This is a genomic window from Actinomyces sp. ICM47, assembly GCF_000278725.1.
GTDB lineage: Bacteria > Actinomycetota > Actinomycetes > Actinomycetales > Actinomycetaceae > Pauljensenia.
The window spans coordinates 1-41,895 of the sequence record NZ_ALCA01000023.1 but is presented as its reverse complement, the minus strand read 5'-3'; the positions used below and the strand labels follow the sequence as shown (position 1 = coordinate 41,895).

Sequence of the window (41,895 nt, the reverse complement as noted above, 5' to 3'; positions counted from 1 at the left end):
CCAGGCTTTTCTCAGGCAAAGCTCCCCATTCTTTGAGCTTTGCCTCACACAATTAAACGCGTGTTGCAGCCCCCAATTCTGGGTCGGCTCGCCGCGGTGGGGATCGCACGCCGCGTCGGGTTCCGGGACTGGGGGCTGCAGCACGTCCGGGGCACGTGCATGCCGAACTTCCAACTCACCTTCCTGTCATACAGGTGACAGAGGTGCTTCCTCGCTATCCTGTGAGAAGGCACCCGGATTCCAACTGTTCAAGGGAGAACATCATGGGAGCGCACAACAGGGAGGGCACGCACATCATCCGTTCGCGCGCTGGTCTGCTCGCAGCCGTTGTTGTCGCCGTCGCCACAGTATGCGGCTGTCAACAGACCACACCTGCGGCGGAGGGGCCGTGGGCGGCTGACATTGAGCAGGCGCGCAATGAGTGGGCGTCCAACGAATTCGTTCAATCTGTCCTCGCCGACTCTTCCATCAGCGAGGCAGAACTCCAGGACATGCGTCAGCGCGTGCTGAGCTGCCTGACAGACAAGGGCGTCACCGGCGCGTCTTTTGGCCCGGGCGGCACGCTGAGCGTCCCCGATCAGCCGGTTGGCTCCTCCATATCTGAGGAACAGCAACAAGAATTCATCTCCGCCTGTTCCATCGATGCCGGTGAGCCGATCATCGAGGCGCTCGAGTTCGACATGCGAGTCAACCCGGATCACCGGGATTTCAACGAGCTGTTCACGCAGTGTTTGATCCGTAATAAGGCGGTTGAGCCGTCGTTCACGGTCCAAGAATTCGCGCGCGCTCGCGAGAGCGGAACGCCTCTCGACAGCGCACTGCCTTTCATCGACCCATCCCAGGGGCCCAACATTTTGCACCGATGCCTCGAAGACCCCAGCACATGACCACAACCACCCTCAGGAGTTGAGATGGCGTCTTCTCGCCGTTGGCTCGCCCTCACCGCGTTCGTCGCCCTCATCGCCGGTGCGGGTGGGGTCAGCGCGGGTATTCTCATCGCATCGCCGCCCACCCCGGCCTCGCTGAGTTCGCCATCCGTCCCGTCGACGGTCCCCGTCACCACCCGCGAGTTCACCGATACGCGCTCCCTCACCCTCACGATCCCCCCGGCCTCGCCTCACGAACTCACCTCCCCCATCGCCGGGCGCATCACGGCCCTCCAGGCGGCGACGGGAACTCCCGTCACGTCGGGTTCTCTCCCCTGCGAGATTGATGGCCTTCCCCTTCTTGCCTTAGCCCTGTCCACTCCTCTCTATCAGGACGTGGTGGACGGAGCCGCGGGACCAGATATCGCGGCCCTGAACGCTGAGCTTGCTCGGCTCGGGTATGCGGCTCCCGCGGAATCTGACCGGGTCACGGCCGCCACGCGAGCGGCCCTGGCCTCGGCGATGGGCGTGAACGACGGAGCCGGAGGTGTCCCCTCCCGCATCGAGGCCTCTCACGTCCTGTGGATTCCCGCGCCGACCGTCACTCCCTCGTCGGTCGCCGTTCGCCTGGGTGACAGCGTCGATACGCAGACGGTTCTCCTCGCCCTTGAGGACTCCCGCGACTCTTTGCGCCTCTCCGTCCCACCGGACGCCTATCCTGCGGACCACGTCATCACCCTGGGGGACACGGACTACCCGGTTCCCTCTGACGGCGTCATCACCGACCCCACCCTGACGGCGACGATCCTGTCCTCGCGCGAATACACGGACTTCGTCCGTTCCACCCCGAGCGGCGATGGACCCGTTCAGCTGCCCGTCTCCTGGAAGCTCGCCGCCCCCATCACCGTCACGGTCATCCCGCCGGCCTCAGTGATCGGAGACGCGACGAACGCGTGCGTCTTTGCAAGCGGCACGCCAATTCCCGTCTCCGTCGTTTCTTCCCAGCTTGGCCGAACCTACGTCTTGCCATCTACCCCGCTCTCCGCCGTCGATACCGCCGTTGAGGGACGCTCATGTCCGTCGAGCTAGACAACGTCGGGCACAAGTTCGCTGCCACCCCGTGGCTCTTTCGCCATCTCAGCGCCCGCTGCGAGGACGGTGCCCTCACCGCCATCATCGGCCCGTCTGGTTCTGGCAAGTCAACGCTGCTGTCGCTGATCGCGGGATGGGAGACTCCGACCGAGGGAACGATCACCGTCCCCCGTCCGCCTGGTTCACAGAGTCCCCGCATTGCGTGGGTCTTCCAGAACCCATTCGGCGTTCGCGCGCGCAGCGCCATTGACCACGTTGCGTTGCCCCTGTTGGCCCGTGGCATGAGCCGGGCGCAGGCCGATGTGGAGGCACACCGGCTCCTCGACGCTTTCAATCTCGCGCATCTGGCGACCCGCCCTTTTCGGGATCTGTCGGGCGGCGAAGCGCAGCGTGTGCTCCTCGCGCGTGGGCTTGCTTGCGCCCCCACACTGCTCCTCGTGGATGAACCGACCGCGCAGCTTGATCAGTCCACGGCTCGCGACATCGCCTCCACGCTCGGCTCTCTGCGCGAGGACGGGGTGAGCGTCGTGATCGCGACGCACGATCCGTCGATTCGCGCGCAGTGCGACACCGTCATTGACCTCGCCAACTTCCAGGACGAGGAGGAGCAACAATGAGCGCGCTCTCGTGGCGAGCACTCCTGTCCGAGGCGTGGAGGGACTGCCTGAGCGGGACGGCACGCGTCGGGATTCTGACCGTCCTGGCCACCGCCCTGGTCGGAGGCGTCATCTGCGCGGACGCGTTCTCTCTTCGTTCCGTCAGCGTTGAGGCGGCCTCTTTCCGTGTCCATCTAGGATCGGTGCGAGTCCTTCAGGCACAGGGCGGCATCGACGGAGCCGCCTGCGAGGCCCTGTCGCGAATCCCCGGGGTGCGCGCGGGAGCCGTTCGCTCGGTCGAATCCGGGTTGTCTCCGCTCGCCCTTCCGGCCTCGTCGCTCCCCCTGTACGAGGTCACGCCCGGAATCGCCTCTCTCCTGGGGACGACAACGGCTGATCCGACGGGCATTCTGCTCCCCGAACGGGTAGCCGAGGACCTCAGCACACCTCACGGAACCCTTCTCCCCCTCGCACACGGGCAGGCCGAGGTCGCGGGCACCTACCCGTGGGACGAGAACGACGGGCGCCGTCCCGGCTACGCCTACGCAGTGCTCGCCCCCGTGCCCGCGATGGGGACCTTCGACGAGTGCTGGTTCGAATCCTGGCCGCACAGCGACGACGTGGATGCCTTGGCGCGCTCAACCCTCGTTGGAAGCAACGACCAGAACGCCCAGGTCCTAGCCATGAACCCTACGCGCGGGACGACTTTCGACGCGGCCGGGCGACTAACGCACAGGCCAACCTGGTGGGCGTGGATCGCCGCGAGCGCCATCGGCCTGACCTTGGGGGCTGCCGCCACGTGGTGGCGTCGCCTGGAGATTGCCTCGGCTCTGCACGCTGGGCTCCGCACGTCGGATACGACGTTCCTTCAACTGGTCGAGGCCGTGGCGTGGGTGGGTGGCGCGTGTATCGTCACCTCCGGTATATGCCTCACGATCCTGAGCGGAGCAGCACCCGGTGATCGCGCCGACCTCATGCGCTTGGTGGGGGCCGAGGGCCTGTGTGCCGCGTCGTGGACGCTCATCGGTATCGCAATCACCGCCATGTCGATCCGCGAGCGCCACCTGTTCCTCTTCTTCAAAGGCCGGTAGGTATATACGCGTGATCGCAACTACAATTGGTGTATGAGTGTCCTCGTGATTCAAAACGACCCGATTGTCCCGGTGGGTCAGCTGTCCGCCTTCCTCGGCGGTCACGAGGTGGTGCGCGCCTGGGAGGACCCGCAGCGCCTCAGCGACTTGGCCGCCGCTCCCCTGCCGGGTGCCCTCATCCTGCTGGGTGGCCGGGCGAACGCCTACGACGATGAGGCGTGGCCGTGGCTGGAAGCCGAGCGCCAGCTCGTGCGCCGCTGCGTGCGCGCGAACGTGAGGGTCCTCGGCATCTGCCTGGGTGCTCAGCTGATTGCCGCGACTTTCGGCGGGCGCGTGAGCGTCGCTGACCCGGCGGGTCCGGAATACGGCGTGATCTCCCTGGTGTGGGGCACGAACGATCAGGCGGGCGGAGGCGGAGCTGTCCCCCTGCGTATGGCCCTAGCCTCGACCCACACGGTCTTCGCCGACCACGGCGACGCCATCGTCGCGCTGCCCCGCGGCGCGCGCGAGTGGGCACGCTCGGACAAGTACACGCAGATTTTTTCGTACGGGACCGCCCTCGGCGTGCAATTCCACCCCGAGGTCACGCGCGAGACCGCGACCGTGTGGGCAGAGAATAACGTGCATGTCGACACGGAAGATATCGTGGCCGGGTACGACGCCCATGAGGGCGAGCTGGCCGACACGTGTAAGACCCTGGCCGACTGGGTGAGCGGCGTTTTCTGAGGCATACAGAGAATCGCAGTGCGGGTACCCCCACGCGGTACCCGCACTGCGATTGACAAGCGGACCTCGTCGCAGCGAGCGGAGCCGAGGCCCGACCTCTAGTTTAGGCGAAAAGTCAGGACGACCAAGACTTTTTCACAAACCAAGACCACCACGTGGGACGACTTGACAACGGAATCAGCCACGGCCTCGTCCTCGCGTGGCGGCTCACCCCGATCAGGGGGCAGCAACCTGAACGAACGAACCCGTACCGTACGCCCACACGCGACGCTCAGCCGCGGAGACAAACACGGCCTCGCCACGGCCAAGCTCGACGCTGTCTCCGCCCTGCTCCTCGCTCACGTGCAGCGTGACCGACCCGGAGGTTGCGATGATGATGCGCGGCCCCTCACCGGGCACGGCCACCTCATCGACGCGGGAGGTGTGCGTGCCGGGGGCCAGCGTCGTAACGGACAGATCAAACTCCTGGGCGGGTGCCAGGAAGCGGTCCGTCGTCGCCGAGGGGTGCTCGGGTGCCACACGCACGGGCGGCAGCGCCGAAAACTCAGTGATCTCCACGAGCTGCGCGGAATCCACGTACTTGCGGGTCAGGCCCGCGCGCACGACGTTATCCGAGGACGCCATAACCTCGATACCCAGGCCCGACTGGTAGGCGTGGATCTGGCGCGGCGGAATGTAGACGGCCTCGCCGGGGCGCAACGACACCGGGTTCATGAGGAACGCGACGATAATGCCCGGGTCGCCCGGGTGCTTCTCCCCCAGGACACTCACGAGCGTATCAGTGCGCGGCGAGGGGGACGTGCCCGACGCGAGGCGGCAGCGGCACGCCTCCACGAACTCTTCGACGAGCTCAGGGGTCGCCGGGGAATCCTCGTCGAAAAGCCAGGTCGCCAGGGAACGCAAGCCGCCGCGCACGGTCGAGAGCTTGAGGCGGTGACGCAGGCGCTCGGCCAGCTCACCCTCCAGCCCCACGAGGAGTTCACGCGCCTTACGCGGCACGCGGAAGCCGACGAGCGCGCTGAACTCGGTGAGCGCGTAGATCATCTCCGGCTTGTGGTTCATGTCCCGGTAAACGCGGCGCGGATCCGTGCGCTCAATCCCCAGGACCTCCTCGCGCAGGTATCCCTCGCGAGCGATCTCCTTCGTCGGATGCACCTGCAGGGAGAGGGTTTGGGCGGGCGCGATGATCTTCGCCAAGTACGGCAGCGTCGAGCCGAAGGCGTAGAGCAGGCCGCCGCCCAGCGCGCGCTTGGGGTCCGCCGCGATGTGCTCCGCGAGCGTGTCGCCGCTCGTCAGCAGCGTCGGCCCATCCGGGTGGGTGCCGAACCACACCTCGGACACGGGATCGTCCCCGGCGGCAGCGCCCAGGAACTCGGGGATCGCGTTCGTGGAACCCCACGCGTCAGCTTTTGTCCAGCCGATCAGTTTTTCCATAGGGTGCATCCTATCGCGAGCGAGCACGCAAAGACGCGGGGGACGAGGCCGTAGCCCCATCCCCCGCGCCGCTTGCGTCCGTCAGGCCCTGGGTTGAGCGTCGGTTTCGCGCGCCTCGAGCGCGGCGAGCGCGCCTCCTCGGGCGTGCAGCTCGGCGTACGTGCCCGTCTCGATGACGCGGCCGGCGTCCATGACGATGATCTGGTCGGCGTCGCGCACGGCGCTGATGCGGTGAGCGATTTCAACAATCGTGGAGTCGGCGGCGACGCGGCCGATGCCCTCGCGCACGCGCGCCTCGGTGGCCGGGTCGACCTGGCTGGTGGCCTCGTCGAGGACGACAATGGGTGCGTCTCGCAGGAGCGCACGCGCCAGGGCCAGGCGCTGACGCTGGCCGCCCGAGAGGCGCTCGCCCATGTTACCGACGACCGTGTCCAGGCCGTCCTTTTCCGTGGCCAGCCAGTCGGTGAGGTCCACGGCCTCTAGAGCAGACTCGAGGTCCTCGTCGGTGGCGTCGGGGGCTGCCAGGAGCAGGTTGGCGCGCAGCGTGTCGTTGAACAGGTAGGGGCGCTGGGGCGCGTAGGCGACCGTGGAGCGCAGGTCCGTCAGGGAGGCGTCAGCGACGTTCGTGCCACCGATAGTGACCGTGCCCGAGGCAGGGTCCCACGTGCGGGTAAGCAGCGAGGCAAGCGTCGACTTGCCCGATCCGGAGGCCCCCACGATAGCGGTGCGTTTTCCGGCGGGAATGCGGATGCTGACGCCATCCAGGACGGTAGGGGCGGGGCCGGGCGCGTCCTCATCCGTCGGGTAAGCGAAGGTCACGTCGCTGATCACGATGTCGCCGGGGGCAAGCGGCACCGGGTTCGCGGGGTCTGCGACGGCCGGGGCGCGGTCGGTGATCGCGAAGACACGGGCGGCCGAGGCAAAGGCCTGATCCAGGTCGGCGGCGAACTCTTCGACAGCGAGAACCGGGCCAAAAGACCCCATAGCGATGCCGATGGCCAGGCCCACCTGGGGCAGGGTCAGGGCACCGCCGAGGTACTCGGAACCCGCGACCATGGCGACGGTGACGATGCCGACGGCCACGGCGGCCTGGTTGAGGCCGCGGCGCAGGGCGATCCAGCGGCCCTGGATACCCAGCCCGGAGTCTATGTGCGCCTCGATGTCATCCATCTCGGCCTCGCGCCGCTCCTGCGCGCCAAATGCCAGGACCTCGCGCACGCCCTGCACCGAGTCGGTGACATGGGCGGCGAGCGCGCCTCGTGCGTCGCGCAGCTCGCGGGCCGCACGAGCGGTCGAGCTCGATCCCAGGAACGGGATGATCGCTCCAACAACGACCAGGAAGGGACCCAGGACGGCGGCAACCGCCCAGGACACGGTCATGCCCATCCACACGAGCGTCAGGATCGGCACAATGACGGCTGTGGTGACGGGGGCGAGCGTGTGGGCGAAGAAAACCTCGACGCGGTCGATGTCCTTCGTCACGCGGTTCATGATGTCGCCCGAATCCAGGCGGTCCGTGCCCGCGGGGGCCTGAGGTTCAAGCTGATCGTAGAAGTAGTTGCGTAGCATCGCCAGGCAGTGGAAGGCCACGAAGTGTCCGGCGAACTGCTCGAGGTAGCGGGCACCGCCCTTGAGGAGGCTGAGAACCACGGCGCACACAATAATAACGGGGATCGACCACGCGCTGGTGCCGGCGGCCAGGCTCGCGACCGCCCAGCCCCCCAGGGCGAACAGGCAGACGCCGATCATGAGGAATACGACGCGCGCCACAATGGAGGCGGCCAACGGCGGCAGGACGCGGCGAGTGATCGACAGGAGCCGAAGAGAGAGTTTCCTGCGGGTCATCGGATCGTTCCTTCCTGGAGCGTCGCGACGCGGTCAGCGCCCTTGATGGTGGCGTCTCGGTGAGAGATCGTCAGGGTGGTGCGCCCGGCGCACACGGTGTCGAGGGATGCCAGGATTTCGCGCTCGGATGCCAGGTCCACGTGCGCGGTGGGTTCGTCCAGGATCATGATCGACGCATTCTTCAGGAAGGCGCGGGCAATAGCGATGCGCTGGGCCTCGCCACCCGACACGGCCAGGCCTCGGGCACCCACGCGGGCGTCCAGGCCACCGGGCAGGGCCTCGTAGAAGTCGCCGAGGTGCGCGGCGCGCAGGGCCTCGATGAGCTGAGCGTCGGTCGCCGTGGGAGCCGCGAGAAGGAGATTCTCTCGCAGCGTGCCGGAGAACAGGTAGGTGCTCTGTTCGACGACGGCGCTCTGAGCGCGCACCCACGACAGGGGTGCATCTGCCAGGTCCACTCCGTTGAGGCTCACATGACCACTCCTGGGGCGCAGGTAGCCCTGGAGCAGGGCGGAGACGGTGGACTTGCCCGCACCCGAGGGACCAGCCAGGGCGACGTGCTCTCCGGGAGAGATCGTCAGGCTGGCCCCCTGCAGGACCGGGGTGCCCTGCGTGTACGCGAAGGACACATCTTCCAGGCGGATCTCGCCGGGCTTGGCTGGCTTCGCGGGGACCTTGACCCCCTCAAGGTCCATAACGGCAGGAATCTGAGCGTTAAACTTCTTGATTTCTTTGTTGGCGGCGATGCCGCCCATGCCGATGTAGAAGAACTGACCGATGCGGTCCAGCGGATCAAGCATGATCGAGGAGAGCAACACAAGGGAGATGGCGCCGCCGACGCTCAGCGCCCCCTGCTCGTAGCGGATGAGGGCCAGCGTGATCGCGCCGGTGATCATACCCAGGGAGAAGACGGAATCGATGACGAGGAGGATCAGCTGATTGCCAGCCAGGTAGCTCATGACCTTCGAGCGCACCTCTTCGGCGGCATCAGCCAGGCGCTTCCCCATGTCCTTGCCCGCGTTCATGAGGGCCAGGTCACCCAAGCCCTGGATCGCGTCGAGTTCCTTGGCGGCCAGCTGACGCGAGGCGTGACGATAGCGCGAGGACACCGGCTTGAATGCCTTGCGGAAGCCCAGCACGCAGATCGGCACGAGCGGGATCGCGATAGCGAGGAATCCGCCGGACGCAGGGTCGAGGGTCAGGGCGACGACAATGACGACGAGGATCGGCGTCGTCAGCGACGCGATCATGGGGGCCAGGAAAATACCCTTGTAGGCGGCGACGCGCTCGACGCCGTCGGTCGCAGAGTTGACGACGCGACCCGCCCGCTCGCTGGTGCGCTGCGTCGGACCCAGGGCAAAGACCTGTCGGATCATCGAGTGGCGCAGCCTAGGTTCCAGCTGCTTCATAGCGCTCGCCCCGAGGGCGCTGACGGCCCACGCAAAGAAGCCCGATCCCAGGGAAGCTGCGAGGGCGATCCACCACGTCGACCAGGCATTGTTTCCCGCAATATCATCGATGCCCCAGCCGATCACCAGGTAGGCGAGCGCCAGGCACAGAGCCGCTGCCCACGAGCAGGCAACAACGATCACGCGTTTCATCGTTCTCCTATCAACACGACGCACACGAGCGTCCATAACCAAGGATAGCCTTAGTTAGGTTCTGACACCACTGTCAGGAAGAATCCATGCCGCGCTGTGACCGCAAAAAGAAACCACGACCTCGTCCATTGACGAGGCCGTGGCTCCCTCAGGCGATGACGCTCAGGCCAGGCGGTACGTCCAGCCATAAGGATCCTCGGCGCGACCCCACTGAATGTCAGTGAGGCGCTTGTGGATCTCGCGGGTCTTGTCCCCCACCGCGATCTCCACATCGAAGTCGTCGCCAGCCAGGCGCGTGATCGGGGTGACCACAGCGGCCGTGCCACAGGCGAAGACCTCGGCGACGGCGCCCGAGCGGATGCCGTCCACGACCTCGGACAGGGCGATCTTTTCCTCGCGCACGTCCACGCCCTCGTCGCGCAGCATGCGCAGGATCGCACTGCGCGTGCCACCCTCGAGGATGACGCCGGTGAGTTCGGGGGTACGGATGGTACCATCTGCCATGACGACGAACATGTTCATGCCGCCCAGCTCCTCAAGGTACTTGCCCTCGTAGGTGTCCAGGAAGCAGACCTGGGAGAAGCCCTTGGCCTCGGCCTGGATCTGGGGCAGCAGGGAGGCCGCATAGTTGCCGCCCGCCTTGGCGCTGCCGGTGCCGCCGGGGCCGGCGCGGTGATACTCGCGCTCCACCCAGATGGCCACGCCCGACAGGCCGCCCTTGAAGTAGGGACCCGAGGGAGAACCGATGACGTAGTAGTCGACAACACCCGCGGGGTGCACGCCCACGAACTCCTCGGAGGCGAACACGAAGGGGCGCAGGTAGAGGGAGGAGCCTTCGGCGTCGGGAACCCACTTCACGTCGGCGCGCACGTAGTCCACGAGGGAGGCCACGAAGTCCTCGCGGCTCAGCTCGGGCAGAGCCAGGCGGCGGGCGGAGTGGTTCAGGCGCGCGGCGTTGTAGCCGGGGCGGAAGGTCCACACGGAGCCATCCTCGCGCTTGTAGGCCTTGATGCCTTCGAAGACGGACTGGCAGTAGTGGAAGACGGAGGTGCCGGGGGTCAGCTCGAGCGGGCCGTAGGGGATGACGCCGCGGTCACTCCAGCCGCCCTCGCGGGTCCAGCGCATGTGGGCCATGTGATCCGTGAACTTCTTGCCAAAAGCCAGGGTCGACATGATCTCGTCGTACTCTTCCGGCGTCGCCGGGTGCGCGTTGGGGGTCAGGGGAAAACGGCCAGCCAGCTCATCGGCGGCGGGCAGGACCAGGTCGCCAGCAGCCTCAAGTTCCGTGGGGGTGTGCTGCGTCGATGCCATGAGGCCTCCTGTCGTGGTTTTTTCACAAAGATGAAGCCAGAATATGCCCGCCGTCCGCATTGCGGTCGGTTGATTTCGGAATGTGACCCACTCCCCCACTTCCTGTGGAGGTTCTCACCCGGGGGAAGACTCACTCGTCATGCGTCCACATGCGCAGGACGCGGACAGTGCGCTCCTCTTCGAAGACCTCATAGACGAGCCTGTGCTGAATGTTAATTCTGCGCGAATACATCCCGGCGAGGTCACCCACGAGGCGCTCGTAGCGGGGAGGCACCGCGAAAGGATCCTCTGTCAGAACCTCAATGAGAGCCTGCGCTTTCGCTTTGAGTCCGCTGGCAGAGAGCTTCTTCGCGTCCTTCGCGGCCTGCTTGGAGAAAACGACCCGCCACACGACTACCACTCCACGTCATCGAGGGCATCGTCAAGGTCCTCACGAGTGGCTTCCTTCAGGCTGTCCGTCATTCCCGGAATCCCCTGCAGGTAGAGGGTCTCCTGGATGGCAGACCAATCGGCCTCGCCAATGAGCACGGCATTCCCACGACGGCCGGTGATCGTGATCGGGGTTGACTCCTCATTCACGGTGTCGATAAGCCGGTACAGGTCCGAGCGGGCGGCAGTGGCACTCACAGCAGTCATGATCTTTCCTTTCCACTCCCATCATATCGTACGCTTTCACGTACGCATAGGCCTGTGCACACCAATGCGGAGAAAGGATACGATCAACGCATGACGACTCTCCCCAAGTCCCTCGCCTCCGCCCTGCCCTCCCGCGAGCGCCGCTGCCCCAGCCTGGAGCTTCAGGACGGGCGCTGGCTGGCGGCCGCGAAGTCGGGCCTATGCGTCTTCGGAACCCAGGCCTCGTCCGGCGACGAGACACCCACTCCCGAGGTCTTCCCGTGGTACGACGTGGCGCGGGCGCGCTGGGAGGCGGAGGGCGAACTCTTCGCGCTGGAGTGGGTGGACCCGGCGCGCACTCCCCTGGCCGGGCGCACCGCGGGTGACCCGTCGGATTTCATGCGTCAGACGAGCGAGTACGTCAACCACTCGATCGTCATGCACGCCCAGACGGAAACGGACGCGGGGACGACGATCACGGCGTGGGTGCGCCGGGGCCCCGACGGACTCTTCTCGGTGCTGACGGCGGACGGTCCGCTGGGCGGTACCGGTCAGCGCGCGGCGAGCGCCCTGGAGGCCAGCGTGCGCGAGGCGGTCGGCCTCGACTGATCGACGAGGCCGGGGCGCGCCTGCGCTCGCCTCACCCTCGCGCTGTACCCCCACGCATGAAGACGGGACCCAACCTCACGGCTGGGTCCCGGCATCATGTGGCGACGATCAGTGAACAATGAAGACGCGTTCGAAGGGGTCGATGGACAGACCCTGCTCGAGGATCGTCCGGCTCCACTCGCGCGCGCTAAACAGCGAATGATCGCGGTAGTTGCCGCAGGAGTACACGTCCGTGCCCGGAACGTCCTCCCAGGTCGCCTCCTCGGCGATGGCGTGCAGCGACGAGGCGATAGCGGCAGTCACCTCCTTGACGCAGGGGGTGCCCCACATGATGAGGTGGAAGCCCGTGCGGCAGCCGAACGGCGAGCAGTCGATGACGCCGTCGATGCGGTCACGCAGCAGAGAGGCGAGCAGGTGCTCGATCGTGTGCAGACCAGAGCTCGGGATTTCGCCGCTGTTGGGCTGGACGAAGCGCACGTCGAAATTCGAGATCTGATCGCCCTTCGGGCCGGCCTCCACGTTGATGAGGCGCACGTAGGGCGCCTTCACGGCTGTATGGTCCAGAGTGAAGCTCTCCACTTCTGCCATGTTGTATTAATCCCTTTCGGTGTAGTTTTGCCTGCGTTGTTCCAGACGCATGAGCGACCGGAAGACCTCAGAGTACTGCGGATCCTCCTCATTCATGCGCGACAGGGCCGCACGTGTTTCACCTAACTGTCTGGTGAGGTCCATGCGAACCAAGGCCGCGACGACGCCGCGGCAGTAGGAGCGCACGTCGGCTTCGCCCGCGACGGGCAGGGGGTTGACCGCCAGTTCGGTGACGGCAGGGCCGATGAACTCGCCCGCCGCGTCGAGGATGACCTGGACGAAGTGACGTGACGCCGCCAGGGTCGCGTTGTCGCCGGGGCCGAAGTGGGCCTCGGCCTGGCGCATCATCTGCGTGAAGGCGTCCAGGCCACCGACCGCACGAATCGCGTCGTGGACGGCGCGGTGCGTGGGCACGGTAAAGGTTTGGCCGTCCAGCTCCTCGAATCCGGAGCCGACGACGTAGAGCGGGTGCTGTAAGACCGCCTCGAGGGCCTGGCGCTCGACGCGGGTCACCGGATCCTCGGGGCCGCGGCGCACGGGAGCGGGGGCAGGGCGACCCGCGCCGGCCATCTCGATCTCTCCAGGGCGCGGACCGGGGGTCATCACCTCAACGCGGCCCGCCGCCCGCACCGCCTGCTCGACCGTACGCATGTCCATGCCGAGCCATCCGGCAAGCTGGCGCGTGTACTCTGCGCGCAGGGCCAGGTCCTTGATGTGCGCGACGATGCCAGCCGAGGCGCGCAGGCCCTGCACGCGCCCCTCGGCGCTACGCAGGTCCATCTGGGACAGGACCGAGCGGATCGCGAACTCAAAAAGGGGGATGCGCGAGTTCACCAGGTCGACGATCGCCTGGTCGCCCTGGGACAGGCGCAGGTCGCACGGGTCTTGGCCGCCCGGCGCCACCGCCACGAAGGTCTGCGCCGCGAAGTTCTGGTCCTCCCCGTACGCGCGCAATGCGGCCTTCTGCCCCGCGCTGTCACCGTCGAAAGTAAAAATGACCTCGGAGCCGTGGGCGCGCCCGCTGGAGAGCACGACGCCTGCGGCAGGGTCCGCATGGTCGCCCAGCAGGCGGCGGATGATGCGCACATGCTCCGATCCGAAGGCGGTACCGCACGTGGCCACCGCGTTCGTGACGCCCGCGACGTGCGCGGCCATAACGTCCGTATAGCCCTCGACGATGACCACCTTGTGTTGCGTCACGATCGACTTCTTCGCCAAATCTAGCCCGTACAGAAGCTGCGACTTCTTATAGATCGGCGTCTCGGGGGTGTTCAGATACTTGGGTGACTCCTTGTCATTGTCGTCCAAGCGACGGGCACCGAAACCGACTGTCGCGCCCGTAATGTCGCGGATCGGCCACACCAGGCGCCCACGGAAACGGTCGTAGATGCCGCGGCTGCCGGTCGTGCCCAGGCCCGCGACCTGGATCTCCTGGTCCGTGAAGCCCTTCGAGCGCAGGTGTCGGGTGAGCGAATCCCACGAGGCCGGGGCGTAGCCGACCCCGAAATGCTCGCACATCGCCTGGTTGAAGCCGCGCTTAGCCAAGAACTCGCGGCCCTTGTGGGCTTCGTTGCTGCCCAACTGCTTGCAGTAGAACTCCTCGGCGACGCGGTGGGCGTCCAGGAGGCGCTGGCGCTTGCCTGGCTCCTCCGTGCGCACGCGGGTGCCGCCCTCCTCGTAGTGGAGCGTGATCCCCGCCTTTTGCGCGAGCATCTCCACGGCCTCGGTGAAGGGCAGGTGGTCGATCTTTTGCACGAAGGAAATGACGTCGCCGCTCTCCCCACACCCGAAGCAGTGGAACATGCCCAGGTGGGGGCGCACGTTAAAGGACGGGGTGCGCTCGTCGTGGAAGGGGCACAAGCCCTTGAGGGAGCCGATGCCCGCGGGTCGCAGCGCTACGTGCTCGCCGATGATCTCATCGATCTTCACTGCGTTACGTACCGCTTCGATATCGTCCTTGCGAATCAGACCCGCCATGGCTTCAGTCTACCGAGGCCCACCCGCGCGCGTGGTCCGATTGTGCTTAGAGCTGCGAGGACAGCATCCCGCACCGGCGCGCGTGCCAGGCCGAGGCCGAGACGTCGGTGAGCGAAGCAACCTGGTCGATGACCGCGCGCAGGCGCACGCGATCATCGGAGGCGGCCCGCCACTGCGCGGCAAACACCGGCTCAAGGGAGTCGGCCCCGGCCTCGTACAGGGCGTCGACCAGGTCCGCCAGGAGCGTGCGCTGCTGGTAGTACACCGGCTCACTCTCGCGCGGACTCATGACGTAGTGGACGGCCATGCCCTTGAGGATCTGGATCTCGGCGCGCACCTGCCGCGGCACGACCAGGTCCGCACGGTAGCGGCCCAGCGGCTCATCACCGAAGGTCTCGCGCGTGGCTGCGACGGTCGCCGAACAGAAGCGGCCGATCAACTCGCTCGTCGCATCCTTGAGGTGGGCAAGGGACGCGTAGGAGCCGTCGAAGGAGCGCAGCCACACGGGCATGGACACGATGCGCTCGAGCGCATCCTCCAGGTCCGAACGCGCGACCGCCGGACCGTACCAGTCCAGCGTCGAGGCGATGACGGCTGCGCAGTGCACGTCGTCGAACAGGTCGGCGGGGTCGAGCTTGCGGGTCGCGACCGCATCCTCCATATCGTGCACCGAGTAGGCGATGTCGTCGGACAGGTCCATGATCTGGGCCTCCAGGCAGCGCCTGCCCGCCGGCGCGCCCTGGCGCATCCATGCGAACACGGGCGCGTCGTCCGGGTAGACCGAAAACTTGCGCGTCGACTTGGCCAGGTCTGGGCCACCCGACTTGACCCACGGGTACTTGCAGATCGCGTCCAGCGTCGCGCGCGTCAGGTTCAGGCCCGCGGGCACACCTCCCGCGCCGATCACCTTGGGTTCCAATCGGGTGACGACACGCAGGGTCTGGGCGTTCCCTTCGAAACCGCCAATCGAGGCCGCAGCAGCATCCAGGGCACGCTCGCCGTTATGCCCGAAGGGCGGATGCCCGAGATCGTGGGACAGACACGCGGCATCCACGACGTCCGGGTCAGCCCCCAGCTCTTTGCCGAGCTCACGGCCCACCTGGGCAACCTCCAGAGAGTGGGTGAGGCGTGTGCGCACGAAATCGTCCGAAATCGGACCCAGCACCTGCGTCTTTTCGCCCAGGCGACGCAGCGCCGAGGAGTGCAGGATGCGCGCGCGATCGCGCTCGAACTCGGTGCGCGCCGACGACTTGTGGTCCTCGGGCACCCAGCGCTCAGAATCGGCTGGGCTGTACGGGGAGGCCGCGTCAGTGCCATCGACACCCGGGATTGCCAAAGAAAACTCGTTCACGGGCCTATGGTACGCGGCCAGTGCCCCCGCACTTGGACACCTACCCCGCGAGCGCGCCACGGCCTCGTCCGTGATCAGTGCTCGGAAAGCCCCGCGTGACCCGAGGCGTATGAGCGATAGAACCGCACGGACGGTGGCCTCGTCACGATGAGGCCCCCCTCTTCCTCATCAATCTCTGATACCAAGAATGTCCGATCAAAGAAAGAAGGGGATGAGAAGATTGCGAGAAGGCTCCAATGGGTTTTGATCTGGAATAAAAGGCATTGACAAGAAACGCCCGTTCAGCGTTTTTTGCTCACCTGCCGCGACCTCGTTGCAGCAAATGTCGAAAATTTACCAAATTGTTACTGTGAGATACCCCAGCGGAGCTTTCCTCATTTGTTCAAACATGCTAAACCTCAGGAGTCGCATTCAGCGTCGAATCTCATTCACGGAAGGAGTCCCCCGTGTCCAACACGGCACAGGAAATCCTCGATGCAGTCGGTGGTCCCGGCAACATCACTCACTTTACCCACTGCGCCACGCGCCTCCGCTTTGAGCTGCGTGACGCCTCCGTCGTCGACAAGGACACGGTCGAGAACATCGACGGCGTTCTCGGAGCCGTGCCCCAGTCGGGTGACCGCTACCAGATCGTCATTGGCGGTGCCGTTCAGTCGGTCTTCAACGAGATCAACAACCTGCCCTCGATGAAGTCAGGCACCGCAGCCTCCAACGACGACGTTAAGGCCGCCGCCCGCGCGAAGGCGCGTGGTAAGAACGCTCTCGTCGACGCGTTCTTCGAGTACCTGTCCGACTCGTTCCGCCCCCTGCTGCCCGTCCTGCTCGGAGCCTCCCTGATCCTGGCGTTCCTGGCGGTCCTCGACGCCCTGCACATCGTCGACACCCGCGCGGAAACCATTCCCGCGTGGCTGGGCTACGTGAACTCCATGTGGCGCGCGGTCTTCTACTTCCTACCCGCCATGGTCGCCTACAACGCATCCAAGAAGCTGGACATCGACCCGTGGGTCGGCACGGCCGTTATCCTGTCGCTGCTCACCCCCAACTTCACGGGCCTGAGCAACGCCGCCTCGTTCGCCGAGACGACCTGCACGACGAATGCCCTGGGCACCGAGCAGTGCGTCACCCAGATTGGCAGCCTGCCCCTGCAGCTGTCCGACTACGGCGGCCAGGTCTTCGTGCCGCTGCTGATGGTGCCGATCCTGGCTCTGGTCTACAAGGGCCTGAAGAAGATCGTTCCTTCGAACGTCCAGATGGTGTTCGTCCCCTTCATCTCCTTCGTCATCATCATGCCGCTGACGGCTTTCCTGATCGGCCCCCTGTCGATCTGGATCGGTAACGGCCTGGGCAGCGGCCTGGCCTGGCTCAACGGCCACGCCCCCATCGTCTTCGCGATCATCATCCCGATCATCTACCCCTTCCTGGTGCCGCTCGGCCTGCACTGGCCGCTCAACGCCCTGCAGCTGGCCAACATCGCCTCGACCGGCTCCGACTTCATTCAGGGCCCCATGGGCGCGTGGAACTTCGCCTGCTTCGGTGCCACCGCCGGCGTGCTCTTCCTGTCGATCCGCGACCGTGACGCCGACATGCGTCAGACGGCGTCCGGTGCTCTGGCCGCGGGCCTCTTCGGCGGTATCTCCGAGCCGTCCCTCTACGGTATTCACCTGCGTTTCAAGCGCATCTACCCGCTCATGCTCACCGGCTGTGTCGTCGGCGGCCTGGTCATCGGTATCGGCGGCGGCGCAACCACGAACACCTTCGTGTTCACCTCGCTGCTGACGATCCCCGTCTTCACCCCCATGGCCGTCTACGGTCTGGGCATCCTGGCAGCGTTCGCTACTGCTTTCCTGATGGTCGTCTTCTTCGACTACCGCACGAAGGAGCAGAAGGCTGTGGCTCGCGAGAAGAAGGAAGCCATGAAGGCTGGCGTCTCCGCCGCTCCCGCCGCCGCTGCCGCTGCCGCACCGGCCAATGAGGATGCTGCCGCTGAGGCGACCGCACCGGCCACTGAGGCTGCCCCTGCCCCGTCTTTCAGCGACGAGGCCAAGGCTGACCTGACGCTGACCTCCCCCATGGCAGGTGAGCTGGTTGCGCTCTCGGACGTCAATGATGAGGCCTTTGCCTCCGGCGCGCTCGGCCCCGGAATCGCGATCTCCCCCGCCGCTCACGCGGTCGTCGTCGCCCCCTGCGACGGCAAGGTGACGGTCGCCTACCCGACCGGCCACGCCTACGGCCTCAAGTCCGCCTCCGGCGTCCAGATCCTTATCCACATCGGTATGGACACGGTCAAGCTGGACGGCAAGGGCTTCACGCCCCGCGTCTCGAAGGGTGACATCGTCAAGCGTGGCGATGTCCTGGCTGAGGTCGATTGGGACGTCATCCGCGAGGCCGGCTACGACACCATCACCCCGATGGTCGTGACGAACAAGAAGAAGTTCGGCGAGGTCACCCCGGCTGCTCCCGGCCCGGTTGGAATCTCTGACACGGTTGTGACGGTGGCTCCCAAGGAGGCGTGAGCGTTCCTAGCGTGTCGCTGACATAGCTGTGGGGGCGGGCCTGGTGGCCCGCCCCCACACATGTCTCTAGGCCTCGAAGCCCTCGACAATGTCGAGGACCGCTCGGGCCTGCTCAATGGTGAACTGTCCGGGGGCACTCCCCTCGGCACCGGGCAAGGTCGCAAACGTCGCGGCCGATCCGAGAGCAGAGCCGACCAGGCGCGTCGGCGCGCCGTTGGATCCCATGGCGATGCCGATGACGGGACGGTCGTAGGCCTCGCGCGCCCAGGCCTGCGCACCGAGTACGCGGGCGGCGTCGGTGGCGCTGTGGGCCATGCAGGCGAACTTGAGGACGTCGGCACCCGCGTAGTTCATGTCGGCGAGCACCTCGGCGAGTTGGTCGTCGCTGGGGGTCCCTTCGAAGTCGTGGAATGAGCCGATGACGAGCGCGCCGGCCACATGAGCGTCTTCGATGAGCGCCGAAGACCCGTCTCGCCTGATCTCCACGTCGACGCCTCCGACGTGGGGAGCCAGGGCCGTCACGAGGGCGCAGTACTCCTCGTCGTCCAGGGACGCTTCGCCGCCTTCGACGGAGGTGCGGATGGTCGCCAGGATGGGCAGGGGCGAGGCGTCCGCGACGTAGCGGGCCATGCGCACGAGGTCGTCGGCGACCTCGGAGGCGGCCACGAAGTGTGAGCCCACCAGGGAGAACAGGTAGGTGTCGGCTCGCCACTCGACGATGTCAGCGCGGCAGGACGCGAGCGCACCAACCTGATCAGTGAGGGCGCGCGCGTCACCGCTGACGGGCACGATCACCTGGGTGCGTCCCCCGAGGGTCGCCTTTTTGGCGGCTCGTCCGATGGTGACGAATCCGGGCGCAGGGTCGGGGTCGGGCGCAGATGAGTGAGGCATGATTCCTTCGCTTAGTATCCGATTTCTGCCAGGTGCAGGCGCTCTCGTTCGCGCTGCGTGAGGTAGGGGTGGTCCAACCAGCCGTCGGGCAGGTGGGGTGTTTTTTCGCCTCCGGCTCGCCCTCGCGGCCCGCGGGCTGCGGGCGGAAACGCCTGGTTGAGGTCAAGATCCTCGAGGCGATCGTGCAGCTCTTGGAGGGTGGAGACCATGGAGAGGGCGTGACGCTGAGGGCCGCCGACGGCGAAACCGCGCAGGTACCATCCGATGTGTTTGCGCATCTCTCGCAGCGCGCGCCTCTCGTCGCCCTGGTCGACGACGCACCAGGCGGCGTGGCGCTCGATGACGGAGACGACCTCGGCGAGGCTAGGGCCAGCCGGAATGGCCCCGCCGTGGTAGGCGGCGACGATGTCGCGGAAGATCCAGGGGCGTCCCTGGGCTCCGCGCCCGACGCTGATGCCGTCGCAGCCGGTGCACTCCAGCATCGCCAGGGCGTCGGCGGCCTCGAAGACATCGCCGTTGCCGAAGACGGGGATGTCGAGCAGCTCCTTCAGGCGCGCGATCTCGTCCCAGTGGGCGCGTCCCGCGTAGTGCTGGTTCTGGGTGCGCGCGTGCAGGGTGAGCGCGGCGGCACCCAGTTTTTGCGCGGCCAGGGCGGCGTCGGTCGCGGTCTCGTGTTCGGCATCGATGCCGATGCGGATCTTGACGGTCACGGGGATCTCGCGTCCCGCGCGCTCCCCGGCCTGGTCGCAGGCGCGCACGACGGCGGCGACGAGGTCGATGAACAGGTCGCGCTTCCAGGGCAGGGCCGCTCCCCCGCCTTTCTTCGTGACCTTGGGGACGGGGCACCCGAAGTTCAGGTCGATGTGGTCGGTGAGGTCGCGCTCGACGAGCATCGTCGCGGCGCGGGCCATGACGGCGGGGTCAACGCCGTAGAGCTGCAGGGAGCGCACGCGTTCGGCGGGGTCGGGGCGCACCATCTCCAGGGTGCGTTCGTTTTCCTCGACGAGCGCGCGGCTGGTCACCATCTCGGTGACGTACAGGCCTGCGGGCGCGTCCACGCGCGGGATGGCAACGTGGCGCGGTTCGCCCGCACCATCGCGCGGGGGCTGAGGGGACGAGGCCGTGGCCCTCTCCCCCGGTTCGGCGGCCCAGGAGGGGATGCCGGTGGGTCGCAGGTGGTCGGGCAGGCCCGACTCGCCCATGATGCGGCACAGGCGTCGGAAGGGCGCGTCTGTCACCCCGGCCATGGGGGCCAGGACGACGGGCGTCCACAGGCGCAGCGGCCCCACGCGAAGCGGGGCCGCTGCGGACGTTGAGGCTATGGACAAATCAGCAGCCCAGGCGTTCGATCAGGTACGACTTGACCGTGTCGAGCGGAATGCGCACCTGCTCCATCGTGTCACGCTCACGGATGGTGACGGCGTGGTCCTCGATCGAGTCGAAGTCGTAGGTGATGCACAACGGCGTGCCGATCTCGTCCTGGCGACGGTAGCGGCGTCCCACGGCGCCGGCGTCGTCGTAGTCGACGTTCCAGATGCCGCGCAGCTCGTCGGCCAGCTCCTGGGCGGGGCCGGTCAGTTCGGGCTTGCGGGACAGGGGCAGGACGGCGGCCTTGACGGGGGCCAGGCGCGGGTCCAGCTTGAGCACGACGCGCTTGTCGACGCCGCCCTTGGCATTGGGGGCCTCGTCCTCGTGGTAGGCCTCGATGAGGAAAGCCATGAGGGAACGGGTCAGACCCGCGGAGGGCTCGATGACGTAGGGGGTCCAGCGTTCCTTGGTGTTGGGGTCGAAGTAGTCGAGCTTCGCGCCGGAGGCCTCGGAGTGGACGCTCAGGTCGTAGTCGGTGCGGTTGGCGATGCCCTCGAGCTCGCCCCACTCACTGCCCTGGAAGCCGAAGCGGTATTCCAGGTCGACGGTGCGCTTGGAGTAGTGCGAGAGCTTCTCCTTGGGGTGCTCATACTCGCGCAGGTTCTCCGGGTCGATGCCGAGGTCCACGTACCAGGCCTTGCGGTAGTCGATCCAGTACTGGTGCCATTCCTCATCGGTACCGGGCTCGCAGAAGAACTCGAGTTCCATCTGCTCGAACTCACGGGTACGGAAGATGAAATTGCCGGGCGTGATCTCGTTGCGGAAGGACTTGCCGATCTGGCCGATGCCGAACGGCGGCTTCTTGCGCGCGGCGTTCATGACGTTCGCGTAGTTGATGAAGATGCCCTGAGCGGTCTCGGGGCGCAGGTAGTGCAGGCCGGCCTCGTCGTCGACGGGGCCCAGGTAGGTCTTGAGCAGGCCGGAGAATGCGCGGGGTTCGGTCCACTGGCCGCGCACGCCACAGTTGGGGCAGGCGAGGTCAGCGGTGGTCAGGGAGGACTCTTCGACGCCCTTCTTTTCGGCGAGTTCTTCGATGAGCTGGTCCTCGCGGGCGCGCTTGTGGCAGTTGAGGCACTCGATGAGCGGGTCGGTGAAGGCCTTGACGTGGCCGGAGGCAACCCACACTTCGCGCGGGAGGATGACGGAGGAGTCCAGGCCGACGACGTCAGCGCGGCGGCGGACCATAGCGTTCCACCAGGCGCGCTTGATGTTTTCCTTCAGTTCCACGCCGAGCGGACCGTAGTCCCACGCGGAGCGGGTGCCACCGTAGATGTCACCGCAGGGGAAGACGAAGCCGCGGCGCTTGGCCAGGCTGATCACGTTGTCGAGGCGGGAAGGTCCCTTAGCCACTTGTCACTCCTTGAGTATCTGGGGCACGACTGGCTGTCGTGTCGCCATTGATACTAGTCGATAACCGCTGTTTGGGGCGGTTTCTCCCCGCTTGTGCGCTCATGGATCCCACCACAGGTGTGCACTTGGAGTTCTAGCCGATCCCTGCAGCGCCCTCCCCCGCAATTCTCCACGGGATTTTGCCCGGAGTTCTGGCTGAGCCTGCTGTTCGCTTCGCTCGGCATGCTCGCGGATAGGTTATGAGCATACGGATAGGTTATGAGCATACGGATAGGTTATTAAGCTATCCGCATGTGAATAACCTATCCACATCGTCGTAACCTATCCACATGCGCACGAGTAGGCCCCGTCAGGCATGCCCGCCCAGCGACGGCGGATCACGGGAAAGCCATACATCGAGCACGATGGCATCGTCACGTCATTGACGCACACATAACCGCATCAAACGGCGGTTTTCCGCGCAGCAAAGCCAAAGCGGCAACCCCTCAGCATCAGAATTGGCTGCCCTCATCGGTGGCGGCCAGTGCATTCAGCGCTGGCCCTCCAATACCGGCGATCCCCGCAGTCACAACGCCAGCTACGCGGACCGTCCGACAACCCAAGAAAGAGCCCCGGCCTCGTCCCTGGATGAATCGGGGACGAGGCCGGGGCAGGGTCGAGGGGTCATGCTCCCCGAGCGGAACTTGCGTTCAGTTGAGGCGGCGAATCCTACCCGTGGAGGTGAGGTGCCACCCAGCAGCGGCAACTGCGAGAGTGAGGAGGCCGAGCAGCCAGAAGGCGGGGTGCATCGGGGGAAGGTAGCCGGACTTATGAACAAGCGTGAGAACCAGCCAGGTGACCGGACCGGCGATGCCGGCTAGGCCCAGCACAGCCGCCACGATAATGCCGAGGGCGACCGTCCACGGGCCTCGACCATGGCGCGAGGCCGCACCGATGAGGCGTCCGGCCCCGTCGCAGGCGATCCAAGCGACCACCACAAAGAGCCACGAGTCCACTCCGAGGGGGTACTCGAGGCTCCCCAGGAAGAAAATGTGCGTCTGAGCCAGGGCGAGCACCCACCAGATCACACTGGCGATGGCGATAACGACAGCGCTTAGCACGTAGGTCGACAGTGCCAGGGTGCGGCGCGACGCGCCGCTCAGAGACGCTGCCCGCAGGTCCGTCGTCGTCGTGATGATCTGTGTGATGAGGAGGTAGATGCCCGTCGTGAAGGCAGCGTTGACGGCAGCCTGATCGACGTGCCCCGAGAAGTCATCGGAGGTCGCGTACATGATGGCGCTCACCGTGGCGTTAATGAGAAATTGACCGACGACAACCGAGGCGTACACTCCGAAAGCGAATCGCCAGTCGACCATTCCAAGTCGCCAGATCGAGGGCTGAGAGGAAACAGTGGGTGCGGTGCTCATTGGTCGTTCTCCTGGATGAGGTAGGCGAAGGCGTCCTGGAAAGAACAGGGAGAGGACGTCAGGGAGTGGGATGCGAGCGTGGCTTCATCAACGGTGCCGCCGCGCAGGTCCACGACGATCTCTCGCGTGGGACCCAGCTCGCGAGCGGCAATGACGGCGAGGTCCGGGCGGGCGGCGAGGAGACGCTCGACGTCGGAGGCGTGGCCGGTCAGTGCACAGACTCTGCAGGTGAAGTCGTCGACGCTCTCATGAGCGAGGAGCACGCCTTTCTTCAAAACGATGACATCTTCGGCGACCTTTTCAAGTTCGGAGACCATGTGCGAGGAAACGAGGAAGCGGCGCTGCGGGCGCTTTCCTTCCATGCACTCCCCCGCCAGGGCGAGAATCTCCTCGTAGAAGGCGTAGCGCGTGGGCACGTCCAGGGGCGCCTGGATCTCGTCGAGGAGGGTGATGGGCGCACCCGATGCCAGGGCAATCGCGCCGGTGACAACGGCCGCTTGGCCTGCGGAGAGCTTTCCAAGAGTCTTGCGGCTGCGGACCGGCAGACCGAAGCGCCGGGCGTAGTGGGCGAAAAGCCGCTCGTCCCAGGTGGGACGCAGACGGGCGTATTGGATCAGGATAGTTGCGGGGACATCGTCGAGGTCTCGGCTGGACGAGGCCATGATCGAGTCGGCGAACAGGTCGTCGGCACTGGCCTGGGCGGCGTCGATGGAGATGGTCCCCGAGGTGGGGGCAAGCAGACCGCCGAGGATCTGCATGAGCGTCGTCTTGCCCGAGCCGTTGGGGCCGACCAGCGCAGTGACAGTCGATTCTCCGAGGATGAGGGAGACGTCGAGCAAAGCCGGCACTATCTCACCTCGGTAGGTGTGGGTGATGGAGGTCAGGGTGATCATGAGTTGTCCTTGGCGGTTGTGTCGGCACCGTAGGCGCGGACGTGGTCGATGATGGCGTCGATATCGAGGCCCAGGGCGAGGCCCGCTTCGACGGCGGGGTTTAGGGTCTCCTCCACGTAGGATGCGAGCCCGTCGGCCACCAGGGCATCCCGCGCGCCTTCGGCGACGAACATGCCGATGCCTCGTCGTTTTTCGACCAGGCCCTCGTCGACGAGGATCGCGAAGGCCTTGCCGACGGTGGCTGGGTTGATGCGGTAGGTCGCGGAGTATTCCGTGGTGGAGGTGAGCTGATCCCCGGCGCGTAGGGCACCGCGCAGGATCTGTGCGCGGATGTCGTCGGCGATCTGCACGTAGATCGGGATCCCCGAGACGAATGTGGGTGCCATTGGCAGCCTCCTCGGTTCGGCGGTTCATTACATGACTAATGAACCATATAACCAGCTAACCTGTCAACCTCTCTCACCAAACAAACCTCAGATTGCACCCCACCTCCCCCTGCTCACACCCGCGCCCGTATGCAGACCGAACACTCCGCCCGCGCAGCTGGGCCCGACGAATGGCAGCACTAACCCGCCAATGCGCAGACCCGGCAGATTGATTCGCCCCAGGTATTGCGGAGAGCATCTTGGACCAACCACCACACGGACAGCCCGGGCGGAAGCGCCGCCCAGAGGACTCGGGGGTATCTAGTCGACGACTCCGAGCGAAGCGAGGCTGCGAAGTCTCGCGGGCAGCCAGGCACGAAGGCGCCCACGACCCGGGCAAACAGCCACACCACCACCAGAAACAACGCCCGAGCGGGGGCACTGCACCCGTTACGGGATGATGCACCCGATCAGGGGCACTGCACCCGTTCAGAAGAGGTGCATTGCCTACGGATCGGGTACAGCGCCCCAACACACAAGAATAAACGCGGAACTGGCAAACCGAGTCACCCCTGCCCCACAACAAGCCCGAGCACAGGGCACAAGGCGGACATCGGGCGGGTATTGAGCAGCTTTGTTGCGCCCTCGACCCACACGGTGCCCGAACGTACAAAACAGCCCCGACCTCGTCCCACGGGGATAGGGGACGAGGCCGGGGCTGGCTAGGCAGGAGGGCGCGGCGCGCTTACTCCTTGACGCCGCCGGCGGTCAGGCCGGAGACAATATACTTCTGCAGGTACTGGAACAGCAGGATGACCGGGACGGCCGCGAGGACGGCACCCGCCGCGAAGATGCCCCACGGGGCGGTACGCTCATCGGCTGCCCACATGTACATGCCGACGGCCAGCGTGAACTGATCCTGATCCTGCAGGACAACCTTCGCGATCACGAAGTCACCGAGCGAGGAGATGAAGCTCAGCAGGCCGACGACGGCCAGAACCGGGCGAACCAGCGGCATGATGATCGTCCAGAAGGTCTGGGCGTGCGTCGCGCCGTCGATCATCGCTGCCTCATCCAGCGAACGCGGGATCGAGTTGAAGAAGCCGTACAGCAGGAAGGTGTTCGAGCCGAGCGCGCCACCGAGGTAGACGCAGATCAGGCCGAGCTTCGAGTTCAGGCCCACGACCGGGAAGATGTCCTGGATACCCAGGAGCAGCAGGTACAGGGCCACGAAGGCCAGCATCTGCGGGAACATCTGGACCAGCAGGAGGCCGGTCAGCGTGCCACGGCGTCCCTTGAAGCGGAAGCGGCTGAACGCGTAGGCGGCAGCAGCGCCCATGAGGACAGTACCGATAGCGGTCGTGGTAGACACGATCAGAGAGTTGACGACCCACGACCAGTAGGCGGCGTACTTGCCCGATCCCAGGGACAGGTAGTTATCGAACGACACGTTCGAGAACAGCTTGTTCGAGCCCGTCAGCGTCGCACCCCGGTTGAGGGAGACCGACAGGACGTAGAGCAGCGGGACCAGGCAGTAGATGATCATGACGATGGCGACGACGTGACGCCATCCGACCTCTTTCCACCAGCGCGCGCCCTTGAGGGTCGGCTCGCTCTTCTTCTTCGTCACTTTTGCAGCACTCATCACAGCTCCTCAAGGGTCTTCGTCTGGCGGAAACCGAGCCACGCGATCACGCCCACGACGATGAAGATGATGATCGACATGGCCGAGGCCAGGCCGTAGTTCGGGGAACCCGACTCGATCGCGATCTTGTAGACCATCGAAATCAGGATGTCAGTCTGGCCGACATCCATGCCCGGGTAGTTCGGGCCACCGCCGGTCAACATGTAGATGAGCGAGAAGTTGTTGAAGTTGAACGCGAAGGAAGCGATCAGCAGCGGGACGGTGGACTGCAGCACGAGGGGCAGCTTGATGGACCACACGGTACGCAGTCCGGAAGCACCATCGATCTTCGCGGCCTCTTCAACGTCACCCGGCAGCGACTGCAGGGCACCCAGGCACACGAGGAACATGTAGGGGAAGCCCAGCCACAGGTTCACGCCCAGGATCGAGAGCTTCGCCAGCGTTCCATCCGTGAGCCACGGGACGTGTGCACCGCCGAGGAGCACCTGGTTGATGAAGCCGAAGTCCTTATTGAGCATGCCCTTCCACACCAGCGTGGCCAGGAAGGCCGGGAAGGCGTAGGGCAGGATCATGAGGGACTGGTAGATCTTGCGGCCCTTGATGCGCTTGTCCGCGAAGACGAGGCCGAGGATGAGGCCGAGCGCGAAGGTCGAGAGGACCGAGGCCGCAGCGAAGATGAAGGACCATACGAGGGCCTTCATAAAGGGGCCCGCCAGATCGCCGCGCGTGAACATGTTGCGGTAGTTGTCGAAGCCGACGAAGACGCGCCAGCCCGGATCGAGCTGATTGCCCTCGGCGTCGACGAATGCGCCGACCTTGCCGTCGGCCGTGTAGACCGTGCCGGTCTCGGTGTCGGTCAGCGTGTCCGCAGCCTCATCGTAGTTGTAGCGAGACTTCGCAAGGTAGGCGGTCGTGCCATCCTCGCTCTTGTAGTGGCCCGCGTTGGGATCCTCGGAGGCCGGGACGTTCAGGGCGGCGACCTCGGTCTGGCGCTTCAGAATATCGTTGAGCTTGAGAACCGTGTATCCGTCGACGGCGGTGATCATGCCGCCGGACTGGGTGCCACTCACCTCGTGGAAAGGCTTCTCGGAGTTGCCGACCTTGATGCCACCGGTCTCGGCATCGACGATGGCCAGGCCGAGGCCCGAGCCGTCTTCAACGATAGCGGCCGGGAGATTCACCGCACCGGGGGCGCGCTGCTCTGCAGACTTCAGGATCGACGCGACGGCGTCATCCTTGGTCGAGTTGTGACCCTGCCCGTAGTTCGTGAAGGACACGTAGCCCGTGTACCCCATCACGAACACCTGGTAGATGAGCAGGAACACCATACCGGGAACCAGGTACTTCGCGGGGATCATCCGCTTGGAGAAGTACACCCAGTTCACAACGAGGAGCAGAACGGCCAGGACGGCAAGAACCGTCCACGACTTCACCAGGTACGCGGTGAACATGCCGTAGAGCCCCAGGGCGTCGATGAGCATCATTAGGACGAGTTTCACGAAGAAACCAGGCTTGGTCACTTCGCTCGCGTGCGAGGCCTTGGGCCCCGTCTTTTTCTTTTCTGTAGCCTTCGCTGGCTCAGACATCGTGTCCTCCACACGTGCGCATTCGCGCGTCATTGCGACGGAATCCGCCTGACGGCGGTCAAGAAGGGCACCGCGGGTGCCTATGCGCCGACTTGCGGCGTTGTGTATCGATGGGATCATGCCCGCCCGCAACGCGGGATGGCGGACGGGCATGAGCACTCCTGTGCGTCGAGGTGAGACCATGCTCGAACGAGGATCGTCGAGCGAGGGGACTCACTTGGAGGCGATGGCACCCTCGATGTTGGTAACCATCATGCCCCACAGAGCGTCGGGCGTATCCTTGCCGGTCACGATATCGGCCTCGGTCTGGCCCCAGAAGTTCCAGACGGCACCCATCGCGGGGATCGCGGGAGCGAGCGCGCCACCCTCAGCAACCTTGGAGAAGTCCTTGATGTCCTGGTCATCGGAAGCAGCGGCAACCTCGGGCATCGCGGAGGCGCGGCCACCGAGCTTCTGCATCTCTTCCTGGGCCTTGGGGGTCGCCAGGTAGTTGAAGAACTGCTTGGCGGCAACCGGGTTGGCGGACTTGGCGCTCTGGTAGAACATCTGGACGCCAACGAAGGGCTGGGCGGCCTGCGAGCCGGCAGCGGGGACAGGCAGGACAGAGACCTTCATTCCGGCCGCACGGAAGGCCGCGACGTTCCAGGGGCCGGTCACCGTGTAGGCCGCGGCACCGTCGAGGAACTTCTGCTTAGCAATGTCGCCGGTGATCGAGGGGGACACGATGCCCGCGTCACCCTGAGCCTTAAGCCAGTTGGCGAACTCGGTGCCGCCGGAGCCGTTCATGGCCAGCTCGGCGGTGTACTCACCCTCAGAGTTGGTCTTGAAAACGGGAGCGCCGAAGGACGTCTGGAAGGCGTAGAAGTGGTACGGATCGCCCTTGTCGCCCATCTGGATGATGAAGGGGTACTCGGCACCCGACGCCTTGCCAGAGGAGATCAAGTCGTCGTAGGTGGTGGGCGTGTCAGTGGTCAGGGCGTCGTTACGAACCAGGGCGACAGACTCAACGGCGTAGGGAACACCGTAGGTCTGGCCGTTGTACGTCACGGCCTTGACGGCCACGTCGGAGAACTGGGACTTGGCTTCGCCAAGGTCGACGGGGGCGACGACGCCGTTAGCGACGAGCGCACCGAGCTTGTCGTGCGCCATAACGATCAGGTCGGGGCCGTTGCCGGTGGGCACCTGGGTGGTGAACTCGGTGTCCATGTCGGCCTCGGACTTCTGAACGACGTTAACGGCAACGCCCGTGTCTTTCGTGAAGTCCTCGGCGAACGTCTGGACCTGCGTGAAACGAGTGTCGTCCGCCCAGATCGTGAGGGTCGCCGCCGTGTCGTTGTCGGTCGCGGCCGGGGTGGTGTTGCCACTGCAAGCAGCCAGGGCGGTGACCGCCGCAAAGGCGCCGAGTGCTGCGATGCCACGTCGCATGTTTACTCCTGTGTTGGTCGGGCTGGTCGCCTCCATCAGCGACCTGCTATCTGCCACTGTAATACGTCTGATTTTGTTTCTGCAACAATTTTCCGAATTGTGAGCCAGCTGTTACATTTATACTCATCACGTCGTGCGCACACACCCAAAGGAGAGCTGAGTCGATGACGAAAAACCGCACGAGCATGGCCGATATCGCCGCACACGCCGGCGTCTCAACGGCAACGGTCTCGCGCGTCTTCAACGGCGTCGGACAGGTCTCCGCAGACACTCGCCGCAAGGTCCTGACTGCGATTGATGAGCTGGGATACGACCGACCGACCCCTGAGCGCACCCCCGACACGCCGGCGATTGGCATTATCGTCCCCGAACTAACAAACCCGATCTTCGCTTCCTTCACCCACCACCTCCAGGAGGAGGTGTCGCGAGCAGGCGGCATCTCACTCATTCGGACCCAAACACCGGGTGCCACCTCAGAATTCGACCACCTTTCTTCCCTCCTCGACCATCGTGTGAGCGGCCTCATTTTCGTGTCCGGAAGACATGCTGACCTCCTGGCAGACCTTGGTCCTTATTTCGATGTGACACAGCGCTCAATTCCGTTCGTGACCATCAATGGCGCCCGCCCCGAGATTCCTGCCCCCGACTTTTCTACAGGCGATGCACTGGGAATCCGCGCGGCCGTGGCACACCTACACGAACTCGGTCACACCCGCATCGCCCTCCTAGGAGGCCGCACCCACATCGTCCCAGCCCTGCGCAAGGCAGAAGCTTTCACACAGATCATGGGCGAGTTGGTCGGCGACCATGCTCCCATCATTGAGGAGACCTTCTATACATACGAGGCCGCGGCAGCCCATACGGCCGGACTGATCGAGCGCGGAGTTACAGCAATCATCACCGGGTCGGATCTACAGGCGCTCGGCGCGATCCGAACGATCACCTCCATGGGACTGTCGGTCCCGGACGACATCTCCATCATCGGTTTCGACGATACCTTCCTCATGTCCCACCTCAGCCCAGGCCTGACCACCGTCCACCAGCCCGTCGCCTCGATCGTTTCCGCCGCCGTACGCAATCTTTTCGAGGCCTTGGCCACACCCAACTCCACCCCCATTCACGAGGATTACGTCTTTTCACCCGACCTGGTCGTGCGCGGAACGACCGCGCACGCACACTAAAGCCCTGATCAGACAAGTTCGCTCTCCGAGAAAGTCTTGACAATCATTCTCACTAGGTCAGAGAATGATTCTCATGTCGAAAAGAATCCTCGCCGCCGCATGTGCGGCAGCTACAGCGCTCGCTCTGTCTGCTTGCTCCCCCTCCGCATCGACCGGCGGCAAGACCAGCAAGGACGGCACCCTGACCGTCATGGCTTCCTTCTATCCCCTGAAGTACCTGGCCGAGAAGGTCGGCGGTGAGCACGTCACCGTCACCTCGCTGACCCCGGACGGTGCCGAGCCTCACGACCTTGAGCTCTCGCCCAAGATGGTCGACTCCCTGGCCTCCGCTGACGCGGTGGTCTACCTGGCCGGCTTCCAGGGCGCGGTCGACGAGGCCGTCGAGCAGCACGCTCCAAAGACCGTCATCGACGTGTCCCCCGCCGCCCAGCTGGTTGCGATCGACTCGACGTCCAACCATCCGGGCGAGGACGAGGATACCGACGAGGCCCAGTCCGGCGAAGCCCAGTCTGGGGAGGCCGCCGACCACGACCATGAAGGCCACGAGCACGAGGGCCACGACCATGAGCACGCCGACCACGACCACCACCACGACATGAGCATGGACCCGCACTTCTGGCTCGACCCGGCGCGCATGGCCAATGCCGCAACCCTGGTGGGCGACAAGCTCGCTGAGGCCGATCCGACCAACGCCGAGACCTACAAGGCCAACGCACAGGCCCTGAACGAAGAACTCACCTCCCTGGGCGACAACCTCGTCGCGAAGACCTCGACCTGCCAGATTAAGACCTTCGTCACCGCGCACACCGCCTTCGGCTACCTCGCCGACCGCACCGGCCTGACCCAGGTGGGCATCTCGGGCCTCGACCCTGAGTCCTCCCCCTCCCCCGCGCGCCTGGCAGAGATTGGCAAGATTGTCAAGGACCAGGGCGTGACGACCATCTTCACCGAGGCTCTCATTGACCCCAAGGTCGAGCAGACCCTGGCCACTGACCTTGGAATCTCCACGGCCGTCCTGGATCCGATCGAGTCCCAGACCGACTCTTCCAAGGACTACGCCGCGGTCATGAACGACAACATTGACGCCCTGACGAAAGCCAACAACTGCCAGTGAGCACGACTGACACCACCACGACGGCGGGAGCCTCCCAGGCGGAGGCGACCGCCGTCGTGCGTCTCGATAATCTGCATGTGGCCTGGGATACGGACCTGATCCTTCACGGGATCTCCCTGTCCATTCCCGCCGGCCAGACCGTTGCCCTCACCGGTTCGAACGGGTCGGGCAAGTCCACGACGCTCAAGGCCATCCTGGGCACTGCCCCCATCACGAGCGGTGATGCCCTCCTCTTCGGCCGCTCGATCACCGCTCGTGGCCGCGTGCCCTGGAAGAAGATCGGCTACGTGCCCCAGCGCATCTCTTCGGGAGGTGCCATCAGTGCCAGCGCCATTGAGGTCGTGCGCTCCGGTCTCCTTGGCCCGACACGCTTGTGGGCGTTGCCCGGCGACACCGCCCGCGCGATGCAAGCGCTTGAGCGCGTCGGCATGGCCCACCGCGCCCACTCCCCCATGAATATCCTGTCGGGCGGCCAGGCTCAGCGCGTCCTCATCGCGCGCGCCCTCGTGCGCCGTCCCGAACTCCTCATCATGGATGAACCGATGGCCGGGATCGACGCCGCCTCCCGCGCGCGCCTGGCGTCAATCGTCGCCGATGCGAAGGCAGAGGGAACGACGATCCTCATCGTCCTGCACGAGCTGGGCGAACTCGGCCCCCTCCTCGACCGCGAGCTGCACATCAGCGCCGGGCACGTCTCCTACGACGGCCCTCCCCATATTGAGGATGACCACGAACAGCACCATGGAGGAGGCGACCACTGTCACCCCACTGAGGCCACCGCTCCCTCACAGGGCGACCGAGGCCTCGTCAGCGGAATCTGGACGGGAGAGACGCATGATTGACGCCCTGACCACCCTTCTCTCTTCCCAGATGATGCAGCGTTCCCTCCTGGCCGCGCTCATCGTCGGGCTGACCGCGCCGATCATCGGCACGTATCTGGTACACCGCAGGCTCGCGATGCTCGGCGACGGCATCGGGCACATTTCTCTGACCGGGGTTGCGCTCGGCTGGTTGGTCGGCACGTTCGCGAACGTATCCCCGGCAGACTCGTGGGCCGTCCCGGGCGCGGTGATCATCTCCCTGCTGGGTGCGATCACGATCGAGCTGGTCCGCCAGAGCGGACGCACGTCGGGCGACACTGCGCTGGCGATGCTCTTTTATGGCGGCATCGCGGGAGGCGTGCTGCTCATCGGCCTGGCGGGCGGCACGTCCGCCCAGCTCAACTCGTATCTCTTCGGATCAATCTCGACCGTGCGCTGGAGCGACATCTCGCTCATTACGATCCTGGGACTCGCGATCATTGTGCTCGGCGTGGGCCTGGCACCCGCCCTCTTCTCCGTGACCAACGACGAGGACTTTGCGCGCTCGACGGGTCTGCCCGTGCGCACGCTTTCCCTCCTCATCGCGATTTTGTCGGCCCTGACCGTGGCGGTCGCAATGCGCGTCGTCGGCTCGCTCCTGGTGAGCGCGCTCATGGTCATTCCCGTTGCCATCGCGCAGCTGGGGGCACGCTCGTTCCGCTCAACCATGGGCATCGCCATGGTGCTCGGCGTCCTCATCTGCACCTGTGGTCTGTCCCTGACCTACTTCATCGACCTGTCCCCCGGCGCGACCATCGTTGTCGGTGCCATCGGACTGTACGCGGTCGGGTTTATGATCAGGGCAGTCGTGGACCACGTTCGCCGGGTGCGCCGGCTGCGCGTGGCTCGCACGCACAACCAGCACCCCGAGCAGGCGGTCGCCCACTAAATTCGCCACCACGTAAGGACCACACATGCAGCGCATGACCAAGCAACGCCAGGCCGTCTTGGACGAGCTGACGCGCGTGACTGATTTCCGCAGCGCCCAGCAGATCTTCGAGGACCTGCACTCCCAGGGCCATCGCGTGGGCCTTGCGACGGTCTACCGCTCACTGCAGGGACTCGCCGAGGACGGGCGCGTCGATACGCTGCGTTCCTCCGACGGCGAGTCCCTGTATCGCTCGTGCACGAGCAACCATCATCACCACCACCTGGTGTGTCGCGAGTGCGGCTTCACCGAAGAAATCGAGCAGTCTCAGATCGAGTCGTGGGTGACCAGCGTCGCACAGGCTCACGGATTCGCGGGCGTCGAACATTCCCTGGAACTCTTCGGCACCTGTTCCTCGTGCCAGGCCAAGGCCGCCACGCACTAGGGGCACCCGGGCGGCAGCAGGGGATTCCCTCCACCCTGATAGATAGGTTAGGATAACCTACGTTTTATTACGTATCCGATGGAGGGTTTGTGCACACCGCAGGAATCGACAACATGGTCCCGGAATTCGCCCGCGAGGGGATCTTCCTCTTCGTCTTTCTGTTCGGGGTCGTTTTCTTCCGCGCGCAGTCAACCTACTGGCTCGCGCGCGGCGTCGCCTCCGGCGCGATGCGCGCCTCCGGACGCACCGGATTCCTGGGGGCCATGGCCCGCTGGTTTGACGGCCCGGTTCCCCGCAAGGGCGCGGCCATGCTCGACAAGTGGGGCATTATCGCGATCCCTCTGTGCTTTCTGACGGTCGGCATCCAGACGGCGGTAAACGCGGGCGCTGGCCTGGTGCGCATGCGCTGGAGCACCTACACGTTCGCAATGATCCCCGGGTGCGTTCTGTGGGCGCTGCTCTACGGCCTCGGCATGCTTGCAGTCTTCGCCGCGGCTATCCGAGCGATTGCCGGATCCCCGTGGGGGTGGGCAGGCCTGGCGCTCATCATTGGTCTCATCGCCACCAAGGTCATGTGGGGCCGCCGTAAGCGCGCCGCCGTCGACCGTTCATTGGCCGAGGACCGCAACTAAGACTGCACAACGTGGTCAATCGCCCCGCCGAAGCGGCGATCACGCCCCGCGAACTCCTCCAGGCAGCCCCACAGCTCCTCGCGATCGAATGCGGGCCAGGGAGTATCGACGAACATCATCTCCGCGTAGGCCATCTGCCACAGCAGATAGTTGGACAGGCGCTGCTCCCCCGACGTGCGGATCATGAGGTCCACATCCGGAACGTCGGGCAGGTACAGGTGGCGCGCGAAGGTTTTTTCGTTGACGCCGCGCGGACTCAGGCGTCCCGCGGCCACGCCCTCGGCGATGGATCGCGCGGCGTCGGCCAGCTCGGCGCGCCCACCGTAGTTGACGCACATGATCAGGTCCAGAGTCTTGCAATGAGCGGTCGCTCGGTCAGCCTTTTCCAACGCCTTGATCACGCTGGTCCACAGGCGCGGGCGGCGTCCGCTCCAGCGCACGTGCACGCCCCACTGCGCCAGCTGGTCGGTGCGCCGTGCGAGTACGTCGGAGGCGTAGTTCATGATGAAGGAGACCTCGGCGGGCGATCGCTTCCAATTCTCTGTCGAGAAGGTGTAGACGCTCAGGTAGCGCACGCCCGCGTCGATTGCGCCGGCGATGGTGTCCATAAGCGCATACTCCCCCGCCCGGTGACCCTCGGTGCGGGTCAGGCCGCGCGAGTTCGCCCAGCGCCCGTTTCCGTCCATGATGAGGGCGACGTGTGCGGGGACTTCGCCGCGCCCGAAGGAGGGCGCATTCACGTGCCACTGGCCGGGTCCCAGCAGGGGTGCCGTGGGATCGCTGGGGGCGCGGTCCATGGGGGTGGGGCGATGGGTGGTCATTGGTGACTCCTGTCGATAACGGTCAGCGAGCGCAGGCGCCTCTCGAGATGCCATTGAGTATAGGAGGAGATGAGGCCCGAGGCCTCGGTGCGCGCGTATGCCTCGCAGCGGTCCGCGCGCACCCAGTCGCCGCTGAGGAGTTGGCCGAGGAGTGCGACGGTGTCGGGCGCCGGGGAGGATGCGCCGGGCGGACGACAGGTGTCGCAGACGGTACCGCCGTCGGGGATCGAGAACGACCCGTGCGGCCCCTGCGCGCCGCATACAGCGCAGTCGAAGCAGGACGGCGCCCAGCCCGCCAGGGCGAGGGCTCGCAGCGTGTAGGAGGTACGGATGAGAGTGGGGTCGTGCCGGCCTCGCGCGAGCGCGTTGAGGGCACCGAGGAGCAGCAGGTATTGGGAGTGGGTACCGTCGTGCGCATCGGCAGTCAAGCGCTCAGCGGTTTCGACGACGACGGTTGCCGCCAGGTAGAGGTCGTAGTCGGCGGCGATGGCGTCGCCGTATTGGGCGATGGAGGTGACCTGGGTGAGGGTGTCGAGGGTGCGCCCGATGTAGAGCTGGGCGTCGATGACGGAGAAGGGTTCGACGCGCGCACCGAACTTCGAGGTCGTCTTGCGTACGCCCTTGGCGACGGCGCGGACTTGACCGTGTTCGGCAGTGAGCAGGGTGATGATGCGGTCGGCTTCGCCCAGCTTGTGGGTGCGCAGGACGATCGCCTCGTCTCGATAGGACTTCATCACGGACACATTGTGTCACGGGTACGAGGCCGGGGTTACCTCGCGCTCGGGGCGTCGCGACCAGCGAAATTCGTTGTGAAGTGTGGTGTAACAATCACCGACAAGTCTATCTGTGGGCGTTGTCAACAAAGTATGAGAAACTGACAGCGTGGTCGGTCTAACACCTTGAAGGTAGTTTTCGAGTAGATAGTTTTCTCGTAAGTGGTATGGTTTACTCGTAACCGTCGAAGGAAGGAAAGATATGGCTCCCCCGATTGATGCCCGTGAAAAGCTTGGTACTGCGCTGCGTCAGGCACTGACGCAAATGCCGCTGTCAAAGATCTCTGTCAGCGCACTGACACGCGCTGCGGGGGTCACCCGTCAAGCCTTCTACTACCACTTCAGCTCGCTTAACGACCTCAATTCCTGGGTTTTCCGCGAGGAGGTCACAGCCCGCCTGACCACCGGTTCGGGAGAATGGCTCGACGCCATCGAGACGACGATGCTGTGGATGCATGACCATCGTGACGAAACCGCTTCCGCAATGAAGACCATCGAGCCGAATGACCTGTGGGCCTTCTTTGCCTCACACATCCAGGAACTCATCGAGTCTCGCCTGCCCGGTACGGCCACGGCCACCGCGCGCGACGTCGTCGCCCAGCACTTCGCCCTGGCAACCACCGCCCACATCGCCCAGTGGATGCTCTCCGGCCTGGAGGTCAATCCCTCACTGGCGATCGCTCGCATGCGCGTCCTCATGACCGACCAAACCACCCCAGCTCTGGCGCGCCTGGCACAGTAACGCGGCCCTCCCACCAACCGCGCGAAGGTGCACAGCTTGCCTCACCCCGGCCTCGTCCACATCGACGAGGCCGGGGTTTTAGAGCAATAGGACACTACATATTGCTGGAAGGGAGACTTTTCAACCTCGCCAGTACAGAAAAGTCGACGCCGTCGTCGGTTGCAATTGTCTCGTCTATGCACATACTGCATCGCGAGCGTGCGCGGCTGCCCCACGATCCGTCACGGATTAGCCGCATGCGACAACGACTCGGGCTCCCTCCCATCCCGCACGCGGACCACCTGTCCCGCACGTGGGCCGCCTGTCCCGTACGCGGGCGGGGTTGCCCAGACTCGGAATAGCAGGCCCACGTGCGGATGAGAAGGCCCAGGCTCCGCATAGCGGGTTCGCACGCGATGCGGCGAGCCTGGTGCAGGGCCACCTCCTCCTGCACGCGGTCTGCCTGTTCCGCACATCAACCGGCTATCCCACACGCGGTCTGCCTGTTCCGCACATCAACCGGCTATCCCACACGTGGACCGCCTGTTCCGTACGCGGGCGGTATTGCCCAGGCTCGGAATAGCAGGCCCACGTGCGGATGAGAAGGCCACACCAAGGGACACAAGGGACCCACCCCAGCAACACAACATGTCCTATCACCCGGATTCTTTCTACACACCTCCCCACACTCCCCTGTGACGACAACCCCTGCACCATAACCTGACCAGGGAACCAAGGAAAGGGCACAACAACGACCCCACACACCACGCATGACACAGCGGCAAACCTTTACTACAATGCCAAATGTAACTTCTTGATTACGGTCAGAACATGGTGTCAAGACACAAAATATGCGGCGTATCCACGTGTAAGAGAGGACACGCTACCCAAACAGCCAACTGTGTCTAGGCGCGGTATCTAGCGGTTCCGCATTCTGACATGTACAGTCCGCACGTAACCTCTCTTTTACCGCTGACGAGGACTTCTGATGCCCCACACTGATGCCAAAACGGCACTCGCGCGCGCCTTACGTGACGCGCTGACAACCACACCCCTGTCTAAGGTGACAGTCTCCGGTCTCACGCGCGCCGCCGGCGTGACCCGTCAGGCCTTTTATTATCATTTTTCCGACATTCGCGACCTGACCGTGTGGGTCTTTAAGCGCGAGGTCGGCAACCAGGTCGCCACCCACTCCACCTACGACGAATGGTCCGACGGACTGCTCGCCGTGCTCGTGTGGATGCAGTCCCACCCGGAGGAGACCCGCTCGGTCCTTTCCTCGCTCGGCATGGAGGAATTCCAGATCTTCCTCTACAAGCAGCTGCACTCCGTCATGGAACCCATCGTTGACGAGCTGAGCCAAGACCTGCGAGTCACCGAGGGCGACCGCGTGTTCATCGCCGACCACTTCACGCTCTGCGTGCTCGGACACGTCAGCCAGTGGCTAGCTTCCGGCATGAGTTCCGACCCCTATATCCTCACGGAGAGGATCTCCCGCATCCTCGACGGCCAGGTACTGCACGCGCTCACCATATTCACGCAGAAGCCGACCATGACCTCGGCACGCGCCTGACGCGCAGCAAAACACCGGCCTCGCCCATTGGGACAAGGCCGGTGTTTCCTATGTCGATGCGCTCAGCGCAGGGCGCGGTTGACCGCCGAAATAACGGCCTTGTACGAGGCGCGCGTGATCGAGGAGTCGATACCGACACCCCACACGATCTGGCCATCCACGGCCGCCTCCACGTAGGCGGCAGCGCGCGCGTCGCGGCCCTGGCTCATCGCGTGCTCAGAGTAGTCGAGGATACGCACGTCCAGGTCGAACTCGTGCAGCGCCGAGACGAAGGCGTCGATCGGACCCGTACCCACCGCTTGGACCTTCACGGACTCGCCACCGTCGATGAGCGTCGCATTGAGCTCGACGTGTTCGTCGTCGATAGAGGACACCTGCGAGGAACGCATCTCGAAACGGCCCCACGGCTCCAGGCCGGGAGCAGCGCTGGTGGGCAGGTACTCGTCCGCGAAGATCTTCCACAGCGTCGCCGCGTTGATCTCGCCACCGTACGTGTCGGTGTGACGCTGAACGATGCGGGAGAACTCCACCTGCAGGCGGCGCGGAAGCTCCAGGGAGTGCGCGGTCGACATGAGGTAGGCGACACCGCCCTTACCGGACTGCGAATTCACGCGCACCACGGCCTCGTAAGAGCGACCCACGTCGTGCGGGTCGATCGGCAGGTAGGGCAGCTCCCACACGACAGCGTTCTCGTCGCCGCCGGCCGCGTCGACCTTGGCCTTGCGGGCGGTGAAGCCCTTCTTAATCGCATCCTGGTGCGAACCGGAGAAACTCGTATAAACGAGGTCGCCGACGTAGGGGGCACGCGGGGACGTCTCCATCTGCGTGCAGTACTCCACCGTGCGGCGGATAGCATCCACGTCCGAGAAGTCAATGCCCGGATCGATACCCTGGCTGAACAGGTTCAGGCCCAGCGTCAGCAGGTCGACGTTGCCGGTGCGCTCGCCCTGGCCCAGCAGGCAACCCTCGATACGATCCGCGCCGGCCAGCAGCGCCAGCTCAGCCGTCGCCACGCCCGTGCCGCGGTCATTGTGCGGGTGCACGGACAGCGCCACGTACTCGCGGCGGCTCAGGTTGCGGCTCATCCACTCGATCTGATCAGCGAACACGTTCGGGGTCGCACGCTCGACCGTGGACGGCAGGTTCAGGACAATCTCGCGTCCCTCGCCCGGCTCCCAGACGTCCATGACGGACTCACACACATCGAGGGCGAAGTCCAGCTCCGTGTCGACAAAAATCTCCGGAGAGTACTCGAAGCCAAAAATCGTCTCATCACCCAGGCGCTTCTCAGCCTGCGCAATAATCTCGCGCGCACCGGACTGAGCGAGCTCAACCGTCTGCGCCTTATCAGCGTGGAAGACGACCTCGCGGAACACGGGAGCCGTCGCATTGTAGAGGTGCACGGTCGCGCGCGGGAAGCCGACCATGGCCTCGACCGTGCGTTCGATCAGCTCGGGGCGAGACTGCGTGAGCACCGAGATCGTCACATCCTCGGGCACCGCGTCGTCCTCGATCAGGGAGCGCACGAAGTCGTAGTCGGTCTGTGAGGCCGCGGGGAAACCGATCTCGATCTCCTTGTAGCCCAGCTTGATGAGCAGGTCGAACATGCGACGCTTGCGAGCCGGGTCCATCGGCTCGATGAGGGCCTGGTTGCCGTCGCGCAGGTCGGTAGACATCCAGCGCGGCGCCTTCGTGATGCGCTTGGAGGGCCACTGGCGATCCGGCAGGTTGATCGGATTCGTATCCAGGAACGCGCGGTACTTGCCAATAGGCATGCGCGAGCCGGTGGGAACGGGAACGTCAGATGTAGTCTTCACACTTCGTAGTCTATCGACGCTCCTGGTCACGTGAGAGAGGGCTGCGCATACTGGACGTGAGATGCGGCGCGACGATCCGACGACGCATCACCCGGACACGTCGGATGCGTCAAGGACCAACGGCCTAAAAATCCGCGCCAACATTCGTCAATCGCGCCATTCATATGTCATGATAAATGGGTCCAATGTCCCACACAACGACGCGCGGAGCAGTCATGACCCCCCTGTTGTTAGCCCAATCCTTTACCCCCTCGACGACGTCCGTCGCGGGCAACGTCTTCCTGACGGCCATCGTCGGCCTTCTCCCCCTCATTCTCTTCTTCGTCCTCATGGGTGTGTTCAAGGTCGCCACCCATTGGTGCGCGATCATTTCGCTCGTCACGTCCCTCGTCATCGCGGTCCTCGCGTTCAAGATGCCCATCGGCATGGCGCTCCTGGCCGGTACGCAGGGCGCGGCCATGGGTTTCATGCCCATCATCTACATCATCATCGCGGCCGTGTGGCTCTACAACCTCACGGAAAAGTCGGGCCGGTCCTCCGATCTCAAGGCCGTGTTCAACACGATCGGTCGCGGCGACCAGCGCGCCCAGGCACTCCTCGTCGCCTGGTGCTTCTGCGGCCTGCTCGAGGGCCTGGCTGGCTTCGGCGCGCCCGTGGCCATCACCTGCGCCATGCTCGTGACCTTGGGTGTCCCGAAGATCAAGGCAGCCGTCGTCACCGTCGTCGGCAACGCTATCAACGTCGGCTTCGGCGCTATGGCCATCCCTACGACGACCGCCGGCAAGCTCGGCGGCGCTGAACCCGTCGTCGTCGCAGGCGACATGGGCCACCTGACCTGGATCTTCTGTCTGTTCATCCCGTTCCTGATGCTGTTCATCCTGGACGGCGGGCGCGGCGTGCGCCAGCTCTGGCCCCTCGCCCTCGTCGCGGGTGCCGCAGCCGGCGTCGGCCACTTCTTCACTCCTTCCGTTTCCTACGAGCTGACCGCGGTCGTCGCCTCCCTCCTCGGCTTCGCCGCCTGCTATGTCTTCCTCCTCTTCTGGGGTCCCACGACCCCCGGGGAATTCGCCACGACGACTGACGAATCCGACAAGCCCACCGGGTCGCGCATCGGCCTGGCCCTGCTGCCCTACGTCCTCGTCGTCGTCATCATTGCGATCACGAAGCTGGCCAAGCCCGTCGCCGCTTTCTTCTCCTCCACGGATGTCAAGATCCACTGGCCCGGCGTCTACGGCAACCTGCTGACCGCCGACGGCACCCCCTCAAGCGCCGCAATCTACTCGCTGTCGATCCTGTCCAACCCCGGCACCTGGATCTTCGTCACCGGCATCATCGTCGCCATCGTGTACGGCACGAACTCCTCGAACGGTCGCTTCCAGACCTCCGTGGGTGAGATGTTCACGGTCCTGCCGCGCACCATCTACTCGCTGCGCATGGCGATCCTGACCATCGCCTCCGTCATGGCGCTGGCCTTCGTCATGAACTTCTCGGGCCAGACCACCTCCATCGGTGCCGCCCTGGCGACGACGGGTGCTGCCTTCGCGTTCCTCTCCCCCATCCTGGGCTGGATCGGCACCGCCGTCGCAGGTTCCGCGACCTCGGCGGGCGCGCTCTTCGCGAACCTCCAGTCGACCGCCGCTGCGGGTGCGGGCCTCGACCCGTCCATCCTTCTGGCCGCCAACACCATCGGCGGTGGCATCGGCAAGATCGTGTCCCCGCAGAACCTGGCGATTGCCGCTACCTCCGTCGATTCGGAGGGCTCGGACGCGGAGATCCTCAAGAAGGCCGCTCCGTACTCGATTGGCCTGCTCCTGGTGCTGTGCATCCTGGTGTTCGTCGCTTCCCAGGGGTGGCTGGGTTCCTACATGCCGCACTAATTCCCGTCATTGTGTGCGGTGGGGCCCGGCAGACGCGCGTCTGCCGGGCCCCACCCTATTTGCGTGCACGTT

At 65.1% G+C, this 41,895-nt stretch carries 37 protein-coding genes; 16 read left to right on the top strand and 21 right to left on the bottom strand.

Annotation, left to right across the window (positions count from 1 at the left end):
- Positions 1 to 263 precede the first annotated feature (263 nt).
- From HMPREF1136_RS01370 to HMPREF1136_RS01350, 5 genes are read left to right on the top strand one after another with little or no spacing between them, the layout of a single operon-like run.
- Positions 264 to 887, top strand: coding sequence for a hypothetical protein (locus HMPREF1136_RS01370; protein WP_009647495.1), 624 nt, complete (start codon positions 264 to 266; stop codon positions 885 to 887).
- Positions 888 to 911: 24 nt separating this feature from the next.
- A complete protein-coding gene (locus HMPREF1136_RS01365; protein ID WP_009647513.1) occupies positions 912 to 1,955 on the top strand; it encodes a hypothetical protein in 1,044 nt (347 codons plus the stop codon).
- Entirely contained in the window at positions 1,940 to 2,575 is a 636-nt protein-coding gene (locus HMPREF1136_RS01360; protein WP_009647482.1) for an ABC transporter ATP-binding protein, read from the top strand. The genes HMPREF1136_RS01365 and HMPREF1136_RS01360 overlap by 16 nt, the downstream gene beginning before the upstream one ends.
- Positions 2,572 to 3,645, top strand: coding sequence for a hypothetical protein (locus HMPREF1136_RS01355; protein ID WP_009647510.1), 1,074 nt, complete (start codon positions 2,572 to 2,574; stop codon positions 3,643 to 3,645). The genes HMPREF1136_RS01360 and HMPREF1136_RS01355 overlap by 4 nt, the downstream gene beginning before the upstream one ends.
- 33 nt (positions 3,646 to 3,678) lie before the next feature.
- Positions 3,679 to 4,371 (top strand): type 1 glutamine amidotransferase, encoded by a 693-nt coding sequence (locus HMPREF1136_RS01350; RefSeq protein ID WP_034504371.1) that lies wholly within the window; start codon positions 3,679 to 3,681, stop codon positions 4,369 to 4,371.
- Positions 4,372 to 4,587: 216 nt separating this feature from the next.
- Here HMPREF1136_RS01350 and manA read toward each other — a convergent pair whose 3' ends face one another.
- From manA to HMPREF1136_RS01320, 6 genes are all read right to left on the bottom strand, one after another.
- The gene (manA, locus tag HMPREF1136_RS01345; protein ID WP_009647481.1) at positions 4,588 to 5,805 is read right to left on the bottom strand and encodes a mannose-6-phosphate isomerase, class I; all 1,218 of its coding nucleotides are present in this window, start codon (positions 5,803 to 5,805) and stop codon (positions 4,588 to 4,590) included.
- An 81-nt stretch (positions 5,806 to 5,886) separates the two neighbouring features.
- Positions 5,887 to 7,650: a thiol reductant ABC exporter subunit CydC gene (gene cydC / locus HMPREF1136_RS01340; protein ID WP_009647506.1), complete on the bottom strand. Its 1,764-nt coding sequence runs from the start codon at positions 7,648 to 7,650 to the stop codon at positions 5,887 to 5,889.
- Complete coding sequence (locus tag HMPREF1136_RS01335) at positions 7,647 to 9,248, bottom strand: ABC transporter ATP-binding protein/permease (RefSeq protein ID WP_034504368.1); 1,602 nt, start codon at positions 9,246 to 9,248, stop codon at positions 7,647 to 7,649. Before HMPREF1136_RS01335 ends, cydC begins: the two co-directional genes overlap by 4 nt.
- Before the next feature lie 162 nt (positions 9,249 to 9,410).
- Positions 9,411 to 10,559, bottom strand: a complete 1,149-nt coding sequence (locus tag HMPREF1136_RS01330) for a branched-chain amino acid aminotransferase (protein WP_009647491.1) — start codon at positions 10,557 to 10,559, stop codon at positions 9,411 to 9,413.
- A gap of 130 nt (positions 10,560 to 10,689) precedes the next feature.
- Positions 10,690 to 10,950: a Txe/YoeB family addiction module toxin gene (locus tag HMPREF1136_RS01325; protein WP_009647493.1), complete on the bottom strand. Its 261-nt coding sequence runs from the start codon at positions 10,948 to 10,950 to the stop codon at positions 10,690 to 10,692.
- A gap of 2 nt (positions 10,951 to 10,952) precedes the next feature.
- The gene (locus HMPREF1136_RS01320; RefSeq protein WP_009647502.1) at positions 10,953 to 11,195 is read right to left on the bottom strand and encodes a type II toxin-antitoxin system Phd/YefM family antitoxin; all 243 of its coding nucleotides are present in this window, start codon (positions 11,193 to 11,195) and stop codon (positions 10,953 to 10,955) included.
- A 90-nt stretch (positions 11,196 to 11,285) separates the two neighbouring features.
- Between HMPREF1136_RS01320 and HMPREF1136_RS01315 the strand changes: the two genes are divergently transcribed.
- On the top strand, positions 11,286 to 11,783 hold the full coding sequence (locus tag HMPREF1136_RS01315) for a hypothetical protein (RefSeq protein ID WP_009647485.1): 498 nt from the start codon (positions 11,286 to 11,288) through the stop codon (positions 11,781 to 11,783).
- 108 nt (positions 11,784 to 11,891) lie between these two features.
- Here the strand turns inward: HMPREF1136_RS01315 and HMPREF1136_RS01310 are convergent, their stop codons facing one another.
- From HMPREF1136_RS01310 to HMPREF1136_RS01300, 3 genes are read right to left on the bottom strand one after another with little or no spacing between them, the layout of a single operon-like run.
- A complete protein-coding gene (locus tag HMPREF1136_RS01310) occupies positions 11,892 to 12,371 on the bottom strand; it encodes an S-ribosylhomocysteine lyase (RefSeq protein ID WP_034504364.1) in 480 nt (159 codons plus the stop codon).
- 6 nt (positions 12,372 to 12,377) lie between these two features.
- Positions 12,378 to 14,348: a DNA primase gene (dnaG, locus tag HMPREF1136_RS01305; protein WP_009647478.1), complete on the bottom strand. Its 1,971-nt coding sequence runs from the start codon at positions 14,346 to 14,348 to the stop codon at positions 12,378 to 12,380.
- A gap of 46 nt (positions 14,349 to 14,394) precedes the next feature.
- Positions 14,395 to 15,699: a deoxyguanosinetriphosphate triphosphohydrolase gene (locus tag HMPREF1136_RS01300; protein ID WP_034504362.1), complete on the bottom strand. Its 1,305-nt coding sequence runs from the start codon at positions 15,697 to 15,699 to the stop codon at positions 14,395 to 14,397.
- A 446-nt stretch (positions 15,700 to 16,145) separates the two neighbouring features.
- Between HMPREF1136_RS01300 and HMPREF1136_RS01295 the strand changes: the two genes are divergently transcribed.
- Complete coding sequence (locus HMPREF1136_RS01295) at positions 16,146 to 18,212, top strand: glucose PTS transporter subunit IIA (protein WP_009647490.1); 2,067 nt, start codon at positions 16,146 to 16,148, stop codon at positions 18,210 to 18,212.
- Positions 18,213 to 18,278: 66 nt separating this feature from the next.
- Here HMPREF1136_RS01295 and aroD read toward each other — a convergent pair whose 3' ends face one another.
- From aroD to HMPREF1136_RS01250, 9 genes are all read right to left on the bottom strand, one after another.
- Entirely contained in the window at positions 18,279 to 19,103 is an 825-nt protein-coding gene (gene aroD / locus HMPREF1136_RS01290; protein WP_009647492.1) for a type I 3-dehydroquinate dehydratase, read from the bottom strand.
- An 11-nt stretch (positions 19,104 to 19,114) separates the two neighbouring features.
- Positions 19,115 to 20,350 (bottom strand): tRNA dihydrouridine synthase DusB, encoded by a 1,236-nt coding sequence (dusB, locus tag HMPREF1136_RS01285; RefSeq protein ID WP_051023500.1) that lies wholly within the window; start codon positions 20,348 to 20,350, stop codon positions 19,115 to 19,117.
- Positions 20,351 to 20,432: 82 nt separating this feature from the next.
- Positions 20,433 to 21,821, bottom strand: a complete 1,389-nt coding sequence (locus HMPREF1136_RS01280; protein WP_009647499.1) for a glycine--tRNA ligase — start codon at positions 21,819 to 21,821, stop codon at positions 20,433 to 20,435.
- Positions 21,822 to 22,510: 689 nt separating this feature from the next.
- Complete coding sequence (locus HMPREF1136_RS01275) at positions 22,511 to 23,227, bottom strand: hypothetical protein (RefSeq protein ID WP_009647504.1); 717 nt, start codon at positions 23,225 to 23,227, stop codon at positions 22,511 to 22,513.
- On the bottom strand, positions 23,224 to 24,120 hold the full coding sequence (locus HMPREF1136_RS01270; RefSeq protein ID WP_009647511.1) for an ATP-binding cassette domain-containing protein: 897 nt from the start codon (positions 24,118 to 24,120) through the stop codon (positions 23,224 to 23,226). Before HMPREF1136_RS01270 ends, HMPREF1136_RS01275 begins: the two co-directional genes overlap by 4 nt.
- Positions 24,117 to 24,506, bottom strand: a complete 390-nt coding sequence (locus HMPREF1136_RS01265) for a GntR family transcriptional regulator (RefSeq protein ID WP_009647514.1) — start codon at positions 24,504 to 24,506, stop codon at positions 24,117 to 24,119. Before HMPREF1136_RS01265 ends, HMPREF1136_RS01270 begins: the two co-directional genes overlap by 4 nt.
- Before the next feature lie 724 nt (positions 24,507 to 25,230).
- Positions 25,231 to 26,130 (bottom strand): sugar ABC transporter permease, encoded by a 900-nt coding sequence (locus tag HMPREF1136_RS01260; RefSeq protein WP_034504359.1) that lies wholly within the window; start codon positions 26,128 to 26,130, stop codon positions 25,231 to 25,233.
- A complete protein-coding gene (locus tag HMPREF1136_RS01255) occupies positions 26,130 to 27,716 on the bottom strand; it encodes an ABC transporter permease subunit (protein WP_034504379.1) in 1,587 nt (528 codons plus the stop codon). The genes HMPREF1136_RS01260 and HMPREF1136_RS01255 overlap by 1 nt, the downstream gene beginning before the upstream one ends.
- Positions 27,717 to 27,929: 213 nt before the next feature.
- On the bottom strand, positions 27,930 to 29,141 hold the full coding sequence (locus HMPREF1136_RS01250; protein WP_009647496.1) for a sugar ABC transporter substrate-binding protein: 1,212 nt from the start codon (positions 29,139 to 29,141) through the stop codon (positions 27,930 to 27,932).
- Between the two features lie 164 nt (positions 29,142 to 29,305).
- On the opposite strand from HMPREF1136_RS01250, the gene HMPREF1136_RS01245 reads away from it, so the two are divergent.
- The 6 genes from HMPREF1136_RS01245 (at position 29,306) to HMPREF1136_RS01220 (ending at position 34,241) form a co-directional block, all read left to right on the top strand.
- Positions 29,306 to 30,322, top strand: coding sequence for a LacI family DNA-binding transcriptional regulator (locus tag HMPREF1136_RS01245; RefSeq protein WP_009647486.1), 1,017 nt, complete (start codon positions 29,306 to 29,308; stop codon positions 30,320 to 30,322).
- 64 nt (positions 30,323 to 30,386) lie between these two features.
- Positions 30,387 to 31,436 (top strand): metal ABC transporter substrate-binding protein, encoded by a 1,050-nt coding sequence (locus HMPREF1136_RS01240; protein ID WP_034504356.1) that lies wholly within the window; start codon positions 30,387 to 30,389, stop codon positions 31,434 to 31,436.
- Positions 31,433 to 32,278, top strand: a complete 846-nt coding sequence (locus HMPREF1136_RS01235; RefSeq protein WP_009647498.1) for a metal ABC transporter ATP-binding protein — start codon at positions 31,433 to 31,435, stop codon at positions 32,276 to 32,278. The genes HMPREF1136_RS01240 and HMPREF1136_RS01235 overlap by 4 nt, the downstream gene beginning before the upstream one ends.
- Positions 32,271 to 33,185: a metal ABC transporter permease gene (locus tag HMPREF1136_RS01230; RefSeq protein ID WP_009647479.1), complete on the top strand. Its 915-nt coding sequence runs from the start codon at positions 32,271 to 32,273 to the stop codon at positions 33,183 to 33,185. Before HMPREF1136_RS01235 ends, HMPREF1136_RS01230 begins: the two co-directional genes overlap by 8 nt.
- Before the next feature lie 25 nt (positions 33,186 to 33,210).
- Complete coding sequence (locus HMPREF1136_RS01225; protein ID WP_009647508.1) at positions 33,211 to 33,609, top strand: Fur family transcriptional regulator; 399 nt, start codon at positions 33,211 to 33,213, stop codon at positions 33,607 to 33,609.
- Between the two features lie 89 nt (positions 33,610 to 33,698).
- Positions 33,699 to 34,241 carry a DedA family protein gene (locus tag HMPREF1136_RS01220; protein ID WP_009647503.1) on the top strand — a complete coding sequence of 181 codons (543 nt, stop codon included), beginning with the start codon at positions 33,699 to 33,701 and terminating at the stop codon, positions 34,239 to 34,241.
- Here the strand turns inward: HMPREF1136_RS01220 and HMPREF1136_RS01215 are convergent.
- Both HMPREF1136_RS01215 and recO read right to left on the bottom strand, forming a co-directional pair.
- Complete coding sequence (locus HMPREF1136_RS01215) at positions 34,238 to 35,062, bottom strand: isoprenyl transferase (protein WP_009647501.1); 825 nt, start codon at positions 35,060 to 35,062, stop codon at positions 34,238 to 34,240. The two genes, HMPREF1136_RS01220 and HMPREF1136_RS01215, sit on opposite strands and share 4 nt — an antisense overlap.
- Positions 35,059 to 35,796 carry a DNA repair protein RecO gene (gene recO, locus HMPREF1136_RS01210; protein ID WP_009647505.1) on the bottom strand — a complete coding sequence of 246 codons (738 nt, stop codon included), beginning with the start codon at positions 35,794 to 35,796 and terminating at the stop codon, positions 35,059 to 35,061. Before recO ends, HMPREF1136_RS01215 begins: the two co-directional genes overlap by 4 nt.
- A 241-nt stretch (positions 35,797 to 36,037) precedes the next feature.
- Between recO and HMPREF1136_RS01205 the strand changes: the two genes are divergently transcribed.
- Together HMPREF1136_RS01205 and HMPREF1136_RS01200 are read left to right on the top strand one after the other, a co-directional pair.
- Positions 36,038 to 36,577, top strand: coding sequence for a TetR/AcrR family transcriptional regulator (locus HMPREF1136_RS01205; RefSeq protein WP_009647507.1), 540 nt, complete (start codon positions 36,038 to 36,040; stop codon positions 36,575 to 36,577).
- Between the two features lie 967 nt (positions 36,578 to 37,544).
- Complete coding sequence (locus tag HMPREF1136_RS01200) at positions 37,545 to 38,129, top strand: TetR/AcrR family transcriptional regulator (protein ID WP_009647512.1); 585 nt, start codon at positions 37,545 to 37,547, stop codon at positions 38,127 to 38,129.
- 62 nt (positions 38,130 to 38,191) lie between these two features.
- Here the strand turns inward: HMPREF1136_RS01200 and leuA are convergent, their stop codons facing one another.
- Entirely contained in the window at positions 38,192 to 39,946 is a 1,755-nt protein-coding gene (leuA, locus tag HMPREF1136_RS01195) for a 2-isopropylmalate synthase (RefSeq protein ID WP_009647480.1), read from the bottom strand.
- Between the two features lie 215 nt (positions 39,947 to 40,161).
- On the opposite strand from leuA, the gene HMPREF1136_RS01190 reads away from it, so the two are divergent.
- On the top strand, positions 40,162 to 41,823 hold the full coding sequence (locus HMPREF1136_RS01190; protein ID WP_034504374.1) for an L-lactate permease: 1,662 nt from the start codon (positions 40,162 to 40,164) through the stop codon (positions 41,821 to 41,823).
- Positions 41,824 to 41,895 lie beyond the last annotated feature (72 nt).

Excerpts from the sequence above, each read along its gene's own strand:
- HMPREF1136_RS01310 (WP_034504364.1), bottom strand. The coding sequence starts at position 12,371 with ATGGCAGAAGTGGAGAGCTTCACTCTGGACCATACAGCCGTGAAGGCG.
- HMPREF1136_RS01275 (WP_009647504.1), bottom strand. The coding sequence starts at position 23,227 with ATGAGCACCGCACCCACTGTTTCCTCTCAGCCCTCGATCTGGCGACTT.
- manA (WP_009647481.1), bottom strand. The coding sequence starts at position 5,805 with ATGGAAAAACTGATCGGCTGGACAAAAGCTGACGCGTGGGGTTCCACG.
- HMPREF1136_RS01360 (WP_009647482.1), top strand. The coding sequence starts at position 1,940 with ATGTCCGTCGAGCTAGACAACGTCGGGCACAAGTTCGCTGCCACCCCG.
- cydC (WP_009647506.1), bottom strand. The coding sequence starts at position 7,650 with ATGACCCGCAGGAAACTCTCTCTTCGGCTCCTGTCGATCACTCGCCGC.
- aroD (WP_009647492.1), bottom strand. The coding sequence starts at position 19,103 with ATGCCTCACTCATCTGCGCCCGACCCCGACCCTGCGCCCGGATTCGTC.
- HMPREF1136_RS01250 (WP_009647496.1), bottom strand. The coding sequence starts at position 29,141 with ATGCGACGTGGCATCGCAGCACTCGGCGCCTTTGCGGCGGTCACCGCC.
- HMPREF1136_RS01270 (WP_009647511.1), bottom strand. The coding sequence starts at position 24,120 with ATGATCACCCTGACCTCCATCACCCACACCTACCGAGGTGAGATAGTG.
- HMPREF1136_RS01215 (WP_009647501.1), bottom strand. The coding sequence starts at position 35,062 with ATGACCACCCATCGCCCCACCCCCATGGACCGCGCCCCCAGCGATCCC.
- HMPREF1136_RS01330 (WP_009647491.1), bottom strand. The coding sequence starts at position 10,559 with ATGGCATCGACGCAGCACACCCCCACGGAACTTGAGGCTGCTGGCGAC.
- HMPREF1136_RS01240 (WP_034504356.1), top strand. The coding sequence starts at position 30,387 with ATGATTCTCATGTCGAAAAGAATCCTCGCCGCCGCATGTGCGGCAGCT.
- HMPREF1136_RS01370 (WP_009647495.1), top strand. The coding sequence starts at position 264 with ATGGGAGCGCACAACAGGGAGGGCACGCACATCATCCGTTCGCGCGCT.
- HMPREF1136_RS01225 (WP_009647508.1), top strand. The coding sequence starts at position 33,211 with ATGCAGCGCATGACCAAGCAACGCCAGGCCGTCTTGGACGAGCTGACG.
- HMPREF1136_RS01205 (WP_009647507.1), top strand. The coding sequence starts at position 36,038 with ATGGCTCCCCCGATTGATGCCCGTGAAAAGCTTGGTACTGCGCTGCGT.
- HMPREF1136_RS01230 (WP_009647479.1), top strand. The coding sequence starts at position 32,271 with ATGATTGACGCCCTGACCACCCTTCTCTCTTCCCAGATGATGCAGCGT.
- dusB (WP_051023500.1), bottom strand. The coding sequence starts at position 20,350 with ATGGCCGGGGTGACAGACGCGCCCTTCCGACGCCTGTGCCGCATCATG.
- HMPREF1136_RS01265 (WP_009647514.1), bottom strand. The coding sequence starts at position 24,506 with ATGGCACCCACATTCGTCTCGGGGATCCCGATCTACGTGCAGATCGCC.
- HMPREF1136_RS01320 (WP_009647502.1), bottom strand. The coding sequence starts at position 11,195 with ATGACTGCTGTGAGTGCCACTGCCGCCCGCTCGGACCTGTACCGGCTT.
- HMPREF1136_RS01200 (WP_009647512.1), top strand. The coding sequence starts at position 37,545 with ATGCCCCACACTGATGCCAAAACGGCACTCGCGCGCGCCTTACGTGAC.
- HMPREF1136_RS01350 (WP_034504371.1), top strand. The coding sequence starts at position 3,679 with ATGAGTGTCCTCGTGATTCAAAACGACCCGATTGTCCCGGTGGGTCAG.
- HMPREF1136_RS01355 (WP_009647510.1), top strand. The coding sequence starts at position 2,572 with ATGAGCGCGCTCTCGTGGCGAGCACTCCTGTCCGAGGCGTGGAGGGAC.
- HMPREF1136_RS01255 (WP_034504379.1), bottom strand. The coding sequence starts at position 27,716 with ATGTCTGAGCCAGCGAAGGCTACAGAAAAGAAAAAGACGGGGCCCAAG.
- HMPREF1136_RS01260 (WP_034504359.1), bottom strand. The coding sequence starts at position 26,130 with ATGAGTGCTGCAAAAGTGACGAAGAAGAAGAGCGAGCCGACCCTCAAG.
- dnaG (WP_009647478.1), bottom strand. The coding sequence starts at position 14,348 with ATGGCGGGTCTGATTCGCAAGGACGATATCGAAGCGGTACGTAACGCA.
- HMPREF1136_RS01335 (WP_034504368.1), bottom strand. The coding sequence starts at position 9,248 with ATGAAACGCGTGATCGTTGTTGCCTGCTCGTGGGCAGCGGCTCTGTGC.
- recO (WP_009647505.1), bottom strand. The coding sequence starts at position 35,796 with ATGAAGTCCTATCGAGACGAGGCGATCGTCCTGCGCACCCACAAGCTG.
- HMPREF1136_RS01190 (WP_034504374.1), top strand. The coding sequence starts at position 40,162 with ATGACCCCCCTGTTGTTAGCCCAATCCTTTACCCCCTCGACGACGTCC.
- HMPREF1136_RS01245 (WP_009647486.1), top strand. The coding sequence starts at position 29,306 with ATGACGAAAAACCGCACGAGCATGGCCGATATCGCCGCACACGCCGGC.
- HMPREF1136_RS01315 (WP_009647485.1), top strand. The coding sequence starts at position 11,286 with ATGACGACTCTCCCCAAGTCCCTCGCCTCCGCCCTGCCCTCCCGCGAG.
- HMPREF1136_RS01365 (WP_009647513.1), top strand. The coding sequence starts at position 912 with ATGGCGTCTTCTCGCCGTTGGCTCGCCCTCACCGCGTTCGTCGCCCTC.